Origin of the sequence: Pseudomonas sp. 18.1.10, from assembly GCF_024655625.1 — a bacterium.
Lineage (GTDB): Bacteria > Pseudomonadota > Gammaproteobacteria > Pseudomonadales > Pseudomonadaceae > Aquipseudomonas.
In genome coordinates, this window is sequence record NZ_JANLGL010000009.1 from 1 (window position 1) to 52,816 (window position 52,816).

Genomic DNA, 52,816 nt, shown 5'->3' on the forward strand with positions numbered 1-52,816 from the left:
CGCACGGGCGCCTGACCATGCTCGGGGTCCAGGCCCAGTTGGATCGCGGCCAGCACTCGCCTTCTGACAATTCAACTGCACCCGCGCCAACCCCAACCAATCCGCCATCTGCCGCAAGTTCAGCGCCAACGCCAGCATCCCCTCCTCATCCAACCCCGGCTCTTCCTCATGCACCGCATGCACCGCCAGGCAGCCATTGGCGCGCTCAGCCCGCAGATCAATGCGCGCGGCAATCCGTTCGTGGTGCAAAAACGGCAGCACGTAGTAGCCATACACCCGCTTCTCCTGCGGGGTGTAGATCTCCAGCCGATAACGGAAATCGAACAGCCGCTCGGTGCGACTGCGCTCCCAGACCAGCGAATCGAACGGCGACAGCAGTGCACTGGCCGGCACTTTGCGCGGCACGGTCGGCGCCGGCAGGCAGTACGCCGCCTGCTTCCAGCCTTGCACGTGGCACGCCAGCAGTTGCCCATCTTCCACCAACTCCGCGAGGCGATTGCGGCTGTCGGCGGGGTCCAGGCGGAAGTAGTCGCGCAGGTCCTTTTCCGTGGCCACTCCCAACGCGGTGGCGCTGTGCAGCAACAAGCCACGCAGCGCTTCGGCTTCGCCTACGCGGGCTTGCAGGAATTCGCCCGGGATCACCCGCTCCGGCAGGTCATAGAGCCGCTCAAACCCGCGCCGACCGGCCACGGTGACCAGCCCGGCGGCGAACAACCATTCCAGCGCGTGCTTTTCGTCACTCCAGTCCCACCACGGCCCGGCGCGCTCTTCACGGGTGGACAAACTGCCCGCCCCGACAGCGCCTTGCTGCTCGACAGTCTTCAGCACGCGCTGGATGATCGCCTGCTGCTCGCGCCCAAAACGCGCCATCTGCGCGTAAATCCCCTGCCCTTGCCGTGCCCGCTCCATGCGCCAGCGCATCAAGGGGTACAGCGTCATCGGCAACAATGACGCTTCATGCCCCCAGTATTCGAACAGCGAGCGCCGCCGCCCCTGGCTCCAGGCAGCCTGTTCAAGGAGCTGGGGAGAATAGTTGCCCAAGCGGGAAAACAGCGGCAGGTAGTGCGAGCGCACCACGGCGTTGACCGAATCGATCTGCACCACACCCAGGCGTTCGATCACCCGATTGAGGTGCGCGGCCTTAATCTGTGCAGGCGCCTGGCGCCCGGAAAAACCCTGGGCCGCCAGCGCCATGCGGCGAGCGTGCTTAAGAGAGAAAGACAGGTCGGCGGGCATGGGACTCTCCGTGTGGGCGCGCCAACCACCCTACTGCATCCGCGCTCATTTTCGCAGCGGATCTTGCCAGGCCTGCAGGCGGCGCTCACGCTCCACATCCCCACGCCGCAGCCCGATGTCCTTGAGCGCGTCATCGCTCAAATGTAAGCGCGCGCCGGATTTGGCACTGCCTGACGCGATACTTGGCACCTCCTGAGCGGCGCCCCGCACTTCTGCATTGCGTGATGTTTGGCACCGCCAGATAAGGCCTCACCCCTCCAACAATGCGGCCAGCCATTCAGGGGCACTTGGACGCTTATCCTTCAAAGGGAAGTCGGCAGACTCAGGCCAATCACGTAAGTCCTGCCGATAACCCTGCAACTGCTTGTACTGCTCAGCAGTGAGTGTTCTAGGACGTTCGGCCTCCAGTTCGTCGCGATGGCGGGCGACCAGTGGATCAGTGAGCAGCAACGCCCGGTCGCGGATGCCGCGTTCGTGGCGTTTCAGCTCTTCCGGCGTAGGCCCTGGCGCGGGGGCCGTACTTGGGCGCCCGTTCTCGCCAGGCGCAAGCACCAACCCACCCAGCGACAGCACGCGGCATATCTCGTCGTGTTCAGCCTGGGCAACATCTACAAGCTCGGACTCTGGCGGCAGTAAACACGCAGGGTTGGGCACAACAATCAAAGGGGCCGCAGCGTCAGCATCTGGCACGTCGATCATTGGCGGCACCGCATCTGGATCAGGAACCAAGATAGTTGGGTATTCAGTTTGAAAATCTGAGTCTTCAACCTCACTCCACGCCGGATTTGGCACTGAAATAGTTGGGCGAATCCACTCGGGGTCTGGAATAGACACGGTTGGCCGCACCCAAGCGGGATCGGAGACCTGAATAGTCCGAGTGCCGTGAAAAACGTCGTTGCAGAACGCGTTTTGTTTTGCACTGTAGAAAATCTTCATTGCTTAGTTGCCCCTTACTTCGATCATCAAAACAAGCCCCGATTGAACTGCCGTAGTCGCCTCTTCCAGCAATATCGTGGTGCCACTTGTCGTAAGGGCGTAGGACGACGCGATCATCCGACCAGGCGAACCCGATGCAACCCTGAAGCTCGTTCGGATATTTAGGCATTGAGCGGGAAATTGAAAAGGCCAAGTCACAGTGATCGAGCTGGTGGCGCCTTGAGCGTCACCAATCACGTACTCACACCATTGGATAATTTCACCGGTATCCGCGTTCTTGCTCCAACCGTTTGGAGAAAGCAGTGCCGTATCTTTCGCCTTGAGCGGTTGAAGCATCACAAGATCGCCCGTGGACGCGTGGCGCATGTAGGGCTGGTTCTTGTCACCACTCGCCAACCCAACAGTCGTGATAGCGTCACGGACCGGGTACTGTGCTGTCCACGCGGCAACAAACTCGGTATTCGCAATTTTCTTGCTGTTGTCGCCCAATACAGGAGTCGGAGCGCTTGAGTTCACACCTACGGCTAGAGAATTGACACTAAGCCAACCGTCGTAGCTGTACCACATCGCGGGGCCGGATTGAGAGTTATCGGCGTTGACGCCTCTCCAGACAAAACCGCCAGCACCGGCGCCTCTGTTGCAAAGGAATTGCATAGCACCAGCAAGCCCCATCTCGGCATTGCCCCAACCTATATAGCCGCCCTGGACGTTAAAGCCCGACGCATTGTCGGTCACTCCGACACCTAAAAGTTTAGGGCGGTAATTACCACCACCGACCGGCAGCTTTCCAGCAATCGAATTTGTCACCGTCGTGGCGAAGTTTGGATCGTTCCCCAGCGCGTCTGCGAGTTCTTTCAACGTATCAAGAGCGGTTGGCGACGATGCGACCAGGGCTGAAACTGCATTCTGAATGGCCGTGCCTGTTTCTGTTTTCGTAAAGACATCAGAAAGCTTGTAACCGTCGCGGGTGGTCGGTTTGCCCGTGATCTTGTCCCAGGCGCTCGCAAGCTCCTGCAACGCCTTTACGGCCTTCAAAACCTGCCCATCATCAGCCGGCGTCAAAGGCTGACCGGAACCCACCACCAGGTTAACCAGCTCTCGCTGTATGGCATTCAACCAAGCCACGGTAATCATGGTTGCGTCGATGCCCGAACCGGGTTGGCCCTGGGTGAATTCGCCTGCACCGTTCGCAGTTGCGGTGCTACTGCTGATTTTCTGCATCAGTTATCTCCGTAGCCGAATAGCAAAATGGACTCGGCCGGTTTCAACTGGCTAAGTCTGCACTCAAGTAATTTGTTGCCCCAGGACGCCACGGGGTCGCCTGCGGCGGTCAACCCCGCCAGTGCGTAGGTGACAGTCACTGCGGGGGCGTTAACGCGCCAGGTGAAGTCCCAGTCGCCGCCGTAAACGCGGTCGCCTGCCCGCGAAATACCTGCGCGAGCGTGATGAAAGGTTGTGATGGTGATGTCGTAGCCAAGGGACTTAGCCAACGCGATGTAAAAGGCTTTGCTCTGACCGCCACGTGCTTGCAGCTTGCTAACAACCGCCTGTACACGTTGCCGGATTGATTGCGGCACACCTACGAGGCAAGGATCGGGTAGCGCCAGCACCCGCTCCCAGTCAGCCAACCCCATACCTGAGTCGGCAAAGATCGCGCTGTAGACCGCATCCGCGTGCGTATCAGACCGGGTTAACGCCTTAGCTTCGGCCTCAATAGCGGCGGACAGCATTGGCGCATTGCCGTCATAGGAGACGGGAGGCAACAGCATCCGCAACTGATCGGCGAGCGGTGTCATTTCAGCAGGCCCAAAGTGATGATGCCGGGGCGAATCCAGCCAATCCGGCTTGGATCATCTGACGCCAATACGTTTCCTGCCGGTGCAGTGAGGGCACGATCAATCACGCCGGCCAAGTTGCCAATCATGTTTTCTATCTGGGAGCGCTTAAGCGTTTCTTGGGGCTTGAGGGCTCCCAGCAATGCGTTGTAACCGGATTGGGCGGCGACCTGCACATTGGCCAAGGTGTAACCCGCAGCGAGTTCAACCAGGGCAGTCGAATTGACGCGCCGCTCCGTAGGGGCGTAGGCCCAAACATCCGCGAAGACTGAACACACGCTAGTGACGTGGCTCAAGCACCGATCAATGACCTCGGCTGACGGGCTGCCAGTGGTGGCAGTGAGGACCAGGTCGATGGAGTTACCGCTGCGGCGCTTTGGCAGCACCAGTACGTCTGCCACACCGTCCACCTCTTTAGCCCATCGCTTGAAGTCGGCCAGGTTGCCTGCCGCTGGTGGTGACTGGATGACATCGAGCAATCGTGCGAGCAACGATTCCGGGCTCTCTAGATCCTCGCCCCCGGTGGTTGCACCGACAAAGCTAGCGTTAGCATCCATACCCAGCGGTGGGCTGGTGAGGACTAGATCGCCTGTCAGCCCATTGAGCGATGAACCAACGGTACGAGCCTTAACCAGGACAGTAGCGGTCCCATCGGTGCCAAGCTTCGCGCTAACCAGGCTGTCTAACTGCTCTCCAGTCACGCGGTGCGTTAGGGTAGAACCTTGCAGCAATTCAACCGACGCAGTGCCTTTAAGGCCGACTACGCCCGTAGCCGCAACAGGGGCTTTGCGCTGAACGCCGCGAATTCCAGCGGCATGCACCAGCTCTTCTACGTCAGCGGTATCCGGGAAGATTTGTCGATAAACCCAGGCGAGCTTCTGATAGAGACCTTCCACTGTGGCGGCAGTAGCCGCAGACCGGATGTAGTGGTCGCTGTCGGTGCCGATGTCGGCCTCGTCGTTGAGCGCTTTAATGTCGCGCAGGATGCCTGCCAGGATCGTCTCAAGGTTGGGCGCGGAAAAGGCCATGTCAAATCACCCTTACAGGTTGGCGAAACACCTGCGGATTGCCGGTGGCGTCGATGATGTCGATGTGCAGCGTGAGCCAGCCGTTGTGGGGCTGTTCGGCTGTGACGGTGATGGACTTGGCGCGCAGATCCGTGAGCAACGCCTTGAGGGCGTCCTCGGCGTACTGCTTGGCAAGACGACCGATCCGAGGGCGGTCTTTTTCGCGGCGAAGTTCGTGCAGGCGGGAGCCCAGAGTGGGATCTTTCCACCAGGTTCCGAGGGGGGTCATAAGGCGTATGTAGACGGCGTTTGCCAGCGTATTGATACGCTGGCCCGTCAAGTCGCCTGTCGTTGGGTTTATGCCTGCGTCCATGGGGATGCATGGTGCAGGCTCACGCGGGGGGAGTGTATTTCAGGGGGGTTTAAGGTCTTAAAACGCCATTGACAGTTAAGCCTTCGGGGTCATAACAAAGCACTTATCTAGTTCGTTTTTTTGGCAATTGATAGATATATCGGACAAGTCTCCAATACTGAGCGTTCGACTATCATCACCAGTGGTGCCGTTGTAAACAAAGACTCGATATTCTTTTTGATGACTAAAACAGATTTTCTTTTTGAGAATTGCTAAGTCCCCATCAAAAAAACCACTAAAGTTTTCAGGATCATAATACTCCACCAGTCCACGACCTACACGGGAGCCCTTTTGCGCCTCAGCGGTGAGGTGCCGATCTAAACGCTCAAGGAATTTTTGGCTGTCAACAATCGTGCAATATTCCCCCAAGTCACCTTTTTCAATATCTATCGCGATGTGGGCTTGCATTGCCTCAAACGTTTCAAACTTTTCTTCATTGTCACAGTGGTACGTGGACATGCAGTAAACGTGGTAATCGTTGAGGATCGTATAACCGATCGTTACCGGTCCAGAAATACCTTCGACCACGATTTCCTCCCCTGTAACAGGGTGGTCAATCGTCATCGTCATCTTTTCCGGCTGGAGCCACGCGTGTAAGCCTTCATGCTTGTCTCCGACATTGGAAGCAAGCTCTTCCTCATACTCCTTAAAAAACTTCAGGCGATTCATATATAAATCACCCCGCACAAATGCATCACGGTGGGCCTCTTCTTTGAAAAAACGAACAAACGCATAAAAAATGTTTGCCACTGTGACACCTCTCTAGATAAGCCCAACAAATTTGCCGGGCTCAATCAAATACCAGAAATTCACTGCGCTGACGATGGCTTTGGGCTACTACCATGGGCGTGAGAGTTGTAGATATCACGGTCACCTTGCATCGACCGCGTATGGTCCTCGATCTCGCCATCCGCCTTGATACCGCCCTCGACATGCAGCTCGCCTGACATTTCAACTAGAGGCGTCTCAAACCGCACCTTGTTCTTCACCTTGAACAACAGTTCATCCGTCACGACCTCGATGACCCGCCCGCGCTTCATATGCACGTGGTCACCTTCATCGGTATACAGCGAAACCTCCCCGTCCTTGAGCTGGAGCCGATAACGGCCATCCTCACTGGCGATCACGACACAATGACTACTGCTACCTCCGATTGGGATCACCACGTAGTCGGCACCAGGCAATGGCGCCGAGCTGAAACCATAGTGCTGGGCCAACTCGCCCGATACCGACTCGCCGGCCAGCCCCTGCATTTCGACACCAATCAATGCCCCATGGGTATTGCTAACGGCCGTGGCACGGAATGCCTGACGAACCTTGCTCATCGCCCGACCAACCTGGTCACGCACCAGTTGCGCCATGATGCTCATTAAAGCCCCTTGATCATCTGAATAAACGCCGCATCCGGGTTGGACTTGCCTTTGTGTTTCTTCAACTTGTTACCGTCCAGCACCCACATCTTGTCTTCACGCAAGCGCAACTCGGTGAGAGCCCCTTCGCCTCGGGCTAGGCGCAATGTGCGCGACATCAAAAAGTACGTGTCATTGAGGCCATGCGGCTCACTACGAACGACAACGCGCTGACCAGGAGCCCACACCTGGCCGTTGTCGGCCCGGTGCCCCTTGACCACGGCGCGGATCTCAAACCCTTCTAAGCGACTGTCCGCCAGGAGCTTGCGAGCGCGAGTCGTCGCCATGTCCTGGTTCTCGCTGGAACTGTCCACTACCACCTTGGGCCGGAAGATCCCACGACGGGCCAATGTTTCGTCCTGGACCTGGGAGCGAAGATGGGAACGTGCGGTGTCCAGCCCATCATTGGCATATTGACCGTGTTGGCCGAGGACGGTGATTTGGCTGTATCGGTTGGCAATAGAACGGCGCACGCTCAGGCGGTCCACGTTGTTACCTACCCCATCCTCCCGCATCACCAGCACGCCCACGGGCGCAGTGGTGTAGTCCGGCCCGCCAATGATCAAGCGGCCATCCGGCTCAACCCAAGGCCACAAGCCGTTCGCCTCGGCGACCTGGAGCAATGCCTCCCAGGCGGTTTGTCCTGGTTCAATCTGCACACGTCGGCGGGTCTTGGACTTGTCGGCGCGGATCTCCACCTGGTAGGCCCCCAAAGGCATAACCACCTGTTCGATAATCTGCGCCAGTGACGCTTCACGCATAGACACGAAGGGCGACGAGCAGTCCACCAGGGGCGCCGCACGGTCACGACCGTTAATGCGCATAGAGATGCCCCGACGCGAAACGTCATGTTCAAACTCGTCGATTTGGCCGGTCAGCACCCGGTCGCCATCCAACGTCAGCGAGCAGGTTGCACCTTCCTTGATCACCTCCGGCAAGCGGCTGGCGTTCTTGGTGTGCAGTTCAAGCTCAAACGCGTCTGCCGGGGTCAGTAGGTCGGACTCAATCGACCAGCCGTCCCAGGTGTCGTGTGCCAGGCCGCCAATGGCGAGCCGGATGGAGGGCATAGGATCATTCAGCGTAAGCACGCAGAACCCTCCCAGCCGGAATGTTGTGAGGCGTTTTCAGGTCAGGGTTAAGCCGGATCAATTCGATGGCGCGCCCATGGTCGCCATACCAGCGGTGAGCCAGCAGGCGCAGACTTGCTGGGGACTCGACCTCACGCTCAACCATCGGTGGACTCAACAGGATGACCTGGCGCGCACGGGCCTGGATCAGGGCCGCCGTGTTGCGCAGTGCCTCAATCACCGGCCGGGCCGTCTCCACGTCGTACAAACGACGGTGCAACAGGATTGCGCCCTGGACCAACGAGCGCACCAGGTTAACCAGGCCCTCCAGTTCAAGCGGGCTCAAGGTAGGATTTTTGCTTTCGTCCTCGATCACGATGGCAACCGCTTGGGCGTGCGCCAAGGCCAGTTCGGTGATGACCAGGACGACCAGGGCAAACCCGCTGGCCTCGACCGGATCGTCGGGCATGCCGTCAGGCAACAGGCTTGCATCTGGTGCTACCCCCTGGCGGGCACTGATCAAAAAGGCGTTGGCCGCTCGTGCCGGGTCGGTGGTCAAGCTATCGCCGCCCGGCATGGTTGCCGGAACGCCAGTTCGGGACAGCAGCGCGGTTGAAGTGCTGGGCGTGCTGTCCTGAATGGAGCTGCGGATCTGCGTCGGCGTGCGGAACAGATCCACCAACGGATCGAACGCGGCCGACGGGTTCTTCGCCATTGATATGACGCCGGACACAACGCCGAGTATCTGGGAACGCAATTGCTGCACCCGCAGGAAGATGCCCGGCAAGCCCAGCGCTTTTTCGATCAGGCCAACCCAGCCGCCACCGATCCACGATTGAATCTCGCCGACCAGGGAGTCGATGCGGCCGAACAGATCAAACACGCCATCCTGCCAGCGGTAGTCGTCCTCTTGCTCCAGGACGCCGATATCGACGAACTCAAACTGGCGGGCGAAAAACGGTAGGTCAGGCGTGTCCTCGACAAACAACAGGCTAACCTGGGCGGCGTCAGGGTTGTCGGCGTCGTGCTTCACGTCAACGTTTTGCGAGACAACCGACAGGCTGCCATAGATTGGGTGGATCAGCTCACCAGGGCCACGCTGACCAAGCGCAGCCAATAGGTTCTGTAGTTCGATCTCGTAGTTAACGCCGTAGACGATGATCTGCATCGGTAGCCGTCGAGCGCTCCGCCCAAGATCGACCACGCTGTCGCCGTCTTTAAAGGGCGTGCCATGCTCGGACAATGCCCGCTGCCATTGCAGGTTTTCACTGACGACCTGAATAGGGACGCCGCGAAAAGAGGCGTCCAGTAGGGTTTCTGCCCAGCTCATCGGCCGCGCCTCATTTGAATGTCAGTACGTCGCTCGACTTCGGCCTGGATCATGTTGGAGTCCATGCGTAGTTCAATGACCAGGGGCTGGTCCAGCAACCGTTGCAGGCGTGCAGCGGCCGCTGGAGTCTCTGCCCCTGCGGTGACGGCACGGTTCGCTATGCCTGCGGCCCACTGGTTGGCGCCGTCGATTGGCAGGCCTGCGGCCGTCATGCCGGTTTGCTGGTGCGCCAGGCGCTGGGCCTGGGAGGACAACCAGTCGGAGGTCTGATTGGGGTTCTGTCCGGCCAGGTCCAGGCGGTTGCGGTAGAAGGCAGTTTGATAGGTGCGCTGGTCATCGTTCAAAAGCTTGCTGCGCTGGGCCATATCTAACCGCCCCTCATCCGTAGCCGTTGCACTCGCCCCACCGAGTTGGGTAGCGGTCGCCACAAGGGCTACTGGTGCCAACCAAGGCGCGACAAATCCCCCTGGTTTTCCTTTAGTCGAACTGGACCCACCTGGCAGATCGGGCACACCACCAGGCAGCACGCCTCCCGGCCAGTTGGTAACAAACACAGATGTAACCCCTGTCGCCTCTTCCAGCACCTTACCCACAGCGATGTTCTTAAGCGTTTCAGGTCCGCCCATGAATTTGTTGAGCAGCGCACCCGCGCCAGCTTTGGCACCGCGTCCGGCGTAATAGCCGCCAACGCCCAGCGCCGCACCACCTGCCAGCATCTGCTCGCCAGACAGGTTCAGGTCATCGAGCAAGTAACTGCCCATATCGGCAAAACCCTTGTTCAAAGGGGTCGCCATACGGTCAATGGCCTGGCCGAGAGTCGCTTTCATCCTGGCAGCCGTGCCGCTGGCGCTCTCGGTGTTTTCTTTGAGGTCACGACCGATCACAGCATCGGAGCCGCCGATTGTTTTAGTCTGCTCACCCATGGTGTTCAAGCGATCACCCGACAACATGATGCGCATCCCGCGCACAGTGTCCTGGTCCATCCCCTTGAACACGACGCCCATAAACTTGGCGCGCTGTTCATCGGTTTTCATCTTCTCGTACTTGCCTTTCAGATCCCCAAACACGTCCTGCGGATTGCGCGAGCCACCGTCCTTGTTGAAGAACTTCACGCCGCTTGTTTTGGTGACCTGGTCTCGGTACTGCTTCGTGCTGAACACACGCAACGTGGACTCGGCCAGGGTGCCAAGTCGGTCGGGCTGCATCTCAACCGTGGAGAGGGTTTCCGTGAAGGCCAACGCCTGCGCCATGGACATGCCAGCGGCCGCAGCGGCGCCACCGATCTTCGGAAAGAGGTCAGCAAGGTTTTCAAGTTCCGCATTGCCGAGGCGCCCGGCCACGGTCATTTTTTGGAGCAGATCCAGCGCCGCACCTTCCTTATTCAGGTCGATGTTAAACGCGCTCGCACCCGCCACCACTGCCTTGCCCAGGACTGCGGAGTCTGCGCCGGTGACCGATGTCGATTGGCCGATAGCGTCGGCAGTTTTCTTCGCTGCGTCGTACTTCACGCCCGAGGCGATCAGGGTATTGAAGCCACTGTCTACGTCTTCGCGATTGACGCCGTACGCCTTGGCGATCCGCCAGCCCTCATCGCGCCATTCATTTTTTTGCTCCGGCGTCATATCGGCGGTTTGCTTGGTGCGGATCAACTGACGATCCAGGCGGGCATTGCCGGTCATACCGGATGCAACGCCGAGACCGAGCCCTAAGCCAGCGAGCTGACCTTGAGCGCTACTGCCCAACCCTTTGATTCGGTCGAATTCCTGGCGAACACCTGCGGCAATGGTCTTGAGCAACCGCAGATTCCGTCCACCGTTCTGCGCAAGTCGGCGGAAAGCGGACTCTGTTTTTTCAACGCTTTGACGCAGCGGCTGTACGCCCTGCCGGTCAGCGCTACTAAATTCGGTTTTGGCGTCACGAGCAGCCTTGCGAGCGGCGCTTGCCATTTGCTTTAACTCGTCGGCTGTCTTGGTGACTACCAACCGAGTTTCACCACCCGCTTTAGCGGTTTCCCGCATGGCGCCTCGGATCGTCTTGTAACTATTTGCCCCGACCTGGCCGACCTTGCTGATTGCCGAGGATGCTTTCCAACTCTCATCAGCGAGGGATTTGGCACCGTCCTTACCGGCCTTGCGCAGGTCGCCGGTAAGCTGGGCGATCTCGCGGCGACTATTGCCCGCATGGGCCTCGAAACGTAGTGCGACGCGCAGGTCGGAACTCATGGGTAACTCCCGAAGGGCTTAGAGGTGCAAGAAAGGCTCATAAATGAGCCTCGTACTACTTGGGTTTGGGGAGAGGCGTCCGCTTGCGTTTGGCGACGTAGCGTGTGGGGGCGGCCTTGCCGACAATGAGACCGATACGTGCGTCGATCTCATACTTTGTCATCCGCCGGATCTCATCTAGGCGGTAGCCTCGCTGGACAAGCCCGTGTTCGATCCGGCGCCAGTCGATAAGGCCGCGCTCAGCGGCGCGAGCTTTTTTTCCAGATCCTCATCAGCATCCGCAATCACACCCAAATCGCTTTCCGTCAGAGATGCACGAAGAAGCTCAGTGGTCAGCGCCTCTTCGGGAATGTCGCCTAGAGAGAGCAACTGGCGGCGGTAAACCTCAACCGTAACCAGTTGAAGCGGGCCATTTGGATGTTCCTCTTGGGCGGAAATAAGATCGCCGGTTACTGGAACACGCAGGGTGAAGTTTTTGTGGAAAGTACCGGCGTAGTAAACGCCGATACTCAACTCACCGCTGATAGTCAGTCCTTGCCATTGCTTTTGCTGTTGTTCAGTCACTGCCCTTACTCCGTGTAATAGTTCAAGGCTGCGATGGTCAGGTCACGGGTGGCCTCACCCTCAACCTGGTACTTGCTGCCCATCTCCATCAGGGAACAGCCTGTCCAAGTCTGGCGTTTACTGCCGCCGTCCTGGGGGTAGATCGTCACCTTGGCGTCCATCAAGGCACGCCAGTCCGGCTCGCCAGTTTTCGGGATAACCACCGAGATTTTCAGCTCGTGCTCTTCAATCCCCTTCGAGGTCCCGCTGGGACGGCCGGTGCGGTTCATGGTTTTGACCACCTTGCGTCCAGTCTTGAGGGATGGCTCAACGCTCACCACCTCATAGTCCGTGCCGTTGATCTCCATGACGATCTGCCCTACGTAGTTATCAGACATCTAGAATCACCTCTTACAAGAGCAGGTCGATACGACCGGCAAACACGTGCAGGCCGTTGACGATATCGACAGGAATGGATGCGTTGAGACGGTTCACGTCCTGGAGCGAACGCTCGACCACCAGACCGTCTGCGTTGGCATCGACGTTTTCGACGATCTCCAGTTCCTCCAGCTTTTTCAGCACATCCAGCAACTCACCACGCACGGCTTCAGGAGTTCTGCTGGAAAGCTTGGAGCGAGGAAAGCGCAGCCGGATACGGTCGCGGCAAGACGTCCGCACGTAATAGAGAGTACGAATGCTGGTCAGATCCAGCAGAGAAACATCCGTCGCACCCGCCGCAGACTTGGTGTAAGTGGTCACTGCACGAACGATCTGGACGACTTCCCCCGGACCAACCTCTAGAGGGGTCACACCGTTAGCCAGGGCGGTTTCTTGTTCGACGCGGCCAAGTCGCTTACTCATAGGCGGAACCTTGATCCCTGCCGTTACCAATGTGTTGAGCGGCCGCGCCGGATCTTCCTCGGAAGCGATCACTGCCGCGTACGCCGCCGCAACCTGGCGAGCAGTCGATGCAGTACCCGGCAACGATGCCAGTGTGATTGCACCGCTGTTCAAGGACGATGCCAACGTGGTTGCAGCAGACAAACTCACGGTATTGGCTGCAACACCGATGATGCCTTGCTGCTCCATCGAGCTGGTCCAGGTTTGAATGTGCGTGCGCAGTGCAGTGAGCGCGGTCTGGCTGTACCAGGCCGGAACAAGGATGGTGAAACCACCCATGGCTGTAGCGTCGAGCGCTGCCTTAATATCAGGCTCGGTTTCACCGCCAACAACTACGCCAACGCCCGAGATAGAGGCGTAACGGTAAGCGCTGATAAAGGCGTCTGCCATTTCTTCGGCTACGGTGCCGCCGAACAAATCTTTGGCCTCAGGCGAACTGTAGAACGGCGTCGGGACATTGGCCTCGACCGTTGCGCCCTCGCCAAGCGGTACGATCAAGCACACGTTCTGCTTGTTGGTCGGTAGGTTTCGTACCGCACGGCGGAGGTTGAACTCCATATAAACGCCGGGTTTGCGAATAGACGCCGGGATCGTGTCGAATTCAATGCTCATTCAGCAGATTCCTGTACGGGTTGTTTGGCACCGCCGCGTGGCTTCTTCGCGGTCAGCAGTTCACCGGCCGCGATGCGGCGCCGGTAATAAGAGGTGTCTGCGACCTCTACGGCCTCGGCATCCCCGATGTGTTGGTGTGGATCTTCTTGCATGGGCACCCGATGACCAGGTGCAGCAACTACGCGCATCACACGTCCCTCAATTTGATGTTGTCGGCTGCCACCGGCTCGGGGTTATCCGATGGGGCGTGGTACTCCAGAGACATGCCAAGGAAGTCCGGCAGATCCTCTTTCGGCTTCTCCCAATCCAGCTCAATCACGAACGACTGGCCCAGGACCGAAAGGTGGTCATTGGCTAACTTGCCGTTGACCAGGTTGGAAAGCTCGGTTGGTCTAATCGCGGCGCGCCCCTCCCAGGGCTGCCAATCGACCAGCTTGTGCATGCAGGCTTGCCACAGGTCATAGCTGCCAATGTCATTGGGTCCACTTCCGCGCCGGGTCTCCCGTTCCCCCCGAGGGTGGCGGGTGGCGATAATCAGGCGGAAGGTTATTGGCACCGTGTAGCGGTTATGGCTGCGCCGTTGAAACGTCGCTTTCGGAACCATCAGCAGTACGGCGGGACAGCGCTTGAGCAAATCGGATAAGAGGTCCGGGTCGCTCAACTCGCCGCCGTAGCTCTGAACCTTGAGGCTCCGCAGCTTTGCCGACAGCTCGTTCAAGCGGGTCTCGATTAAGTCCTCCAGTTCGCCCAGCATCACAACGCCCTCAGCGTGCGGCGATCCATCAACCGGGGCTGACTGACAATCTGCATACCAGATCGCCCAGCCTCGGCCGCCCCACGCTCCTTATCCTCTTGGGCCAAGGTTTCCAGGCGCTTTAACACGTCCTTGTAAAGCACGCGCACGGTTGACTCTTCCTTGCCCGCATCGTCGTACAGGTGATAACGGGCGATCTCGGCCAGATCGGCTGTCACCCATTCCGGGGCATCCTCCCCGGCCGGGCGGAAGCGCAGGTAAAAAGAAACCTCACTACGCGCCCGAGTTACTGCGTCGGCAATCCGTGCCAACGCCATGACCGCAATCGCGACATCCTCGGCATCCCAGCCGTCCAGTGGTTCACCTTCCGCTGCCGCCGTTAGCAACTCCGGCTCAATAAGCCGCTTGTTGTCAGGCACAGAAACTTGCGTGATGTCCCTGGCACCGAAGCGGATCAGGAGCTGGCTAGCAGACGGCAGCGAGAGGTTCATTTAGAAGCGTCCTTTGTTTTGGACATGCGGACCTTTTCAGGCTTTGTGTCTACCGGCAAAACCTTCTCCGCTGGCTCACTCGCATCGCCCAGGATTGGCTCTTGGGTGTCGACCACTGAAGCAACCACAGGCGGCTGGTCGGTTAGTGACCCAGCGGCATCGTCACTAGCGCCGCCCAGCACGGATTCCGCTCCTGCAACCTCAGGCGCTCCAGCCACATGGACTGGCTCTGCGACGACGGCCAGTGGTGCAGCCACAGGCGCAATGACTGTTTCAGTCGCTTGCGACTGGGTAGCTGGATCGGCGTCGGACGCTTGCGAAAGCGCAGTTTGCGGATGGTCTTCATTGGGCTCGCCCTGTACCTGGTCGAATTCATCCTCCTCATAGGCGCAGATCAGTTGAGGCTCTTTAGCCAGAGCCTTCAGTTGTTCTTCCGTGAAGAAGTCGTCCGCGTATTGGGTGGGCGTGCTTGGGTGCGCGATACCGCAACGGCGGAAGCCGTCGCGCTTTGACGTGATAACGATGGTCATAACGCCCCCTTATCCCAGCCAGCTCGGCGCCAGAACCTCGGCGGTGCCTGCCCACTCGTTGCCGTTGTCGGCGTCCTTAACCAGGATCTTGCGGGCTGCGCCTTCCAACTGGGACGGAACAACCAACAGGCCAGGATTAACGCCGAGGGGACGGCCACCGTCAGCGCGGAAGTTCTTCATAGCAGCACGAGCAGCGCCGTAGCTTTCTGCGGTAAGCGGGGCTTTCGAGCAGTAAGCGAACTGCCAGAAACCAAAGCCGACGTTCGTACGGGCATCAACGCCGTAACGGTATTCGTCACGCATGAAGACGTTTTCGTCATCCATGCTGGTCATAGCCTTCAACGCATAGTCGCGGCGCTTCTGGAAAATCAACGGTTTGATTGCTCGGCTGACATCGAGCAGATACCAGGCTGGACCTTCACCGTCCTGATAGTTACTGACAGAGACAGCTGTACCGGTGCCGTCAGTCTTTGGATAGACGGGATGGTCCACGTCGAAGAAGTTTTGGCCGTCGTAGCACAGCGTGCTCAAACCCGCGTTCAGGAGATTGAACACCAGCTCATCCGGGTGAGCAGTTGACGCACGGCCCATTTCGGAAAACAGGGGCTTGTAGACGCCAATCTCATCATCTTCGATAGAGTCGCGAGGAACCGCGACCGACGACTCAAACTTCTTGTTGGAGATGGAATAGCTGTGCGCTGCCATGTCTTTGAGGACGCGGTCGCCGATCCACTCACGGAAAGTTGGGAACTGCCCCAACCAGCCATAGGTGTTACTGGCCGAAGACGACGGCACCAGAGTTGCGATGCGCTGCCAGTCCGTAGGGGTTGCAGCCTGGGCATTTTGAAACTCTGCCTTGAACGCTGTGAAAAGCGCATTCAAGGCGGCGGAGGTAATGATCATGAAACGCTTCCTATATAAAGGTGAGTTACGCTTTGCCCTTGCTGAATTCCGACTCGCTCATGCCCAGCAGCGAAGCGACCTTTTGCTCTTCAGCGTTAAGCGCGGTTTCGGTGTTATCCGGCTTGCGCTTGCCCAAGCCAGTCGGATCGCCTACAGATGGCGCAGCCGCGACAAACTCTTTCAGGCGCTTCAAACCTTCCGCGTCCTGGCAACTAGCCCGGTGATACTCCAGCGTTGCTGGAACAATCTTCCCGGCCTGGGTAGCTGCGGTGAGAACAGCATCGACTTCCTTGTCGTGGTCCGCTTTCTGGTGCTTGACCAAGGCTTGTTCCGCGTTAATCGCTCGACCGTTCAAGGCGTCGTAGTCGGCACGAGGAACGAACAGAGCCAAATTCGGCTGTTCAGCGTTGGTCGCCTGGGCGGTCTTGAGTTTGTTGATAGCCGCAATGGCCTCTTCTTCGGTGGCGGTCTCGGGCAGGCCGAGCAGTGCCAAAAGCGCAGGTGAAAGTTTCACTGGCGTGGTCTCCGGGTCTTCTTGGTTGAGTGCTGTCAGGAGGAAATTCGGCTTGTTGGTCAGGCCCGCGCTGACCAGGCGTGCAATGCGCATGGTCACGGCGTCGTAGTCGAATACAGGGGAAAGAAAGCGGTACTCGCGATTAATGACCTGGACCGAGGCGCGGGGGGTCCAATCGACCTGGCCCCACAAGGCACCATCGCGGATCTCCAATTGCTTGATCCACCCACCGGCCGGGGCGTCTTCGCCTTTCGTTGCGCGGTGCTGGGTGGAGTGCTCCCAATCAATCGGCAGCTCAATGGCCCGATCAGTAAAACTGGAAAGCACCAGGGTCTGGCCCTGCTGATCGAACAGCCACTGGCGGCCGTCCCGGCCGGAAACAGTTGGACCGGCCGGAATCAGCTCGACCCACTCCGGCGCCTTGCCGTCAGAGACGGTTGCGGAGAGGTCGGTATTGAGTGCGAGAAGTGTCTTTTTCATGCCGCCAGTTTGGGCGGCCAGGGTCATGCGGAGAGTTTCAGGACGGCTTAAGGTTTTAGCCGTTGAAGGAAGGCGTATCTGTGTACCAGGGGAGCCATTCTATACGCATAGAATGAATTACTGCGCAGCCCTCATGCAGTTTTAGCCCTACGGCCAAATCTAACGCACCTCTAACGGTAGCTCGTCAGGCTGCCCGCCATGGTTGTACCTGCAAGCCCCCTAAAACGCCGTCAGCGGGCTTTCTCTTAACTCGACCTACAGAGCCTCTGAAAGGTAGTCGGAGATGATGGCGAGGATCTCAACGTCATCCTGAGAAGACAGTCCCAAATACGGCCGGGCAGGCATCTCGGTTGAATGCGCCCCACGTGTCACCCACTGGGCAAAATTGGACTTACTGCGCTTCACGAAGCGATTTCCCACCGTGCCGTTCTTGGCGCTGAAGTAAACCTGCTGGGATCGTGGGGCATGGTCAATCTTGCCGCCTAGCTGGTGGATAGCACCGTACGGTCGGTCTGTACCAAACATCAGCGTGTTCCCGCTGACCTGGTGACGGATGGTGTCCTGCAAGTCACCGCCCTGGCGCAGGATCTTGTTATTACCTTTCCTTGCGATAGTTGACGCAGCAAGTGGCGCCCACGGCGAGCCGTCTGGGGCGACCTGTTGGCGAAAGCGGTCATCGGTGGACTGGTGCAGATACTCTGCAATATCCAGCAGCGGACCACTCAAGTCCTCCAGCCGCTCGGCTAATTCATTGAGCGCCGCACCTGCCCGGCCGTCGTCTAGTCCAACATTTAGCATTGCACCTGCCACTCTCACCTCCTACTATCCAGTTACCCCATTGAGTGAGCAGTCCCCGCCAGGACCTCCAGGCCTACACTCAGGGTTTAATCGCGTGTGGCGGCGCGCGGTTTCATCACTTCTTATCTATCTGCGGCCTGCGGTACAACCGAACGCCGATCCTGAGTTGCTCCAGGTAGTCAGGGTCATTTGACTCCGGGGAAAACGTCGTTACCCCGTCCCACCCGTCCTCACCCACTTCAAACACAGACAATGCTGGCACCGGCTCGCCGTCGATCTGATAGCGCGAGATGTACCGACGCCGGACCACAGCCTTGTTCCTGGAGTAAAGCCATTCGAGCCTTACCCACACTTCATCCGGGTCTTTGATCGCATCGGCGAGCAGCAGCAGTTCCCGAGCGTGTCCGCGTTTCCTGATCTTCAAAGCGCCCGTTTTGGCACTAGTGAACAGCTCCCGGCCGATCACCACGGCATCGCCCGTCACGTCCTTGAACACGACAGGTGACGCCTCGGTCGCGCCGAACTCCGCCAGGAAGCGGCCTGCATATTCAGCGTCAGTCAGGCCGGTGGGTAATAGTCGATCTGCTGTCATCTCACGGGCTGCTGGCAATGCACCAGGTGCGCGCCGATTTGGCAGACCTGCGCCCTGTACGCTGCTGGCCCGCGCCCCCGGATCGGGTAGCGGATCGTAAGCACGCAGCGGTGGCACGGCGGCATTAAGGCGTGATTGACCAGGTGCATAGTCAAAGCCTGGATCAATCCCCTTGGGCACACGGACTACACGCGGGCCATTGGGGCTGTTGATACCGATGGTACGGCTCTCGTATTCCACAACAGGCGATGGGCCGACCGTTAGCCCCATGCGGTCAACGTCTCTTTGGCTCGCCATGAACTTCTTGCACTTGCAGCCCCAGCCATTCTGGGGCGTGTGGGTCGCCCACCAGGGATCGTCCAGCGGTAACGTTGTTCCGTCCCAGGACAGATGTTCGGCCCTAGGGTGTGCGCTGTCACCGTGCCGGTAGACGCCGAAAGGACGGCGCTTGCGTAACTCCGGGTCGGCCATCTGCGTTTCACGGCCAGCGTTATAGGACTGGCGCAAGTTGGTTTCATAGATCACCCGAGAGCGCCATCCACGCCCACCGTTGTACTGCCAACCGTGTTTGCCGACGACCTGGTCAAAGTCTCTCCTGAACTGCTCCAGGGTCAGCCCTTGGCTTATCGCCTTCTCGACTGCGCCCCGCATGTCTCCCAACAGATCGCGCTTCGTCGCTCCCGCCACCACAAAGGCCCAGTCATGCTCGACGTTATAGATGTCGGTCCAGGCCCGAGTCGGGATGTCTGTCTTGCCACGAAAATAGTCGATTTGCTCCTGGAACGGCAGTGAGCCATGGGAAACCGCCATTACAGGCCCCTTAGGATGTCAGCTCGGCCAGCCAGGCTAGCCGCTGCCAACCCATCCGCCATAGCGTCAGCCATCTGACTCACGTTCATTTCAGGATAGGTTTCAATCAACCGATCCCGGAACTCCTCCAGGCTACTGACCGAGTCGAGCAGTTCCTTGAGTCTGTCGATCATGTCGTCCGTGTAGGGGCCGGTTGCCGCCTCAAGGACGTTAACCTGGTTGTCCACAATGTCCGGCACTGCGACTGGTTTCCGGGCCACCTGTTCCCGGTTTTCTGCGCGCACCAGTGGCACGTCGGAACCAGGAGAAGGTGTGCCCAGCAACTCGGCGCCCTCGGCGGGCTCAGGAATGTTGAGCTTGTCACGGATAACGGACTGCTCGACCTTCAACCCTAGCGGCACCAGTTCCTTGATTGCTTCAATCAGAAGCTTAGTGTTTTCTGGCTGCGGGACAACAATGATCAATCGCGGATATGGCCGACCTGGTGCGAAGTTCAGATCACACCACGGCCGAACAAAGTAGCGGTTCAGTGTGTTGGATTCGGCCTTGGCATCAGCCTGTAGCAAGTCAAGGCGCACTTCATTGTGAACCGTCGCCTGCGCCTGGCTTGAGCCATCGTCGGTGGACATGGTTTGGCCGACTACGGCTTTGCTGACTTGCTTATCCCACCACTCGGCCAGACCTTTGAAGAAGTCCCCGGCGCCGGTCACGTTCGCGGCCTGGGTGAATTCGATATTCATGCTGTTCGGGATTACCGCCGCCGCATCACTGCCCAGGTTGGCTACCGCCGACATCAAGGTGGAGATGTCTTCCTTGCTGGCCCCTGGTCCGTACCGGCCGACGCGCATGGGCATACCAAAGATGTCAGCGAAGCCCATCCAATCCTTCCAGGTCCAGGCCTTGCACATGTAGCCAACTGCCGCCAATCGCGCCAAACCGCCCCGGACCGGCAGGCCCGAACGAATGCGTGGCAGGTGAACAATGAACTTGCACGGCGCCAACGCAATACCGTTTACCGGGTCGGCCTCATCGAGCAGGCGCAGCTCCCGGCCCGTGTCTCGGTCGAACTGGAAGAACCGCTGGTCACGTGGCTCAAACCGTAGAGGGTTCCAAGTCTTGCCACTGCGGTCCCACATGATTTCCGAGACTGCATAACCCTTGCCCATGGCATCAGTAAGGTCGGCTTGGAGTTCGCCAAACTCAGGGGACTCCACAACCTCCTTGAGCTGATCGGCGCGACGAACGTCTTCTGGGTCATCGCTTGCAGCTTCCACGCGAATGTCCAAACCGGAAATTGCGAGCTTGCGCGTGCCTAATACTGACGCGTAATGCAGATCCCTCTCTTCCATTTCCTCGGCAAGGGTCAGGTAGTCGTGGGCCGAACCGTCTGCGGCGGCCTGCAAAATACTGGCAAGGCGCCCAGGCGTAAGGCCGTTGGCGACCGACTGATGCCAAACCTGGCGCACGCTGGTGGTGCGCGCAGCGGCCAATTCTTCGGTGAGTTTGTCGTATTGAATCGGGCGACCGTACTGGTCGACGATTTTGGATTGCGCCATTACCAAATGCCTTTTTTGGAGCGCCATCCGGCGCCGATCTGGATCTCTCGATCATGCTGGGACGCGGGTTTAACGCGGTGATATTCGATAATTTCGACTTCCTGGCGTGACGCATAATCGGCCAGGACTGCGGCAATACCTGCGTCGCCGTGCCGCTTGGGACCGGTCTTTTCACCTTTCTCATTGGTGCGTTTTTCCGGGATACGGGCCACGCCCTTGACCATTCGGAAGGCGCGCACGTCGCTGACCACATCCTTGTCGGCTGGGATGTCGTAAAAGGTGTCGTCCTCCAGCGCAGCCTTGAACGACGGCATGTTGTCGCGATACCAACCCTCGGTAAGCATCACTCGCTCGATACGGTTAAAACCGAACTCGACGGCGGTGTCCTCCGAAAGTTGCGATCCGTTCCCCCTGGCGTCGTCTGCACCTTTAAGGAAGTTGGGCAGACGTCGAAGGATGTAGAACTTGATCTGTGCCTGTTGCTTGAACGGGACGTTACGCAGCTCGACCACAAAAGGCGTGCGCTTGCGCAGGTTCTGTTCCTTAAGCAGCGGCCAAATCACCGAGAGGTCGCCGGAGCGACCGAAGTCCATGCCATAGAAACTCTGGACATCTAACGGAATTGCCGACAGCAAAGGGAGAAGGTGCTCTTCGCACCACTCCAGCGACTCGGCCAAACGCAGGTGCTCAGCAATGGTTTCATAGCCCTGCGGGTACGCCAGGCGCAGCACTGGCACATCACGGTTACTACGCTGCTCGACCAGGGCAAGACTGAGGAAAGCGCCGCCGCCTTGGGATGGAACACAATCAAGCTCTTCTTCGGCGGCATCGCCATAGAAGTCGTACACATCCTGGACCCACGCCGCCTCTTCCTCCGCCTGGTATTCAATGCCTTTACGGAGACATACCCGTTTGTAGAGCCCATCAGCCACAGCTTCGCGGAATGGGCAACGGAACAACGCGCCCTTACGCTTGCCTGCCCTGATGTCGTTGATCAGTTCGTTAAACGCGTTCTCAGTGCCGTCGTGAGTGCTGATCACATGGACTTCGCCGCCCCAGATCAACAGCGCCAAGGCAGCTTTCAGCAGCTCGGCCAAGTCCTGGTGAAACGCCGCCTCATCAATCACAACAACGCCCTGACGCCCCCGGAGGTTGGACGGACGGCTGGTCAGCGCGACAATGCGGTGGCCGCTCGGGAATACGATGGTGTACGTCTTAATGTGCTTATCGGGATCGCTGTCCGGCCAGATCCCTTCTTCGATCTCTTCGGCTGCATAGTTAAAGGCCCGTGCCCACATGGCGCAGGCCTGGATGTACTCGACCGTCATGTCCTGGTTATAGCCCAGGTAGTAGACGGTCTGGCCGCCCGCTGGTTTTTCAGCGGCTGCCGTCAGAACGTTGTCCGCAGCCTCCGCCCAGGTAAGGCCGATACGACGAGACTTTTCCCCCACCTTGAGCGGGGCACGTATGCCGATCCAGTCTTTCTGGTATTCGAGCAGCACTGCTGGAGCGCTTAAGGCATGAGTACTGTCCAGGACTAGGGGTAGGCTCACGATGCCATCCCCAGGATCTCGCGGCGGATCTCATCAACCGTCGCCTGGTTCAACCCACCTTTCTTGGCGATTTTCTCAACGCGAGACGCTGCCGCCTCGGCCTTCTCGCGGTACTCCGCCTGCCATTTCTTCTGGACGACAGAAGCTTTGCCCAGTTCGGCAACTGCTTTGGCGACCTTCGTTAAGTCCATCTTGCCGCCGTCACTCATCAGCAAAGTGAACAGTCGCTCCTGGACAAGTCGCATCAACGCCTCGTTGACTGAACCTTCATCGTCCGGCGCCGCCAGAACAACAGCCCTTGCCTGCTCGGAAGCCATCTTGAGCGATGCAAGTTTGTCCTCAAATTCGGAGCCGTAACGATGCAGGGCGCTTTTCCCAATAGAGAAACCACGGCGTTCCAACTCCGCAGCCAGCGCCTCATAGCCGGAAAAGTTCGACTCCATGAGGGAGTTATCAAGCCACTCCTTTACCTTGGCCGGAAGCGCGGCCACCTTGCTACGGGGCGGCATGAGTCACGACCAATACTTTTCAGGGCGAGCAATACCTGGTCGGCATTCAATGGTGTACTCGGCGATGTCTACGCCGTAGTGGGTCAAGCCACAGATCCAGGTGCCAGACGGCGACTTGTTCAGCGTTACCAGGGAACGGTCGGCCAGGTAATCCAGTTCGCGGCGCAGCTCCAACTGAGTGCCGTCGGGGTAGATGCCCTGGATAGTGGAAAGAACGACGGCCTCATGAGGGTCCACCGGCCGGGAAGTGTTGAGGGTCAGAAGAATGTACCAGCGCAGAGATTCGCGCCGTACCTTGGCTGGGTCAGTGATCATTCACGCGCTCCTTTAAGCCGAACATTTTCGAGTCGATAGGCCAATGCATCGAGCTTGGCCTCAATTACTGTTTGGTTGCGGACATAGTCCTCACGCCGGACGTAGTGCAGTGGCATATCCCCCCGCAGACGCTCAATCCCAAGCTCAACTTGGCGCAATCGTTCGGAGTCTTTGGCTACCGCCGCAAAGCGATCATCCAGACGGCTTTCCATTTGCCCCAGCAGAACCTTGACCATGCCCGCAAACATCGCGAGCAGAGTCACAGCGGTCCCGATCAACTGCCATACAGGCATTTCTATAGTGGTCATCGGCGGTTCATCCGCTCTTGAATGCACTTGCAGCCCACACAAAGGAGAACACCAGGTTGCGCGGTGCGTCGGCCTTCGGGAATCTCAGTGCCGCAATCTTCACAGTTGGTAGCAGAGGCACGGACCGGCTGACGCGCCAGTGCCAATTGCGCCGCAATTGCAGCCTCTCGGGTCGCTTCCTCTACATCGGATGCGCGATCAGTTACGTCCATGGGTGTACCACTCGATAAGGCTTCTAAGCTGGGCACGACAGGAGGCGTATCTCTCACTGTTGCGCACGTGATTTTTAAGGATGTCCGCCTGCGTTACTCCCGAGTCGAGTTGGTCAGCGGCTCCGGTTGGTCCGAGAGGATCAGCAGCTCGGCTGGGGGACTGGCTGGAGGCAGGCACAAGGGTGGCGCTGGGATTGAGGGCTTCGTTCCACACGCGGACAAAGCCAGTAGTGAACACGCCAACAGGAAGCGCTTCGGGCTCATCTTTGAGAGTGCGGCGGTAAAGAGTCGTGACACGGGCTATCTCCCCCTGGAGTTTTTCGGTGTTGCGGCGATGGATGGCTTTGGTTTCAGCAAGCTCGGCCGCGAGCGACCGCCCCCTGGCTTGCTCACTCTGGAGTTCGGCAACTGCTTTTTTCGCCGCATCAACGGCGGCTTCAGCCATGCCCTGTTTCTCCTCGGCGTGCTTTTCTGCCTGCTCTGCAACAGCGGCCTTGCCCTCGGCACGGCCACGCGCCAAGCCCTCGTCATATCCATCCTGGTGGTTGAAGTGCAGGCCGATAGCGACCGCAGCAATCACAGCGAGATACCAAGCGGCCGGGCTGACCAGATCGAGCAAGCCTTTCATTGGCACACCCCCTGGCCCCAGCCTGCGGCCACATACAAAGCCTCCCAACGACGGAGAATGAGTTGTGGGTATTGGCGGTTTTCCTTAAAGGCTGCGGCCGAGCGGCCAGCGTTAAACCGCTCGACTGATCCGAACCAGGTCAGCGGATCGGCGCCCTTTGCCGATGCCAACTTGCGGTCGCGAATCACCCAACCCAGCCCGCCGTTATAGGAGGAAAGAATCAGCGCCCCTTGCTCACAGCCGTTGCGGGCCTGGATGCGGCTCGCCAGCCAGCGGTCATAGCTGACCAAGGCTTGCATGGACCAGACAGGGTTATAGGGTTCGACCTTGCCGAGGGCCTTAGGGAAAAGTTGAGCCAACCAGGTGGCGGTCGAGGGCATCACCTGGCCCAAGCCTTGCGCACCAACCGGCGATTTGGCATCGAACCGCCAGCGGCTTTCCTGGTGGATCTGCGCGGCGAAGGTTGCCACCGGGGCATCAAGACCCCATTCCGCCTGGGCGATACGGGTCAGGTCTCGGCGGTAGCGTTCGGCCTGACCGGGGATCTCTGCATTGGCACGCGGGCTAAAGGCAGCAATCGTTGCCAGCCCCAGTGCCGTAGCCCCTATATATAGAAGAACACGTGAGCGCATTGTCAGAGCCCCAATGTCAGGCCGAGGATGCAGGCCAGCACGACCAGAGCGCGTCGGATACCTGCCATGGACTGGTCATAGCGACGAACCTTATTCGGTCGGGCATAGGGGAACAGCGCTCGGTCGATCCAGTAACCGAGTACACCGCCCAGCGTGACCAGGCCGCATTTGTAGAGAACAACGGGAAGTTTGGTGGGAGCGACGATTGCCAGGCACGCCATGATGGCAATGGTGATCAAGGTCCAGTCGGTCATACGCGGCGCACGGGTGCGCTGACGAGGAAGATTCATCAACGAGCGTCCTTCATTGGTTTGAGTACGGAGCGGATATCCGCCATCGAGCGCGCAGCAATAACGGGATTGCCCCGGACTGGCGCTGGGTCTTGGTAGGTGCCAAATACTGGCGTTGTGGTGAGGTGCCTTGGGCGCAGCCTTTCCTTCTGTCGCACGAACTCGGCGACACGGCGCTCATGGCTTGCGACAAGCAACTCAACGCTTGCACGCCACTCCGGCGGGCATTTGTCCAAAAGCGCCCGCACCTCATCATCGAAAGGCGCGTCAATGACGAGCTGGGCGTATTGCCTGGATGATCGAGGTGCGGAAGCCATGGGCGAACCCTGCCGGAGTGGATGTCCGATCTAGATTCGCCTGCGCGGGTGTGCTGCTGTGTTTCTTAAGCACACAAGAAAAAGCCCCGCACTGGGCGAGGCTTTAAGAGTTCGGTGGCGAGTTACAAGCGCCTGAGGGTCTTCATCATTTGGATGTCGCTGTCTGAGGCGCCGCCTTTACGCTGCTCGGCCTCCCACTCCGCGTCCGATTGTTCTTTAAGGGAGTCAGCAGAGGGGTTGGCAATCTGTGCATCGCACTCGGCGCTGTCTTTTTCCCAATTATTGCGAGAGTGGTTCAGTTCATCCTGTGAAAGCTTCCCGGTGTAGCAACCACCGTTGATATAGGTGATGTCCGTTAACATTTGCAGGCACGCCGGAAACGCTGAATAACCAGTCCTGTCACGTAGCCTGGTGTTCGCAGAGCGCATTACATCGGCAAGGGCAGACGTATCACGGGTCACACAGGCGTCTTGGTTTTTCGTCCAAAGCTCCTTAGCTATGGAGCGCGTGAGCTTGGCCTGGCTCAGATCATCCTTGAGAGCAGCACTAGGGGTTGTATCCGAGTAAGCCGTTGACGCGTACAAGGCAGAAACCACTAATACCGCTCTCAAAACCATCATTTAATGGACTGTCCTGTCGTCGTAGCCAAATAAGTCAGGCTCGTTGCGACGGTGCAAGGCCCTTTGGCGGGCGATAATCTCATAAATGGTTGGTGATGCAAGCTTGTACTTACGCACCAGCTCGGGCGCCTGGATGTTACGACCGTGCCAGTCCTGGAAGATTGCGGCGTCACGCATGGCCTTCTTGAGTGCGTCACCTCGGGGGAGGTAAACCACCGCCCCCCCCATCGTGTCGCATATCGCAAAAACCACCGAACGAGCAATTTCAGGCACTACGTCCGGGGTGTCCTGAAGCCTGACCTTCAATTCAGCTTCGGCAATCTCCACCATTTCCTTGATCGTTCCCTCCCAACGACGCATGACCGTGGGATTTTCCATATGGGCCAGCACCTTGAGCGGGTCCAGCTTGTCGGTGTCATCCTCAAACAGCTGATCATTGCTCATTGAGTCGGCCTCCCGTTCCGCTTCGCATCGTACGCCAACGCCGAGACAAGGCTCCCCAGCTGCTTGGCATCCAACCAGTCGACACGCTCAACCTTGAACATCCGTAATGCCATACCGTCGGCGTATTCCCAAGGGCGCTCTGCCTCAGCCAAGAACGCGTGAATCTTACCGACCAGTTTTTCCCGACCAGGCGCGACATTTGGCACCGTACGACCTTTGGCTTTCGGCTTCGTCTTAGGCTCCCACCCCAACCGCTCAAACTCGGCCAGCAGCGCCACTGCCTTCATTGGCGTTATGTCCTTTGCGGACGTGACACCCGCAACACGCTGGAGCAAAGCACGGTAGGTATCGTCATCAAGGCCCAAGTCTTTCTTGGCGATGTGGATCTTAGATAGCTGTAAATTACGTCGATTCATTTTCTCCTTTCTCCTTCACTTCCTCGGCAGCTCATCAGTACCCGGCCGCCACACCGGATAGACCGTCCAGTCGCCTGGAGCGGTTTCGCTCAGTGAAGCCTTTGGATAGATGGGTTGTTGGCGATCAGGTGCTTTTTCAGGGAGTTGAAGCTCTTCCAGGACGGATCGAAGTAGATGTGCTTCCTCTCCGCAGCTTTCGTGGCCTCACGCTTCCCCCAAATCTTTCGAAGGGATTCAATCTCTTTTTTGGTGTACACCGAGTTGCTGACCCTGCGCAGAAAGCGGCGAGCCTCTTCATGTTTGGGCTCCCCCTTTTCTGACGACATCCACTCGCCTTTGAAATAGCCATCCACGTATACCGTGGTTTGCCAGCTCTTATTTTTAGTCGAAACTTGCTGTACCAGGGCGACCTCAAACTGATCGCATTGCAGTTTCATCACCCCATAGGGCGTATCCATCTGCGCCTTGAGCGCATCCCAATCCTCTTGAAGCATTTTTACCTCGGCTGCTCATCAGTACCCGGCCACCGCGCCGAGCAGACCGCTCCAGTTTCCCGGAGCGGTTTCGCTTAGTGGATAGTCGGTTTCATCGTGAGTTTTTCGAGCATTGCCTGGCAGATTTCGCAGTTGCAGCCCGCGTGCATGCCTGCCCCTTCAAAGGGAATACGGGCAATGAGTCGGCCACCACGGACCATCGCATTAGCTACCAGAGCGGCGTTGCTGCTGTGTACTTGGTTCGAGCTGTCTACGGAGATAGACACGCCATCGGTGCTGTCTTCGATAGTGATTTTGATCTTGGTCATTTGGGTGGTTCTCGTAATAAGTGTTGGGCGGCTGGAGGTGTTTGAGGCTCGGCCTCAGGTCAATGCAGTGTCTTCGGCGTAGGTTCCGCGACGAAGATGCCTGCGATGTCCAGAGGGATCGGCGCGTACTGATCCGAGTCCCCAATCCGCTCATACACCCGCAGGTAGCTTTTAGATCCAACCACCTGGACCGCCTCACCGATGGCCTGCATCGCTCGTTGCCATCGCCCGTCCTTAATTTCCAGCCGGCGAAGCCCAAGCACGCGGCCGGTGCTGATCTCGCCCGACTTATCTGTACGGAACGCCTCGTTGACCAAAACGCGTACTTCACTGCGTGCGCCTTGTGTCCATTCCGCCGCGCACTCATCAATCAACGCTCGGGCAGCCTGGAGGCGTTCATCGAACTTGATTGAGTCCTGTACGGCGTGGATGATTTTGAAGCGCCCGTCGAACGTCAGCAGCGTGACATTCCCCTTTTTTCCACCGATGGCCGCACCGTATTGCTCGGCCGACATCTCCACGAATGCCTTGATATCGCCGAACGCAGAAGCTTTGAACTCGCCCAGCAGCGCGGAAACGTTCTTGGCTTTTTTAACTAACTCCGAGACCAGCTCATCGCGAGCCAGGTCAATGGGTTTGATCAGGACAACCGGGACCAAATGGCCCTTAGCGTCTTGGAGAAATCCTTCTGGAATGATCATTTTCTTTACTGCTCCATATTCGTGTCTGGTTTGGTATTGCGGTGCTTAAGGGCGTCGATGATCTCGCTGATCCGCATACGGCCGTTTGCACGTTGTAGGTCTGTGAGAGCCGGTTTAGGTGGTGCCTGTAGGCTTGGCCTACCCGGTATTGCTCTAATCAATGTTGCCGGTGCGGGCCATCGTTCACAGCTTGCAAACAAAGCTTCAAACGCAGACCGAATCCGCACCGAGTCTGTTTTCTCGTCCCATCGCTGGGCCTTTCTTAAGGCCACCATCCAAACGTCCAGGGTGTGAGTAACAGCGTCAGCAGCGGGCGCACCATCCAGGCGCAAAGCAACCAACCCCATCAGCCCAGCGATAACCTCACGCTGTAGCCAGTCGTCAACCATTCAACCGCCCCTGCAACGCTTGCAGCGCATAGGTGGTCTGGCTAGGACGGATCATGGCGGCGGGCTTGGCCTCATTCGTTACAGGCAACAGCGCGCTTGAAGTGCTTTCGCCTTGCCACTGGCTCATCACCTGGTACAACCAGCCGTGCCCCTTAAGCGGCGTAGCCAATCGGCCCGAGTCACGAGCCCCGAGCGTTTGCTCGATGGCCCAGACCCAGCAAGCGGCCGGAGCGTTGAACGCAACGCCATTGCGCTCAATGCGCTGTGCCTGGATGTCCGGCAGCACTTCGGTAAGAAGCTTGCCGACCCGATCCATGGTCAGTTCCCGCGTCTCCGGCCGGAACAGACCTACATAGCGAATCAAGGCGTTACCCAATGGGCCGGAAAGCTTGAAGGCAACCCCGAGTGCATCGCGGGCGCCGTCATGGGCAATCAACGCGTCGAGGCTGACCGTGGTTCCGCAGTTAGGGCATCGAGTACGCATCAATGCAGCTCCCGCTTTTGATCAGTCTTCTCAAGTTCTTCCGCACGAATACGAGCGAACTTGTAAGTTTCAGAAAACCCGACGCATTTCTCGCCCTGGTAGAGCCGAATAAGACTCCGGCCAGAGATGTAGATCTGAACAACGGGCACTTGTGGTTGAACAATCTCAGTGGACAGTTGCATTTCCGGCACCTGCGCAGTTGGGGTTGTTGGGGCAGTGTTGGCAGGCGCGCCAATGCTGCATTGATTGCGGGTTCTGTGTAGGAGCGGCCTTTTCTCGATAGCTTTGGCACCGCTCGATTGTCAGAACTTCACCAATCGCAATGCACTCAATGCGACCGAGGGCATCCAACACACGGCGTTCCACGCCCTTAGTGCTAGGGCTGGAGTATTTGTTGTTCAGGACAAGGCTGACGGCTGTTCGACTAATTCCAACGCGCTCAGCTGCCCGAGTACGATTGGTTTCTCCAACTTCCGCAGCCAGCAGGCGGACGAACAACGGCGGTTGGCTGCCCCACTTTGAAATATCCACCTGGTTCATCAAGCCAACTCCAATTGGGCGCGTTGAAGAAGGCTGACCCCAGGTCCACCAACGCCCGCCGCTACAAACTCAGTGAGCAACTTTTTCAACCTGGTGTTCTGTTCTTGCATATCGTTCGAGGGAGATGACTCTCCCGATACACCACCGGACTCCACGTTGGAGAAAACCACCTTGTTTAAGTTCGGATCGAATACCTGGAGCGATACGGACTTCTGAATAACGGGATGCCGTGGCCCAGTGGACATCCCCGGCATCAACTTGAAAGTCTGAGGCCCCTGGTAGTCGTATTCGCTAGCAACGAGATACCCGGCTTTGACCAACGAGCCGAAGTAATTAAGTGCGTATGCCTGAGAAACCCGTACGTCTCCGATGCTTGCCATTTCCGCAGCCTGTGCGGCGGTCATTTCCCCCATGATGCGCAGGCTACGCCAGAGGCTTTCCGCTCCCACACCCTGGGTTGAACGGTCACCTGAAAGCGTCACCCTCGGGTGTTCAGCCCCTTCGTCACGTACCAGGCGCCATCGGTGGTCGGCAAACTCCCCAGCCCCATCAACCAGTTCAATGAGTGCGGCTTTATTGAGGGCACGAATGTAGTTTTTGACACTGCCGTCGGATTGACCGGACAGCCGCACGATTTCCCGAGAGCTGAAGCCCGTACGTTTATCGCGAACCGCCTCCCACATGTACTGACGCGGCTCTTTGCCGCCGACCAAGCGAAGCTGAGTAGCCTTGCCCATTAGCGGGTCCTCCGAGCAGGAGCTTCGCCATTGTCCCAGCCACGCTTCCCCCAAGCGGAAAGGTCGATCCGTTCTAGCATCAGTGCTGCGGCCTCGGACTGAACCCTGTAAAGATTCACAGCCGCACGACGCAGGCAACCGCTAGTCGCCCGATTGAGGTCTTCAAGTAAATCGTCAGCGATATGCAATTTCGGATAGCTGGCAGTGGCGAGTTGTTTCAAGTCTTCAAGTGTCGCGGCTTGAGCCGGGACCCACTCCAACACGCGGTTGTGCAGGCGTTCCAATCGCGACAAAGAAGCGGGGACCCGTTCCTCACCGATCAGAACAATCGTCCCCTGGCTGGCGTTGTAGATGTCCGTCAATACGTTCGCTGCTGCTTTATCCAGCAGGTATTGAACATCATCAATAATCAACGGTCGGTTCGATGCAGTGAGCTGGATGGCTATCTGATCAACCATTTCCGACATAGTACGCGTCGGGTGTACTGACATTTCACGAAGGACCGACTGTAGAAAGGCTTTCTTGCTCCAGGTATCCCGGCACTCCACGTAGTAGGCGCGATGCATATTCGCAGCGAACGCCGCCGCCGCACTCTTTCCGAAACCGCTTGGGCCGTACATCGTGACCAAGCCCGGAAGTCCGGCTGGACGTACTTGAGCACGCTTCATAGCACCGGCAAGCAAGCCCACATTGGTCAATGGAACGATTTTGGTTACACTCATTGTGTTGTCTCTCCTTAAGAACGAGCTGGCAGGCTCGTTTACTGCTGTAGATCGCGGGACTTACCCCACGCGTTGAAACACTTCTTGCATCGCTGTGAAGTCCGGGTGGGAGGGATACAACCCCCACCACCTGGCTTCATCAGCGTTCAACTCTTCCCCTGACTTCACACGCTCATCGAGCTTTATCCAAAGCCGATATCGGGCTACGTCATCTCCTGGAACTGCGAACTGCGGACGTTCTGCGTCTAGCTCTTGGGCGTACTCTTGTGCGAGCGTTAGCGCCTCGCTGCTTAGCGTTGCCGAAGGCCGGGTGGTCGGCGCGATCATCTCGACACGATGCCCGGTCAACGTCTCAAGCTTGTCCATTGAGCGCTTGACCTGGCCTTGTTCACGCTTGGCCCGGCTCTTCTCAAGCAGGCTCATCGGCATATAGTCCGAGGAGTTACCATCCAGCAGCGCTTCCCCGACCATTTCCCCGTCTAACGTGTATGCCCAGACACGTGCAGCATCTCTAACGTCGTAGGCCAACCGTATTTCTTGTCCGTGCAAGGACCTCAGGTCATCCATGAAATAGGTGTTGTTCATCCACTGAACTTCACCTCGATGGGTCTTGCGAATAACCTGTGGCCGCATCAGCGATTCAACCAGCTCAGGCGTAGCCACCACCGGCTCCCAGCCTTGGTCCAGTGCTGATTGCCAGGCCTCATCGGGGCTTGGGTATCTTTGAAGGCCGGTCAGTGGATCTCTGATCTTTTGGAGACCTCGATGCGGGGTCCGGTTGTAGGTGGTGATTTCATCCTCTACTCCGGCCATAAACTCCCCGAAGGTAGGCATCAGCCGAGTGGTTCCCAGCTCTTTGAGCTGCTTCCGGCCGAGACGGTGAACTTTCGTCCCGGCGTGCTTATCCATGTCGGCACCGATATAGCTGGTCAGCTTCTTGGCAGCCCGAACCCAAACGGTCTTGTGCCCACGCTCGGAGAGACCGCGTGCCTGGCTGTTGTAAGGAATTGAGTGCTGCATTGTCCCGCCAAGGCGATCCACTACCTCTCGCACCATGTCGTTATCGAAGCCAGAACCGTTATCGACGTAGAAAATGCCGAACATGCAGCGACGAACAGCATCACGCAGCGCATCCAGTACCCCGATAGCCGACTCGGCCTCACCCACGGACACCCCAACAATTCGGCGCGTAGCCACATCGAGGACGGTGGTGATCTCCGGCCGGTAGGGTTTACCGGTAATAGGGTTGATAACTTCCGCATCGAACTTGTGTCCGTCGGCGGTGTAAACGTCGCCCGGGAACATATTCTTGGTCGTCCGGCGTCTAAACGGCTGGAGCGACTTAAGCTCTTGAGGGCTCATGCGACCGGCCTGCAATGCTTCTGGCGACAGCTTTTTCAGGAATCGCTGCACCGCGTGAATGCTTGGCAACTTACCGATGTAGTTGCGGGCAAACTCTGAATAGCTCGCTACAACGCTCGGTTTTGTCGGACGCTGGTAGCACCGCAAGAAGTCCTTAGCCCAATCGGGAACGGTCAGATCTGGCCTTCTGCGCAGCGGGGCAAGTCCAACTTCGCCGCCTTCTCGAAAGGCGGCAATCCAGCGCTTGAGGGTCCGCTCCGAAAGTGCCCGACCACCGGTTTTCTTATGGTTCGCCAACTCAACCCGTTCCATCAGGTACGGGCTCAAGGCTTCGTCATGCGCCTGTTTAACCAGGATCTCGATTGCACGGCTTTGAGGGCCAACGATACTCATCCGCTCGATTTCACGGATAAAGCAGAGCCGGGCCACCATGACTTCCCGCTGTGCGTCAGTCAGCCGCGCAGACGAACGGACTTCCGGCTGGTCGCTTTTGACCGCAACGGCCTGCTCAGGGGTAGCGACTACCGCTGGCAGCGTTTCGGAAACTGACTTCGCCATCAGTGCGGCTTGAGTCTCGGCCGGGAGACAGGCGAATGGATATTCCACCGCTTTGCTTGCAGCACGTTTCCGGCATTCCCACTCAAGGCGCACAGCGAGCTTACGAATACCCGGCACCGAGCCTGGAAGCCCCGGAAGGCCTGCAAGTTCTTGAGATGTATACCAGTTACGCATCGGTCTCTTTCCGCTGGGTTTTACTGTGACCAACCGGACCTTTTTCGGTATGCTTTGGGGATACCGTATTGGACTCTGCACGATTAGGACGCTGGCGAATTGGCGAGCCATCTGCGTTCCAGCGCTCCGGCCAAAGTTGAACTGGCTGAAGCCCGAGAGCCTTGGCGATTTCCCTTTCCACGCTTGGGTACGGACGCTTCTTCGCGTTACGTACGGCGCTGTCGCTGAGCCCCTGGTCTCTCGCCAGCTCGGCGAGATTGGTTCCGCGAACACGGAGTTGGAATTTGATCCATTCCCAGCGGCGTTCTAAATCAAGCGGTATGTCGAAGGTTTCCATTGCATAACCATCAGTCAGGGTGGTTTTTTTGGCTTTCTAACGGCCGGTTCAGCACAATATATCCCGTATACGGGACTAGGTAAACCGAATGCGGGAGTTTTTATTCCCGTTTTCGGAACTTGCATTGATCGTATTGAGAAAAAGCACGTGGAATCAGTGACTTACACGGAAAAGAAACATCCACAGCTCGGCGAAAACGCGGTTTCTTTTCCAAATCCGGGAATAGAAACCCGAATAGCGACTGTGGCGGGCCTTTTCGAATCCCGAAAACAGGCTGCGGAAGCCGCTCAAGTCGGGCTGTCGTCACTTCACAGGTGGATTGCCGGGGAAGGCATGCCCGCCTTTAACTCGCTGGCCCTTCTGGCGGCGGCTGTTGGCGTGTCTCTCGACTGGATCGCATCGGGGCGCGGGGAGATGTATCCCGTGGAGGGCGCGCAGGCAGCACCCGACGACCCTGGCACTTATGCCTATGTGCCGCTGTATGACGCTCGTATTAGCCAGGGCCATGGCGCCTGGAGCGACGGTGCACGCGTTCTGACGATGCTGGCCTTCACTAAGTACAGCCTCCATAAGAAAGGCTTGCAGGCGTCACAGCTCGCCGCCGTGCGCGTTGACGGGGACTCAAACGAGCCATCTCTAAAGGATGGGGACACTGTGATGGTCGATCTGTCCCGGAACGTGATCCAGGGCGAGGCGTTCTATGTAATTCGCTTGGACGACCTGCTCTACGCCAAGCGGCTGCAACGCCAGCTCGACGGCGGCGTGTTGGTTATCAGCGCCAATACGGCCTATCCCGCTATCAATGTCCCGGCAGATCGCCTGGAGCGCTTGCAGGTCGTTGGACGTGTGGTCTGGTCTGGCGGCTGGATGATCTAAAGCCCAAGTGCCAAAAAGCCCGCTAAATGCGGGCTCTTTGTTGGTTCTGGTTGTTTTTCGACTTAGCGCCCTTTTTGGCACTAGTTAAGCCTCCCTGGTTCGTTCAGAGCCCGTCTTTCCTGGCTTGCCCGTTTTCTTCCCTCTTCTTCCCACCAGTTTCCTTTAGTGCCATATCTCCCACAGCCTCACATCAAACTCGCCAACACCTGGCGCTCCTGCCAGCGGGCCAGTGCATTCAGCACGCCGCTAAATGGCCGCTTCGCCAGCACTACAAAACCTTTTTGACCTTTCATCTTTTCGCCCTCCCTTGGGGATGGCACAAGTGTGTGGCTGGGCTTAAGATCAATCCAACGAATGTTTCTTATGCAATACATCTCAGAGATTGATGATTTGTCAGGCTACCCCAGTATCGACACCGAAGTGCTGCGCACCTTCGTCGCCATCGCCGACCAAGGCGGTTTTACCCGCGCCGGCGAACAGGTCAACCGCACCCAATCGGCGGTGAGCATGCAGATGAAACGGCTGGAGGAAGATGTGTTGCAGCGCAAGCTGTTCGAACGTGATGGCCGCCAGGTGCGCCTGACGCCTGAGGGCCAAGTGCTGCTGGGCTATGCGCGGCGCATCCTGAAACTGCACAGCGAAGTGTTCAACACCTTGCGCGAGCCGCATATGGTCGGGCTGGTGCGCATCGGCACGCCGGATGACTACGTGATGCGCTTCCTGCCGGGGATTCTCAAGCAGTTTTCCAAGGCCTACCCGCTGATCCAGATCGAGCTGCACTGCGAGTCGTCAACGGTGCTAATGCAGCGCCGCGACCTGGCCTTGACCGTAATCAGCCGTGAACCCACCAAGGAAGTCGGCGAGTTGCTGCGCACCGAACGCATGGTGTGGGCGGCGGCGCCGTGTTTCTGCGTGGACGAACATGCGGCCCTGCCGCTGGCGATTTCCGGCCCCGACTGCCTCTACACCCAGTGGGCCTGCTCGGCACTGGATGCCATTGGCCGGGACTATCGCCTGGCCTACCACAGCTCCAATGTCGCGGCGATCCAGGCGGTGGTCAACGCCGGCCTGGCGGTGATGGTCAGCATGGAAAGCCTGGTGACCGAAGACTTGCGCGTGCTGGGCAGCGACCAGGGGTTCCCGCCGCTGCCGTCAATGAACCTGCACTTGCTGCGCAACCCGCTGATGGCCTCACCCATCACCGCATGCCTGGCCGACTACATCATCGAAGGTTTCAGACTTTAAAGGTCAGCATCACCGCACACACGATCAGGAACCCGCAGAACAGCCCGCGCAGCACTCGCTCCGGCAAGGCATGGGCGACTTTCACCCCCCAACTGATGCTGAGCAAACCACCGACCGCCAAGGGCACGCCGATCCACCAATCCACTTCGTGGTGCCAGGCATAGGTCACCAGGGTCACGCCGGTGCTGGGCAATGCCAGGGCCAGGGACAGGCCTTGAGCGACGACTTGGGTGGTGCCGAACAGGCTGGTCAGCACGGGCGTCGCAACCACCGCGCCACCGACGCCAAACAACCCGCCCATGGAACCGGACGCCGCGCCCAGCACACCGAGCCATGGCCAGGAATAACGCATCTCGGCACTTGGCGGCGCATTGCGTGTGAACATGCGCAACAGGTTGTAGGCCGACAGCGCCACCAGGAAGGCGATAAAACCGATACGCATCGCCCCCGCATCCAGGCCCACCGCCCAGATCGAGCCCAGCCACGCAAAGCAGAACCCCATGCTGCCCAGCGGCAGGGCATGGCGCAGTTGAATACGGTTGCGCTGGTGGTAGCGCCACAGCGCGAGCATCACGTTCGGCACCACCATCACCAGGGCGGTGCCTTGGGCAATCTGCTGATCCAGGCCGAAAAACACCCCCAGCACGGGGATGGCAATCAACCCGCCACCGATGCCGAACAAACCGCCCACCGTGCCCAAGGCCACGCCCAATACCAGGTACAACGCTAAATCCAACACAACTGGCCACTCCGCAATCCCAAGGCCTGCATGCTACGCAGTCCGCTCTAGCACGGAAACGCACAGCAACGCACAATGGCTGTGCCGATCTCGCATAAGCGCCCCTCATGAACCCGAATACCTTGACCGACCAACTGAGCCTGTTTCTCGATGTACTGGAAACCGGCAGCTTTTCCGCCGCCGCGCGCCGCCATCCCCTGACGCCTTCGGCGGTGGCGCGGCGTATCGACAGCCTGGAAAACTCTGTAGGCAGCCGCCTGTTCCAGCGCAGCACCCACGCCGTGGTGCCGACCCCGGCGGGCCTGGCGTTTGCCGAGCGGGCGCGGCGGATTGTCAGTGAGTTGCAATTGGCGCGGGCCGAAGCGGTCTCCCTGAGCCATGCGCCGGAGGGCCTGATTCGGGTGGATGCGCCGGCGGCGTTTGGGCGCCGGCACTTGGCGCCGGTGATCGCCGACTTCCTCAATGTGTACCCGGGGCTGGATGTGCACCTGCACCTGATCGACAGCTTTGTGGATATGCAGGGCGCGCACCTGGGCAAGGTTGACCTGGTGCTGCGTGCCGGGCATATCGTCGACACGCGGCTGATCGCCACGCCGCTGGCCAGTATCGTGCGCATCGCCTGCGCCAGCCCGGCGTACTTGAAAAGCCGGGGCACGCCGCGCCATCCACGAGAGCTGAGTGAGCACGACGGGCTCGACTGGGATGGCCTGGCGCCGATGTTCGCCTGGCGTTTCGAACTGGACGGGCGCCGCGCCACTTATCGCCCGCAGCGCATCCGCATGAGCGCCAACAATGCCGAAGCCCTGCTCTCCGGCGCCTTGGCCGGCTTGGGCATCGCCCATTTGCCGACGTGGCTGGCCAGCGAATACCTGGTGCGCGGCGAACTGGTGCCGCTGTTTTGCGAAGACGGCCTGCCAAGCCCGGAGACCACCGGCATCTACGCCCTGCGCCTGGAACAACAGCCCAACGCCCGCAGCCGGTTGTTGCTGGAATACCTGAAAACCCGTTTCAGCCCGGTACCGCCCTGGGATCTGGCCTTGCAGAGCGGCTTGGTCTGACTGCGCGGCCAGAATTATCTGGCGCATTAAACATTTGCCCGCTAGATTCCAGCCCATAGATGCTTTTCCGAGGTGCCCCCATGCGCAAAAATCCCGCCCCGTGCGAATCCCTGATGCTGGACAACCAGCTGTGCTTCGCCCTGCACTCCACGTCGCTGCTGATGACCAAGGTCTACAAGCCGCTGCTGCAAGCCCTTGGCCTGACCTATCCGCAATACCTGGCCATGATGGTCCTGTGGGAAGAAGACGGTTTGACCGTCGGCGAAATCAGCAGCCGCCTGCTGACGGACCCGGGCTCACTCACCCCGCTGCTCAAGCGCCTGGAAGCTGAAGGGCTGCTGAGCCGCACGCGCAGCCGTGAGGATGAACGGGTGGTGGTGGTGGAACTGACCGACGCCGGGCGCGCCTTGCAGGACAAGGCCATGGGCATTCCGCAGTGCATCCTCGGTGCCAGCGGCCTGGAGCTGGAACAACTGCGCAAGTTGCAAGCTGATCTGATTGCGTTGCGCAGCAACCTGCAAGCCAGCGTCTGACACAGTAGACCTGCCACACAAACCTGAAGTGTGGGAGCAATCAATGTGGGAGCGGGCTTGCCCGCGATAGCAGTGTGTCAGCCTATGCATCTGGCACAGACAGACCGCTATCGCAGGCAAGCCAGCTCCCACATTTGTTTGTGTGATGTGGCAAAAATTGAAGCATGCAAAATAATTTGCAAATTTATCTTGCGCGCAAAACATTAGCGCTATACATTCGTCCCGCCAACTACTTAGCGCGCAAACATTTAGCGCTACACACCCAGAGGACGACACCATGCAAACTCTCTACACCGCAGTAGCTACCGCCACCGGCGGCCGTGATGGTCGTGCGGTTTCCAGCGACAACATCCTCGACGTCAAACTCTCCACCCCCAAGGAATTGGGCGGTGCCGGTGGCCAGGCCACCAACCCTGAACAACTGTTCGCCGCCGGCTACTCGGCCTGCTTTATCGGCGCGCTGAAATTCGTCGCCAGCCAGACCAAACGCAAAATCCCGGATGACGCTTCGATCACGGCCCATGTGGGCATCGGTCAAATCCCCGGTGGTTTTGGCTTGGACATCGACCTGCACATCAGCCTGCCGGGCCTGGATCAGGACGATGCGCAAAGCCTGGTCGACGCAGCCCACCAGGTGTGCCCGTACTCCAACGCCACGCGCGGCAATGTGGATGTGCGCCTGCACGTCACGGTCTGATAAACAGACGCCCATAAAAAAACCCGACGCTAAGTCGGGTTTTTTTCGTAGCGGCGGGGCCAGAATTACTTCTTGGCGCGACCTTTGTACGAACCACCTTCACGGGTGTCGATCTCGATCAGGTCGTCGATTTCGATGAAATCAGCAACTTGCAGCTCGGTACCGTTAGCCAGCTTGGCCGGCTTCATTACTTTGCCCGAAGTGTCGCCGCGAGCGGAACCTTCGGTGTAGGCAACTTTACGCACGATAGTGGTCGGCAGCTCTACGGAAACCAGGCGCTCTTCGAAGAAGATAGCTTCGCAAACGTCGGTCATGCCTTCTTCGATGAACGGCAGAACGGCTTCGATATCTTCAGCGTTCAGCTCGTACATGGTGTAGTCAGTGGTATCCATGAACGTGTAGGTGTCGCCGCTGATGAAGGACAGGGTCGCTTCCTTGCGGTCGAGGATCACGTCGTCCAGTTTGTCGTCGGCGCTGTAAACGATCTCGGTCTTGTAACCGGTCAGCAGGTTCTTCAGCTTGGTCTTCATGATTGCGCTGTTACGACCAGACTTGGTGAACTCAGCTTTCTGAACCAGCCAAGGGTCGTTTTCGAGACGGATCACTGTACCGGGTTTCAGTTCTTTACCAGTTTTCATTGCATATATCCGAAATTTGGATGGGATTTACAAAATTCAAGGTGGCGTATCATATCCAACTTTCATAAAACTGTACCAGCGCCGTCGCAAGATCGGCCTGCAAGGCCTGTTCCAGACACCAGGATTCGGCGTGCTGGTTGATCTCTGGCCAGTGCTCCCTGAGCATTTTCCACGGTTGCGCCATATCGCCCTGCGTGTTCCAGGCTTGCCACAGCGCGATCACTGCCGCCCGCGCCGCCGGGGACAAGGCAGCTGTGTACAGCGCCAGGAACGCGTCGAGCTTGTCGAGGTGAATGTCTTCGTCCTGCCGGTAGATGTGCCACAACAGCGGCCGGCCGGCCCATTGCGCGCGCACGAAGGAGTCTTCGCCGCGCACCGCATTGAACTCACAGCACCACAGCAGGCGGTCGTATTGGTCCTGGCGCACAAACGGCAGCACCTGCACCGTCAGGGCCTCGCGCTGATGCAAGTCGCCCACCGCCAGCCCCTCGACACCCAGCCAACGCTGCACATCACCCAGGATGCGTCCTTCCGGGACCAATAGATGGGTGGTACGCCCGTCCGTCGATAACACGTCCAGCCAAGCGGCGAGCCCGGCGTTTTCGTAGGCAAACAGCGAGATCAGCCGCGCACCCGTTGCCGGAAATACGCCCAGTGTTTGCAGGAATTGTTGCTGCGCAGCGCCATCCTGCTGAAACGCCCGACGCTGCTCAAGCAGCCCGGCCTCACGCAACAGCCCGCCCGTACCCGCGCGGAAACCGGGAAAGAAGAAGTACTTCTGCACGCCCTTGAACTTCACCGAGGGCAAGCGGTGACAGCCCACGACCCAATCCTCGGCGCTCAGGTAATCCAGGTTCATCCACAACGGCGGGCGTTCGCGCGCGGCCATGGCGTCCATATAGTCAGCCGGCAGTTGGCAGGCGAACGCGGCAATCACCACATCCGCCGCTGCCGCGCCCTGCCACTCGGCCGGCCAGTGGCGCACGTCGACGCCGGCCTGCGATTGCTGGCCCAGTTGTACGTCGATCTCGGGGCACATGCGCTCGAACGCGCGCAGGTCATCGACCCACAGACGCACGTCACAGCCATGCTCCGCGACCAATTGCCGGGCCAGGCGCCAGGTCACGCCGATGTCGCCGAAGTTATCGACGACGCTGCAAAAAATATCCCAGCGGGCTTTCATTCCGGGCTCCAACACGTAAAGGCTCGATTGTCCGTATAAATGCGCCGATGCAGAAGACTTGATCGCGATTATTCTGCACGGTGGCTGTGCGACAATCGCCGCCACGCCGCAAATGCCTGCCAGGAGGCCGCCATGTCTGATCGTCCGTTGTCGTTGTTCAAGCTCAGTGCCGCCATTGCGTTTGGCGTATGGCTGGGGTTTGTCGCCATTGCGCTGACCGCCTGGCTGGCATCGCGCTATCTGTTCCCGCAAAGCCTGGCGCCAGTGGCGCAGGCGGTGCAGCAACTGGGCAAGCCGCCAGTGGTAGCGCCTGAACCGCCGAACCGCCTGTTCGAGCAGTATCAACAGAACCTGCACAAGCAGGAACAGCAACAAAGCCTGGACCAGGCCCGCAACAATGCCCGCAACCTGTCCAACCCCAAATGCCAGTTCTGGCTGCAACAGGACCAGAACGCCCCCAACGAAAAGACCCGGGCCAATGTCCTGCAATTCTGCGATTGATGACCATGAATAAACACGCCGTCCATTCACTGATCCTGGAAAAGCTCAGCGTCGATCTCGATATCGCCCAACGCGCTGCGCAAACCGCCTACGAAACCGCGACCCACGAAGAAAACATCGCCGAGAACAAGTACGACACCCTGGGGCTGGAAGCGTCCTACCTCGCGGCCGGGCAAGCCAAGCGCGTCGAAGAAATCAAGCACGCGCTGACGCTGTGCCAGAACCTGCCACTGCGGGCCTACGACGATCAACGGGGTATAGAAATTGGCGCGCTATTGGGCCTGGAAGACGAGAACGGTCGCCAGCAGTGGCTGTTCCTCGCGCCGGACGGCGCAGGTTTGAAGGTGGATGTGGTGGGGCAACCGGTGACCGTCATCACCCCGCGCTCGCCCCTGGGCAAAAGCCTGCTGGGCAAGTTCGAAGGTGATGAGGTGGAGATTCTGGTGGCCGGCGCCCGGCAACACTTTACGGTTACCGAGGCCAAGTAAGCCACTCAGTGGACGGGCAGTTCAACGCCTTCGAACAGCTCTTCCAGTTCCTGCTTGTTGTGGCACTGGATCGCCTTGGCCATGACTTCGCGGGTCAGGTGCGGGGCGAACTTCTCGATGAAGTCGCACATGAAGCCACGCAGGAAGGTGCCGCGACGGAAGCCGATCTTGGTCACGCTGGATTCGAACAGCTCGCTGGCGTCGAGCACCACCAGGTCTTTATCGAGGTTGGTGTCCACCGCCATCTTGGCGACGATACCCACGCCCAGGCCCAGGCGCACGTAGGTCTTGATCACGTCGGCGTCGGCCGCGGTGAACACCACTTTCGGCGTAAGACCGCGATGGCTGAACGCTTCGTCGAGCTTGGAACGGCCGGTGAAACCGAACACATAAGTCACGATCGGGTACTCGGCCAGGGCTTCCAGGGTCAGTTTCGGCAGCTTGGCCAGCGGGTGACCTTGCGGCACCACGACGCAACGGTTCCAGCGGTAGCATGGCATCATCACCAGGTCGCCGAACAGCTCCAAGGCTTCGGTGGCAATGGCGAAATCGACGGTGCCATCAGCGGCCATCTCGGCGATCTGCATCGGCGAACCCTGGTGCATGTGCAAGGCCACGTCCGGGTATTGCTTGATGAAGTCGCGGATCACCGGCGGCAAGGCATAACGTGCCTGGGTGTGGGTGGTGGCGATGGACAGCGTGCCCTTTTTCTCGTTGGAGAATTCCTGGGCGATCTGCTTGATGCTTTCGACCTTACGCAGGATCTCGCCAGCGGTGGTGATGATGCGCTCACCGGCCGGGGTCACGCGGGTGAGGTGCTTGCCGCTGCGGGCGAACACTTCAACGCCCAGCTCGTCTTCGAGCAGGCGGATCTGCTTGCTGATACCAGGTTGCGAGGTGTAAAGGCTTTGAGCCGTAGCGGAAACGTTGAGGTCGTGGTGCGCCACTTCCCAGATGTAGCGCAGTTGTTGAAGCTTCATATGTATCCCTCAAAGCAGATAGACGCCACGGGTATCAGCGACGGTATATAACTATATTAAAGGTTATACAGATAAATCTAGAACTTTTTATCGTTTTCTACCCTCACGCGTCATCACTGCGTCGACGCTGTAGCGAGGGCACCAGGTAAACCGGCACCGCAGACAATTGCAGCACCCGTGCAGCGGTGCGCCCCAGCGGTGTGGCCGCCGCCGTTGCATGGCTATGACTGCCGACGATCACCAGATCGACCGACAGTCTACGCAACTGGTCGAGTATCACCTCGCACGGATCGCCCTGGATCACCCTTACCGAACGGATCAGCTTGAGGTCTTGCTCGCCCTCCCCCAACTCTTCGCGAAAACTGTCCAGCACCCGTTGTTCGATGGTCGCCATGACCGTGGTCAGCCCCTGGCTCTGCCATTCACTCAGGGCCTTCTCATCAAGGTAGCTTTGCAACACCGATTCGGCGAACAGCCCGATGGGTTCGACCACATGGATCACATACAGGTCCGCCTTGAACGTTCGCGCCAGCGCCAGTGCATGTTGCATCACATAAGGCGCGTACAGACCCAGGTCCGTGGCGTACAACATCGAACGAATCATAGAACCTCCTGGACTGCCAGGATGGCGGGGATTGAATGAGCTTAGCAGCGCATCAACGACTGCGACTGGCTTAGCTCTCGGACTGAACCCTTACCTCGTTGCTGATGCCATGGGGCACATGCCCGGTGGCCACTACCTCCCTGGCTTTCTCGCAATGACCGGCCTGGTCATCGAAAAACACATCGGCGGCAAACGCTTCCAGGAACGCGGATTTTTCCAGGCCGCCGAGGAACAGCGACTCGTCCAGGCGGATATCCCATTCACGCAACGTGCGAATCACCCGCTCGTGGGACGGCGCCGAACGGGCGGTGACCAACGCGGTGCGGATCGGGCACGCCTCCTGCGGAAACTCGCGCTGCAACAAATTCAGTGCTGCCAAAAAGCCCTTGAAGGGGCCGCCGTGCAAGGGCTGGCGCGCCGATTCCCGCTCGCTGGCCTGGAACGCCTCCAGCCCACCGGCCTGGTACACGCGCTCCGATTCATCGGAAAACAGTACCGCATCACCGTCAAACGCGATGCGCAGTTCGTCGCTGCACGCGCGATTCGGGCCGCCGGACAAAATCGTCGCGGCGGCAAAGCCGGCATCGAGGGCGCTGCGTACATCTTCAGCATGGGTTGAAAGAAACAGATGGCAACCGAAGGCGGCCAAATAAGGATAGGGACTACGCCCGCCAACGAAAGCGGCGCGGGAAATATCCAGGCCGTAATGCTGGATCGAATTGAACACCCGCAAGCCGGTGTCGGCACTGTTGCGCGACACCAACACCACTTCGACGCGGGCACGCCCGAGGCTGGCGTTGAGGCTCAGGAGCTTCTTGACCAGCGCAAACGCGTCGCCGGTGGCGAGGACTTCTTCCTCGTGCTCGATCTGGTATTTGCGGTAGGCCTCCACACCCTGCGCCAGGTAGACCTTGTGGCTGTCGCTCAGGTCGAACAGCGCCCGCGAAGAAATCGCCAGCACCAGTTTGTCGCCCAATCCCTTCGCCATCGTATGCCCTCCGAATCAGCGGTTATGCCGATCAATAAAACTCAACGCCTGATACAGCGCCTGCATCCGTGGCAGCTCGCAACCGGCAGCCTTGGCAGCGGCTAATGGCCGCGCATAGATCGCGGCCAGTTCCAGCGGGCGCTTGTGGACATGGTCGTGGTACATGCTGGGCAGGTAATCGTCCATGGTTTCGGTCATGGCGAACATCTGCTCGGCGTAGCTGGCGGGGATCTCGTGGCCACAGGCGTGGGCGCCCGTAACCACTTCGGCCATCAGCGCCTGGATCAGTTCGCGACTGGACTCATCGGCCATCATCGCCGTCGTCCCCGTGCCCAACAACACGGAAAGGCCGTTGTACGGCACGTTCCACACCAGCTTGTGCCAGCGCGCCTGATGCACATTGGCCATGGCCTGGGACTCGATACCCGCCTGGTGGAACAACGCCGCGCCGGCTTCGACAATCGCCTGCTGCTGCGCTTCGTCATTGGCCGCCGTGCCGCTGTGATAACCCAGGTTGACCCGGCCCAGGGCCTGATGCTCAACCACGCCAGGCCCGGAGCGGTGCACGCCGATGTAGCACAAGCCACCCAGCAAATGCAGCGAGGCTGGCAGGTGTTCGCGCAGGCTGTCTTCGACATCCAGGCCGTTTTGCAGGAGCACCACCTTGGCGTCCGGCGCCGCGACCTGGGCGATGGTCGGCGCAAGGTCCACATTGCCGGTGGACTTGGTGCCCACCAGCAGCCAGTCACACGCGGGCATATCGGCGGCGCTGGCGTAGGCCTGCACCGGCTGCAGATGCATAGGGCCGTGCACGCTGCTATTGATCCGCAGGCCCTGCTTGCTGACCGCCGCATACTCGCTGCGCAGCAGGAAGTGCACGTCAAAGCCGGCACGGGCCAGCATCACGCCGTAGAAACCACCGATGGCGCCGGTGCCGATGATGCCAATGCGTGGCGATGGTTCGGTCATGGCAGATCCTCTGGAATGCGGGTTAGGGCTTGATTAATGCTGTCGGCGAGGTCGGATGCTGTAAGGCGCGTCTGCAATTGCCCAAGAAACTGACCCTCGCACACCACGAACAACGCCGGCAAATGAAAGATCTGGTAGCGTTCAACCGCGCCACCGTTGTGCCCGGCGTCCACCCAGCACACGCGGTCCACCGGCAATGGCCAGCCGGGCAACTGCTGGCGCGCCCAACGGCAACTGGAACACCCCACGCTGGTAAACACCAGCAGAGAAAGGCCTGGCAATCCCAGCAATTGCTGGTCAATATCCAGGTCGGTCAATTCCAGTTCCTTCACTATACTGCTGCTGCCGCCGTCAACAGGACGGTGCTCGGAGTCCGTGTACATGGGTCGTTTTTTACCTCACCCTGATGATGTCGCTGTCGAGTTGATACAACGTCCCTCCCCCGCCATTCCCCGTCAACGCCTGCTCATGATCGGCCTGGGCGGCATCGCCTGCCAGTGGCCGCGCGCCTGGCGCCAGGGTACGGCCGTTGACCTGCACATTCCGTCCCTGGGGCCCAGCGCGCGTTATCCGGGCTACGTGGCATGGTGCCGCAAGGCCGAAGACGGCTATCGCATCGGCATCGCGTTTACCGATGAGCATGCCCTGTTTGGTGCGCGGATGGGTGAGCAAGCATGCCGGATAGAGCGCTATTGCCGCCAGCACGAAGATGCCGAACCCACGCCCGAGCAATTCGAAGCCCTGGCGCGCGAGTGGGTGTCGCGCCATGCCGTCGAGTTCTCCCATGAGGCCTTTGCGGCGCCAGCGCTGGATTAAAGCGGGCTTTGCCCATTGTCGCGGGCCCGTGTTACGCGCTAAGGTTCCTCCCCCCTGCATTCAAATCATGCTGTGCTCCGCCGCACGGGGATGGCTGGCGGCCGGCACCCGTGACCCTGACGAGTAAACGATGGCTGATTTACCGATCAATGACCTAAACGTCGAATCCAACGAGACCCTGATCACGCCCGATCAGCTCAAGCGCGAAATCCCCCTGAGCGACGCTGCCCTGCAGACCGTCACCAAGGGCCGCGAAGTCATCCGTGAGATTCTCGACGGCACCGACCATCGCCTCTTCGTCGTCATCGGGCCTTGCTCGATCCACGACCTCAAGGCGGCCCACGAGTACGCCGAGCGCCTCAAGGTGCTGGCGGCGGAAGTGTCCGACACCCTGTACCTGGTGATGCGCGTCTACTTCGAAAAACCGCGCACCACCGTCGGCTGGAAAGGCTTGATCAACGACCCGTACCTGGACGACTCGTTCAAGATCCAGGACGGCTTGCACATCGGCCGTCAGCTGCTGCTGGACCTGGCTGAAATGGGCCTGCCCACCGCCACCGAAGCGCTGGACCCGATCTCCCCGCAGTACCTGCAGGACCTGATCAGCTGGTCGGCCATCGGCGCGCGCACCACCGAATCCCAGACCCACCGCGAAATGGCGTCCGGCCTGTCGTCGGCCGTGGGCTTCAAGAACGGCACCGACGGCGGCCTGACCGTGGCGATCAACGCGCTGCAATCGGTCTCCAGCCCGCACCGTTTCCTGGGGATCAACCAGGAAGGTGGCGTGTCCATCGTCACCACCAAAGGCAACGCCTACGGCCATGTGGTCCTGCGCGGCGGCAACGGCAAGCCCAACTATGATTCGGTCAGCGTTGCCCTGTGCGAACAGGCGCTGAACAAGGCCAAGATCAAGCCGAACATCATGGTCGATTGCAGCCACGCCAACTCCAACAAGGACCCGGCCCTGCAGCCGCTGGTGATGGAAAACGTCGCCAACCAGATCCTGGAAGGCAACCAGTCGATCATCGGCCTGATGGTCGAGAGCCACTTGAACTGGGGTTGCCAGGCCATTCCAAAAGACCTGGCCGACTTGCAGTACGGCGTGTCGATCACCGATGCCTGCATCGACTGGGCGGCCACCGAAAACACCCTGCGCAGCATGCATGCCAAGCTCAAGGACGTCTTGCCGAAACGCAAACGCACCTGAACCCGCATTGCGCACACAAAAACGCCGGGCTAAGCCCGGCGTTTTTCATGCTGCTGTTTTATGCCTTACAGCTTCGCCGCATGGCGCTGGTGGCGCTCCATGTAGCGTTCGACATAGGAGCAGGACGGGATCACCGTATAGCCGGACTCTTCGGCAAACTTCAGGGCTTCCTCGGTCAGCGCCGCTGCAATACCCCGGCCGCGCAGTGCGTTGGGCACGAAGGTCCGATAAATATCCAGGGTCTGCTTCCCGAGGTCCATGTAGGTCAGGTAGGCACGATGACCGTCCACATTGGTCTCGAACTGATGACCAGCCTGGTCATGGTGGATGGACAACGCCTCGCTCATCACTACTCCTCGCGGGTCTTGGATTTCGACCCCTACCTTACCGATGTTTTTCCGGCGAAGGAACATCTACGCCACCCCGTGCCGGTTTCGACAACGAGAAACCTCTAGCGCTCACAACCAGCACGTAGGGAATAGTAGGCACCAATCCTGAAATTGCTCAAGGCGCACTCATCATCCCCCACCGCTGGCGGTTATAGAAAGGCCATCGATCAACCGGTGATCGATAGCCAGAACATTGCCGGCAGTTGAAGCTTGAGACGAACAGGCGCTCTTAAAGTCACCTCTACATGCGTAAAAGATGCGAGACGGCGTAACGGCAAGCTGAACAAAAGAGCAGGTGCCGATATATAAATGTCTAGCCATATACCCAGCCCGACGCATGCGGGCCGTAGCTTTCAGACGGGATCCAATGCACATCCGCTTGAAAAAAATTGAACGGTTTTTATACAAACCTTCAAAAGATTAGCCAAAATAGATTCGGCGCGAGAATTTTTTTTGCTTCTTGCGCTACGTCAGTTTACTTACTACAAGTAATGGGTAGTATGTACGCCGGCTTTTGCTCACTCTGAGCAAGTAGCTATTTAATAGAAAGTCCTTGAAGGGGAACACGATGAACAACGTTCTGAAATTCTCTGCTCTGGCTCTGGCCGCAGTTCTGGCTACCGGTTGCAGCAGCGTCTCCAAAGAAACCGAAGCTCGTCTGACTGCAACTGAAGACGCAGCAGCTCGCTCCCAGGCTCGTGCAGACGAAGCCTACCGTAAAGCTGATGAAGCTCTGGCTGCTGCTCAAAAAGCACAACAGACTGCTGACGAAGCTAACGAGCGCGCTCTGCGTATGCTTGAAAAAGCTAGCCGCAAGTAATAATCCCTCGGGGTTGTTATCAAGCCGATCCATTTATGGGTCGGCTTTTTTATTGCCTGGGATTCGGCACCGAACCCCAGGCAATAAAAAGCCCGCCGCAACGCAAGGCCGTGGCGGGCTTTTGATCCGGCAGGCTTACTGCTGCAGATCGATCGGCGCGCTGGCGGCGATCGGCGCGCCACCTGGTACACCGATTTCAGTCGGCAAGCCATCTTCCGCAGCGACCACATCACGCACCTGATCCCAGTTCACCCGCAGGTTATTGGCCAGGTCTTCACGCTTGAGCAAGGCGTTGATGACTGCCGTGTGCTTATCGACCACCGACGGCGTGCCGTCATCATTCAACGGCGTGTGCGCTTCAAGGTAAACCTTGCCGCCGCTGCTGCCGAACTTGTAGGCATCGTTGATGATGCGCACCGACGTGCCCACCGGCACCATGCCGGCCATTTCCAGTACGTTGTTGTTGAACATGCGGAAGCAGCCGTGGCTGGTACGCGTGCCGATACCAAATTTCATGTTGGAGCCGTGGATCAGATAACCCGGCGTGCCCAGGGTGAACTTGAATGGCCCCAGCGGGTTGTTCGGACCGGCAGGCACCACATTGGGCAACGGGTCACCATTGGCGGCGTGCTCGGCCTTGATCGACGCGGGTGGGGTCCAGGTCGGGTTCGGCGTCTTCGCGATAATGCTGGTATGGGCGATGGGCGAGCCCCAGCCTTCACGACCAATCCCCAGCGGGAAGGTGTAAACGACACTCTGCCCCTTGGGATAGTAGTAAAGCCGGTATTCCGCCAGGTTGATGACGATGCCTTCCCGTGGGCCGGGGGGCAGGATGAAGCGCGTCGGCAACACGATCTCGGTGCCGGCTCCCGGCAGCCAGGCATCGACACCCGGGTTGGCCGCGACCATCTCCGAATAACCCAGGTCGTAGGTGGTGCCCAGGTCGGCAAAGGTATCTTCGTACTTGGCCTTTATCACCTGGACCTGTCCCACGATGTCTTCACCCGGAGGTGGCAACGGTAACTGCAGGGCAGCCGCAGGACCGGCCGCGCACAGGGCGGCAAGAGACAGGCAGCAGGTGACGACGGAGAGGCGCGAGAACATCCGGAAAATCCTTCGCAGAACGACGGGTAGGAAAAAATTGATTGTATACGTGAAGCACGCCGGGAGCATCCATCTGCCCCCATGACTACTCGAAGCGCAGCTCCGGCCAGATCAGCGGCGTGCCGCGCTTCTGGGATTCGAGGATCGCCCGGCACAACGGGCACAGCCGCTGGTCCTGGAAAATCGCGCGGTCCACCGATGACCAGCGCGGCTGGGCGGGCAGCAAAGTGCCACATAGCGTGCGGTCAATCGTGCCGCCCAGCTCCAATTGGCGTGCCACCAGATGCACCCGGACTTCCTGGCAGGCGAACAGATCCAGCTGCTCGTCAGGCTCGATCAGTTGGTAGTTGAACAGGGACCAGGCAGGGCGTGACATCGGGGGCTCCAGATCGGGGGGGCGCCACCTTAGCCGAAAGCCTGCCGGTAGAAAAGCGTCATAACAGCGGTTTTAGCGCCGGCCAGACATTTTCCAGCAACTTGCCCTGGGCGCCGACGGCGGGATGCAGCCCATCAGCCTGCATCAGCTCCGGGTGGCCACCGATACCTTCCAGGAAAAACGGCACCAGCGGCACGGCTTTTTCCTTGGCCAGGCTGCCGTACACTTCGGCAAAGGCGTTGGTGTAGCGCGGGCCGTAGTTGGGCGGCAATTGCATGCCGAGCAACAGCACCTTGGCGCCAATGGCCTTGGACTGGTCAATCATCGAGGCAAGATTTTGTTGCAATTGCGCCGGAGGCTGACCACGCAGGCCGTCATTGCCGCCCAGTTCGATAATCACCAGTTCCGGTTTATGCTCTGCAAGCGCCGCCGGCAGCCGCGCGAGGCCTCCTGCACTGGTGTCGCCGCTGATGGACGCGTTGACCACTTTATCGTCGAAACCTTCGCGCTTGAGCCGTTGTTCCAGCAGCGCGACCCATCCTTTGCTGGTATCCAGGCCGAAACCGGCACTGATACTATCGCCAACGATCAGGACTGTACCCGCCGCTGCGCCCTGGGCCACGCACATCAAGGCCAGGCCAGCACTCAAAAACCACATTCGCATCGGATTCTCCATGGGCGCAAGCATTCTCACCGCGCGGAACCTTAGCAAAGTGGTTCCCAGCGCGGAAGGTGAACTGACTATCCTGCACGAACTGAGCCTGGAACTGAACAAGGGCGATAGCCTGGCTATCGTCGGCAGCTCCGGTTCCGGCAAATCCACCCTCCTCGGCCTGCTCGCCGGCCTCGACCTGCCCAGCAGCGGCGAAGTCACCCTCGCCGGGCAAGCCCTGAGTACGCTGGACGAAGACCAGCGCGCACGCATCCGTGCCGAACACGTGGGTTTCGTCTTCCAGTCGTTCCAACTGCTCGACAGCCTCAACGCCCTGGAAAACGTCATGCTGCCGCTGGAGCTGGATGGCCGCAAAGACGCCCGCGAGCGCGCCCGGCACCTGCTCGAACGTGTTGGCCTGGGCCAGCGCCTGACCCACTCGCCACGCCAGCTGTCTGGTGGCGAGCAGCAACGCGTGGCGATTGCCCGCGCCTTCGCCGCCGAACCGGACGTGCTGTTTGCCGATGAGCCCACCGGCAACCTCGACAGCCACACCGGCGAGCGCATCAGTGACCTGCTGTTCGAGCTCAATAAAGAGAGCGGCACGACCCTGGTGCTGGTCACCCACGACGAGCGCCTGGCACACCGCTGCCGACGCCTGATCCGCCTTGAAGCCGGCCTGATGGTCGAGCCCCTGGAGCCTTGATGGCACGTTTGCCCCTATTGCGTCTGTTCAGCCTGGCCATGCGCCAACTCCTGCGCGATGCCCGCGCCGGTGAGTTGCGCGTGTTGTTCTTCGCCCTGCTGGTGGCGGTGTCCGCCAGCACCGCCATCGGCTACTTCGGCGCGCGCCTCAACGGCGCCATGCTGCTGCGCGCCACCGAGTTCCTGGGGGCCGACCTGGTGCTCGAAGGCAGCTCGCCGGCGCGTCCCGAGCAGATCAAATCGGGGACCGAACTGGGCCTGGACCATGCGCGCATCGTCGAGTTTTCCAGCGTTATCGCCACCGACAACGGTATCCAGCTCTCCAGCATCAAGGCGGTCAACGAGCAGTACCCACTGCGCGGCGAACTGAAAAGCGCAGCCGAGCCCTTCGCCGAGGAAACCCCGGGTGGCGGTCCGAAACCCGGCGAAGCCTGGGTGGAGGCACGCCTGCTCACAGCGCTGAGCCTGAAAGTCGGCGACAGCATCGACGTGGGCATGAAGACCCTGCGCCTGGCCCGCATCCTGACCTATGAACCCGACCGTGCCGGCAACTTCTACAGCCTCACGCCACGGGTGATGATTAACCTGGCTGACCTGGACGCCACCGGCGTGGTCCAGCCCGGCAGCCGCGTCAGCTACCGCGAACTGTGGCGCGCGCCGCCCGACAGCACGGCCCTGCAAACCTATCGCGACCTGCTCAAGCCGGGCCTCGCCGCCAACCAGCGCCTGCAAGACTCGCGGGACGGCAACCAGCAGATCGGCGGCGCACTGGGCAAGGCCGAGCGCTACTTGAACATGGCGAGTCTGGTCGCCGTACTGCTGGCCGGCGTGGCCGTGGCGCTGTCGGCCAACCGGTTTGCCAGTCGCCGCTTCGACGCCAGCGCACTGCTGCGCTGCCTCGGCTTGTCGCGCCGCGAAACCATGCTGCTGTTCAGCCTGCAACTGAGCGTACTCGGCCTGTTGGCGAGCCTGACAGGGGCCCTGCTCGGCTGGCTGGCGCAATTTGGCCTGTTCTACTTCCTGCATGACCTACTGCCGGCGGACGTGCCCCCCGGCGGTCTGTTGCCGGCCGTCGCCGGGATCGGCACCGGGCTGGTCGCCCTCGCAGGTTTCGCCCTGCCGCCGCTGGCCGCACTGGGCCGCGTACCACCGCTGCGCGTGTTGCGCCGCGACCTGCTCCCCATCGCCTCCAGCACCTGGATGGTCTACGGCGCGGCGCTGTTCGCCCTGGGCCTGATTATGTGGCGCCTGAGCCTCGACC

69 protein-coding genes, 2 other RNA genes and 1 pseudogene (1 of these 72 cut by a window edge) are annotated in these 52,816 nt (G+C 59.3%); 12 read left to right on the forward strand and 60 right to left on the reverse strand.

Annotated features, from left to right (window positions below; all coding sequences use genetic code 11):
- From NUV89_RS02750 to NUV89_RS02985, 48 genes and pseudogenes are all read right to left on the reverse strand, one after another.
- Positions 1-1,236 (reverse strand): winged helix-turn-helix domain-containing protein (locus NUV89_RS02750; RefSeq protein WP_257780195.1); only part of this gene is annotated, 1,236 nt, incomplete at its 3' end.
- 45 nt (positions 1,237-1,281) lie between these two features.
- A pseudogene (locus tag NUV89_RS02755) lies at positions 1,282-1,383 on the reverse strand (DUF1127 domain-containing protein); the annotation flags it as partial.
- A gap of 102 nt (positions 1,384-1,485) precedes the next feature.
- On the reverse strand, positions 1,486-2,172 hold the full coding sequence (locus tag NUV89_RS02760) for a phage tail assembly chaperone (protein WP_257780196.1): 687 nt from the start codon (positions 2,170-2,172) through the stop codon (positions 1,486-1,488).
- Positions 2,173-2,175: 3 nt separating this feature from the next.
- Positions 2,176-3,393, reverse strand: a complete 1,218-nt coding sequence (locus tag NUV89_RS02765; protein WP_257780197.1) for a hypothetical protein — start codon at positions 3,391-3,393, stop codon at positions 2,176-2,178.
- Positions 3,393-3,968: a YmfQ family protein gene (locus NUV89_RS02770; protein ID WP_257780198.1), complete on the reverse strand. Its 576-nt coding sequence runs from the start codon at positions 3,966-3,968 to the stop codon at positions 3,393-3,395. The genes NUV89_RS02765 and NUV89_RS02770 overlap by 1 nt, the downstream gene beginning before the upstream one ends.
- The gene (locus NUV89_RS02775) at positions 3,965-5,035 is read right to left on the reverse strand and encodes a baseplate J/gp47 family protein (RefSeq protein WP_257780199.1); all 1,071 of its coding nucleotides are present in this window, start codon (positions 5,033-5,035) and stop codon (positions 3,965-3,967) included. The genes NUV89_RS02770 and NUV89_RS02775 overlap by 4 nt, the downstream gene beginning before the upstream one ends.
- 1 nt (position 5,036) lies before the next feature.
- Positions 5,037-5,354 carry a phage GP46 family protein gene (locus NUV89_RS02780; RefSeq protein ID WP_257780200.1) on the reverse strand — a complete coding sequence of 106 codons (318 nt, stop codon included), beginning with the start codon at positions 5,352-5,354 and terminating at the stop codon, positions 5,037-5,039.
- A 108-nt stretch (positions 5,355-5,462) separates the two neighbouring features.
- Entirely contained in the window at positions 5,463-6,176 is a 714-nt protein-coding gene (locus NUV89_RS02785; protein ID WP_257780201.1) for a hypothetical protein, read from the reverse strand.
- A gap of 59 nt (positions 6,177-6,235) precedes the next feature.
- Entirely contained in the window at positions 6,236-6,796 is a 561-nt protein-coding gene (locus NUV89_RS02790; RefSeq protein ID WP_257780202.1) for a phage baseplate assembly protein, read from the reverse strand.
- Complete coding sequence (locus NUV89_RS02795) at positions 6,796-7,923, reverse strand: phage baseplate assembly protein (protein WP_257780203.1); 1,128 nt, start codon at positions 7,921-7,923, stop codon at positions 6,796-6,798. Before NUV89_RS02795 ends, NUV89_RS02790 begins: the two co-directional genes overlap by 1 nt.
- On the reverse strand, positions 7,907-9,232 hold the full coding sequence (locus tag NUV89_RS02800) for a DNA circularization protein (RefSeq protein ID WP_257780204.1): 1,326 nt from the start codon (positions 9,230-9,232) through the stop codon (positions 7,907-7,909). Before NUV89_RS02800 ends, NUV89_RS02795 begins: the two co-directional genes overlap by 17 nt.
- Entirely contained in the window at positions 9,229-11,454 is a 2,226-nt protein-coding gene (locus NUV89_RS02805; protein WP_257780205.1) for a phage tail tape measure protein, read from the reverse strand. Before NUV89_RS02805 ends, NUV89_RS02800 begins: the two co-directional genes overlap by 4 nt.
- 177 nt (positions 11,455-11,631) lie before the next feature.
- Positions 11,632-12,018: a hypothetical protein gene (locus NUV89_RS02810; RefSeq protein ID WP_257780206.1), complete on the reverse strand. Its 387-nt coding sequence runs from the start codon at positions 12,016-12,018 to the stop codon at positions 11,632-11,634.
- Between the two features lie 5 nt (positions 12,019-12,023).
- The gene (locus NUV89_RS02815) at positions 12,024-12,395 is read right to left on the reverse strand and encodes a phage tail protein (protein WP_257780207.1); all 372 of its coding nucleotides are present in this window, start codon (positions 12,393-12,395) and stop codon (positions 12,024-12,026) included.
- A gap of 13 nt (positions 12,396-12,408) precedes the next feature.
- A complete protein-coding gene (locus NUV89_RS02820) occupies positions 12,409-13,509 on the reverse strand; it encodes a phage tail sheath C-terminal domain-containing protein (RefSeq protein ID WP_257780208.1) in 1,101 nt (366 codons plus the stop codon).
- A complete protein-coding gene (locus tag NUV89_RS02825; RefSeq protein ID WP_374684455.1) occupies positions 13,506-13,697 on the reverse strand; it encodes a DUF2635 domain-containing protein in 192 nt (63 codons plus the stop codon). Before NUV89_RS02825 ends, NUV89_RS02820 begins: the two co-directional genes overlap by 4 nt.
- The gene (locus NUV89_RS02830; RefSeq protein WP_257780210.1) at positions 13,697-14,263 is read right to left on the reverse strand and encodes a DUF1834 family protein; all 567 of its coding nucleotides are present in this window, start codon (positions 14,261-14,263) and stop codon (positions 13,697-13,699) included. The genes NUV89_RS02825 and NUV89_RS02830 overlap by 1 nt, the downstream gene beginning before the upstream one ends.
- Positions 14,263-14,754 carry a DUF1320 domain-containing protein gene (locus NUV89_RS02835; protein WP_257780211.1) on the reverse strand — a complete coding sequence of 164 codons (492 nt, stop codon included), beginning with the start codon at positions 14,752-14,754 and terminating at the stop codon, positions 14,263-14,265. Before NUV89_RS02835 ends, NUV89_RS02830 begins: the two co-directional genes overlap by 1 nt.
- Positions 14,751-15,284 (reverse strand): HI1506-related protein, encoded by a 534-nt coding sequence (locus NUV89_RS02840; protein ID WP_257780212.1) that lies wholly within the window; start codon positions 15,282-15,284, stop codon positions 14,751-14,753. Before NUV89_RS02840 ends, NUV89_RS02835 begins: the two co-directional genes overlap by 4 nt.
- Before the next feature lie 9 nt (positions 15,285-15,293).
- A complete protein-coding gene (locus tag NUV89_RS02845) occupies positions 15,294-16,187 on the reverse strand; it encodes a Mu-like prophage major head subunit gpT family protein (protein WP_257780213.1) in 894 nt (297 codons plus the stop codon).
- Positions 16,188-16,212: 25 nt separating this feature from the next.
- Positions 16,213-17,208 (reverse strand): phage protease, encoded by a 996-nt coding sequence (locus NUV89_RS02850; RefSeq protein ID WP_257780214.1) that lies wholly within the window; start codon positions 17,206-17,208, stop codon positions 16,213-16,215.
- 228 nt (positions 17,209-17,436) lie between these two features.
- The gene (locus NUV89_RS02855) at positions 17,437-17,991 is read right to left on the reverse strand and encodes a phage virion morphogenesis protein (RefSeq protein ID WP_257780215.1); all 555 of its coding nucleotides are present in this window, start codon (positions 17,989-17,991) and stop codon (positions 17,437-17,439) included.
- A gap of 103 nt (positions 17,992-18,094) precedes the next feature.
- Positions 18,095-19,381 (reverse strand): PBECR2 nuclease fold domain-containing protein, encoded by a 1,287-nt coding sequence (locus NUV89_RS02860; protein ID WP_257780216.1) that lies wholly within the window; start codon positions 19,379-19,381, stop codon positions 18,095-18,097.
- Entirely contained in the window at positions 19,381-20,937 is a 1,557-nt protein-coding gene (locus NUV89_RS02865) for a DUF935 domain-containing protein (RefSeq protein ID WP_257780217.1), read from the reverse strand. Before NUV89_RS02865 ends, NUV89_RS02860 begins: the two co-directional genes overlap by 1 nt.
- Positions 20,937-22,439 (reverse strand): hypothetical protein, encoded by a 1,503-nt coding sequence (locus tag NUV89_RS02870; protein WP_257780218.1) that lies wholly within the window; start codon positions 22,437-22,439, stop codon positions 20,937-20,939. The genes NUV89_RS02865 and NUV89_RS02870 overlap by 1 nt, the downstream gene beginning before the upstream one ends.
- 47 nt (positions 22,440-22,486) lie before the next feature.
- Positions 22,487-22,999 carry a DUF3486 family protein gene (locus NUV89_RS02875; RefSeq protein WP_034112617.1) on the reverse strand — a complete coding sequence of 171 codons (513 nt, stop codon included), beginning with the start codon at positions 22,997-22,999 and terminating at the stop codon, positions 22,487-22,489.
- A gap of 3 nt (positions 23,000-23,002) precedes the next feature.
- Complete coding sequence (locus NUV89_RS02880) at positions 23,003-23,314, reverse strand: hypothetical protein (protein ID WP_034112615.1); 312 nt, start codon at positions 23,312-23,314, stop codon at positions 23,003-23,005.
- Complete coding sequence (locus NUV89_RS02885; protein ID WP_257780219.1) at positions 23,311-23,622, reverse strand: hypothetical protein; 312 nt, start codon at positions 23,620-23,622, stop codon at positions 23,311-23,313. Before NUV89_RS02885 ends, NUV89_RS02880 begins: the two co-directional genes overlap by 4 nt.
- Complete coding sequence (locus NUV89_RS02890) at positions 23,619-23,834, reverse strand: TraR/DksA C4-type zinc finger protein (protein WP_257780220.1); 216 nt, start codon at positions 23,832-23,834, stop codon at positions 23,619-23,621. Before NUV89_RS02890 ends, NUV89_RS02885 begins: the two co-directional genes overlap by 4 nt.
- On the reverse strand, positions 23,821-24,462 hold the full coding sequence (locus NUV89_RS02895) for a DNA-packaging protein (protein WP_257780221.1): 642 nt from the start codon (positions 24,460-24,462) through the stop codon (positions 23,821-23,823). Before NUV89_RS02895 ends, NUV89_RS02890 begins: the two co-directional genes overlap by 14 nt.
- Positions 24,459-25,094 carry a transglycosylase SLT domain-containing protein gene (locus tag NUV89_RS02900; protein WP_257780222.1) on the reverse strand — a complete coding sequence of 212 codons (636 nt, stop codon included), beginning with the start codon at positions 25,092-25,094 and terminating at the stop codon, positions 24,459-24,461. The genes NUV89_RS02895 and NUV89_RS02900 overlap by 4 nt, the downstream gene beginning before the upstream one ends.
- Before the next feature lie 2 nt (positions 25,095-25,096).
- Entirely contained in the window at positions 25,097-25,384 is a 288-nt protein-coding gene (locus tag NUV89_RS02905) for a putative holin (RefSeq protein WP_257780223.1), read from the reverse strand.
- A 439-nt stretch (positions 25,385-25,823) separates the two neighbouring features.
- Positions 25,824-26,321, reverse strand: coding sequence for a hypothetical protein (locus NUV89_RS02910; protein WP_257780224.1), 498 nt, complete (start codon positions 26,319-26,321; stop codon positions 25,824-25,826).
- Positions 26,322-26,765, reverse strand: a complete 444-nt coding sequence (locus NUV89_RS02915) for a Mor transcription activator family protein (protein WP_257780225.1) — start codon at positions 26,763-26,765, stop codon at positions 26,322-26,324.
- Positions 26,762-27,181: a gp16 family protein gene (locus NUV89_RS02920; RefSeq protein WP_257780226.1), complete on the reverse strand. Its 420-nt coding sequence runs from the start codon at positions 27,179-27,181 to the stop codon at positions 26,762-26,764. The genes NUV89_RS02915 and NUV89_RS02920 overlap by 4 nt, the downstream gene beginning before the upstream one ends.
- Before the next feature lie 21 nt (positions 27,182-27,202).
- Positions 27,203-27,272: hammerhead ribozyme type II (locus tag NUV89_RS02925), an RNA gene on the reverse strand.
- Positions 27,271-27,675 (reverse strand): hypothetical protein, encoded by a 405-nt coding sequence (locus tag NUV89_RS02930; protein WP_257780227.1) that lies wholly within the window; start codon positions 27,673-27,675, stop codon positions 27,271-27,273. Before NUV89_RS02930 ends, NUV89_RS02925 begins: the two co-directional genes overlap by 2 nt.
- Before the next feature lie 5 nt (positions 27,676-27,680).
- Positions 27,681-27,751, reverse strand: an RNA gene (locus tag NUV89_RS02935) — hammerhead ribozyme type II.
- Positions 27,750-27,983: a hypothetical protein gene (locus tag NUV89_RS02940; protein WP_257780228.1), complete on the reverse strand. Its 234-nt coding sequence runs from the start codon at positions 27,981-27,983 to the stop codon at positions 27,750-27,752. The genes NUV89_RS02935 and NUV89_RS02940 overlap by 2 nt, the downstream gene beginning before the upstream one ends.
- A gap of 59 nt (positions 27,984-28,042) precedes the next feature.
- On the reverse strand, positions 28,043-28,684 hold the full coding sequence (locus tag NUV89_RS02945; protein ID WP_257780229.1) for a DUF3164 family protein: 642 nt from the start codon (positions 28,682-28,684) through the stop codon (positions 28,043-28,045).
- Between the two features lie 5 nt (positions 28,685-28,689).
- Positions 28,690-29,073 (reverse strand): hypothetical protein, encoded by a 384-nt coding sequence (locus NUV89_RS02950; protein ID WP_257780230.1) that lies wholly within the window; start codon positions 29,071-29,073, stop codon positions 28,690-28,692.
- Complete coding sequence (locus NUV89_RS02955; protein ID WP_257780231.1) at positions 29,066-29,557, reverse strand: hypothetical protein; 492 nt, start codon at positions 29,555-29,557, stop codon at positions 29,066-29,068. The genes NUV89_RS02950 and NUV89_RS02955 overlap by 8 nt, the downstream gene beginning before the upstream one ends.
- Positions 29,557-29,739, reverse strand: a complete 183-nt coding sequence (locus tag NUV89_RS02960; protein WP_257780232.1) for a hypothetical protein — start codon at positions 29,737-29,739, stop codon at positions 29,557-29,559. Before NUV89_RS02960 ends, NUV89_RS02955 begins: the two co-directional genes overlap by 1 nt.
- On the reverse strand, positions 29,723-30,097 hold the full coding sequence (locus tag NUV89_RS02965; protein ID WP_257780233.1) for a hypothetical protein: 375 nt from the start codon (positions 30,095-30,097) through the stop codon (positions 29,723-29,725). The genes NUV89_RS02960 and NUV89_RS02965 overlap by 17 nt, the downstream gene beginning before the upstream one ends.
- Positions 30,097-30,834: a hypothetical protein gene (locus NUV89_RS02970; protein ID WP_257780234.1), complete on the reverse strand. Its 738-nt coding sequence runs from the start codon at positions 30,832-30,834 to the stop codon at positions 30,097-30,099. Before NUV89_RS02970 ends, NUV89_RS02965 begins: the two co-directional genes overlap by 1 nt.
- Positions 30,834-31,556 (reverse strand): AAA family ATPase, encoded by a 723-nt coding sequence (locus NUV89_RS02975; RefSeq protein ID WP_257780235.1) that lies wholly within the window; start codon positions 31,554-31,556, stop codon positions 30,834-30,836. Before NUV89_RS02975 ends, NUV89_RS02970 begins: the two co-directional genes overlap by 1 nt.
- A 60-nt stretch (positions 31,557-31,616) precedes the next feature.
- On the reverse strand, positions 31,617-33,650 hold the full coding sequence (locus NUV89_RS02980) for a Mu transposase C-terminal domain-containing protein (RefSeq protein ID WP_257780236.1): 2,034 nt from the start codon (positions 33,648-33,650) through the stop codon (positions 31,617-31,619).
- Positions 33,643-33,987 carry a helix-turn-helix domain-containing protein gene (locus NUV89_RS02985; RefSeq protein WP_257780237.1) on the reverse strand — a complete coding sequence of 115 codons (345 nt, stop codon included), beginning with the start codon at positions 33,985-33,987 and terminating at the stop codon, positions 33,643-33,645. Before NUV89_RS02985 ends, NUV89_RS02980 begins: the two co-directional genes overlap by 8 nt.
- Positions 33,988-34,143: 156 nt before the next feature.
- Between NUV89_RS02985 and NUV89_RS02990 the strand changes: the two genes are divergently transcribed.
- Positions 34,144-34,863: a helix-turn-helix transcriptional regulator gene (locus NUV89_RS02990; protein ID WP_257780238.1), complete on the forward strand. Its 720-nt coding sequence runs from the start codon at positions 34,144-34,146 to the stop codon at positions 34,861-34,863.
- Positions 34,864-35,226: 363 nt separating this feature from the next.
- Positions 35,227-36,108, forward strand: coding sequence for a LysR family transcriptional regulator (locus NUV89_RS02995; protein WP_257780239.1), 882 nt, complete (start codon positions 35,227-35,229; stop codon positions 36,106-36,108).
- Here the strand turns inward: NUV89_RS02995 and NUV89_RS03000 are convergent.
- Complete coding sequence (locus NUV89_RS03000; protein ID WP_257780240.1) at positions 36,098-36,847, reverse strand: sulfite exporter TauE/SafE family protein; 750 nt, start codon at positions 36,845-36,847, stop codon at positions 36,098-36,100. The two genes, NUV89_RS02995 and NUV89_RS03000, sit on opposite strands and share 11 nt — an antisense overlap.
- A gap of 107 nt (positions 36,848-36,954) precedes the next feature.
- Between NUV89_RS03000 and NUV89_RS03005 the strand changes: the two genes are divergently transcribed.
- The 3 genes from NUV89_RS03005 (at position 36,955) to NUV89_RS03015 (ending at position 39,135) form a co-directional block, all read left to right on the forward strand.
- Positions 36,955-37,905 (forward strand): LysR family transcriptional regulator, encoded by a 951-nt coding sequence (locus tag NUV89_RS03005; protein WP_257780241.1) that lies wholly within the window; start codon positions 36,955-36,957, stop codon positions 37,903-37,905.
- Positions 37,906-37,985: 80 nt separating this feature from the next.
- Positions 37,986-38,438: a MarR family winged helix-turn-helix transcriptional regulator gene (locus NUV89_RS03010; RefSeq protein ID WP_257780242.1), complete on the forward strand. Its 453-nt coding sequence runs from the start codon at positions 37,986-37,988 to the stop codon at positions 38,436-38,438.
- 277 nt (positions 38,439-38,715) lie between these two features.
- Positions 38,716-39,135, forward strand: a complete 420-nt coding sequence (locus tag NUV89_RS03015) for an organic hydroperoxide resistance protein (RefSeq protein ID WP_017734413.1) — start codon at positions 38,716-38,718, stop codon at positions 39,133-39,135.
- Positions 39,136-39,200: 65 nt separating this feature from the next.
- Here the strand turns inward: NUV89_RS03015 and NUV89_RS03020 are convergent, their stop codons facing one another.
- Positions 39,201-39,773 (reverse strand): elongation factor P, encoded by a 573-nt coding sequence (locus NUV89_RS03020; RefSeq protein ID WP_257780243.1) that lies wholly within the window; start codon positions 39,771-39,773, stop codon positions 39,201-39,203.
- Between the two features lie 49 nt (positions 39,774-39,822).
- Positions 39,823-40,956: an elongation factor P maturation arginine rhamnosyltransferase EarP gene (gene earP, locus NUV89_RS03025; RefSeq protein ID WP_257780244.1), complete on the reverse strand. Its 1,134-nt coding sequence runs from the start codon at positions 40,954-40,956 to the stop codon at positions 39,823-39,825.
- A 132-nt stretch (positions 40,957-41,088) separates the two neighbouring features.
- Between earP and NUV89_RS03030 the strand changes: the two genes are divergently transcribed.
- Positions 41,089-41,457, forward strand: a complete 369-nt coding sequence (locus NUV89_RS03030) for a hypothetical protein (protein ID WP_257780245.1) — start codon at positions 41,089-41,091, stop codon at positions 41,455-41,457.
- Between the two features lie 5 nt (positions 41,458-41,462).
- Positions 41,463-41,945, forward strand: coding sequence for a GreA/GreB family elongation factor (locus tag NUV89_RS03035; RefSeq protein WP_257780246.1), 483 nt, complete (start codon positions 41,463-41,465; stop codon positions 41,943-41,945).
- Positions 41,946-41,950: 5 nt separating this feature from the next.
- Here NUV89_RS03035 and cysB read toward each other — a convergent pair whose 3' ends face one another.
- From cysB to NUV89_RS03060, 5 genes are all read right to left on the reverse strand, one after another.
- Positions 41,951-42,925 (reverse strand): HTH-type transcriptional regulator CysB, encoded by a 975-nt coding sequence (cysB, locus tag NUV89_RS03040; RefSeq protein ID WP_017734418.1) that lies wholly within the window; start codon positions 42,923-42,925, stop codon positions 41,951-41,953.
- 103 nt (positions 42,926-43,028) lie between these two features.
- Positions 43,029-43,529 (reverse strand): universal stress protein, encoded by a 501-nt coding sequence (locus NUV89_RS03045; protein WP_017734419.1) that lies wholly within the window; start codon positions 43,527-43,529, stop codon positions 43,029-43,031.
- A 70-nt stretch (positions 43,530-43,599) separates the two neighbouring features.
- Positions 43,600-44,517 (reverse strand): 5'-nucleotidase, encoded by a 918-nt coding sequence (locus NUV89_RS03050; RefSeq protein ID WP_017734420.1) that lies wholly within the window; start codon positions 44,515-44,517, stop codon positions 43,600-43,602.
- A 15-nt stretch (positions 44,518-44,532) separates the two neighbouring features.
- A complete protein-coding gene (locus tag NUV89_RS03055; protein WP_257780247.1) occupies positions 44,533-45,486 on the reverse strand; it encodes a putative 2-dehydropantoate 2-reductase in 954 nt (317 codons plus the stop codon).
- On the reverse strand, positions 45,483-45,869 hold the full coding sequence (locus tag NUV89_RS03060) for a thioredoxin (protein WP_257780248.1): 387 nt from the start codon (positions 45,867-45,869) through the stop codon (positions 45,483-45,485). The genes NUV89_RS03055 and NUV89_RS03060 overlap by 4 nt, the downstream gene beginning before the upstream one ends.
- Between NUV89_RS03060 and NUV89_RS03065 the strand changes: the two genes are divergently transcribed.
- Together NUV89_RS03065 and NUV89_RS03070 are read left to right on the forward strand one after the other, a co-directional pair.
- The gene (locus tag NUV89_RS03065; RefSeq protein ID WP_257780249.1) at positions 45,868-46,302 is read left to right on the forward strand and encodes a PilZ domain-containing protein; all 435 of its coding nucleotides are present in this window, start codon (positions 45,868-45,870) and stop codon (positions 46,300-46,302) included. The two genes, NUV89_RS03060 and NUV89_RS03065, sit on opposite strands and share 2 nt — an antisense overlap.
- A gap of 130 nt (positions 46,303-46,432) precedes the next feature.
- Positions 46,433-47,509 (forward strand): 3-deoxy-7-phosphoheptulonate synthase, encoded by a 1,077-nt coding sequence (locus NUV89_RS03070; protein WP_124527136.1) that lies wholly within the window; start codon positions 46,433-46,435, stop codon positions 47,507-47,509.
- 65 nt (positions 47,510-47,574) lie between these two features.
- On the opposite strand, the gene NUV89_RS03075 is transcribed toward NUV89_RS03070, so the two are convergent.
- Positions 47,575-47,856 carry a GNAT family N-acetyltransferase gene (locus tag NUV89_RS03075; protein ID WP_003233387.1) on the reverse strand — a complete coding sequence of 94 codons (282 nt, stop codon included), beginning with the start codon at positions 47,854-47,856 and terminating at the stop codon, positions 47,575-47,577.
- Between the two features lie 610 nt (positions 47,857-48,466).
- Here NUV89_RS03075 and oprI point away from each other — a divergent pair.
- Positions 48,467-48,718 carry an outer membrane lipoprotei OprI gene (oprI, locus tag NUV89_RS03080; protein ID WP_003172710.1) on the forward strand — a complete coding sequence of 84 codons (252 nt, stop codon included), beginning with the start codon at positions 48,467-48,469 and terminating at the stop codon, positions 48,716-48,718.
- A gap of 135 nt (positions 48,719-48,853) precedes the next feature.
- On the opposite strand, the gene NUV89_RS03085 is transcribed toward oprI, so the two are convergent.
- The 3 genes from NUV89_RS03085 to NUV89_RS03095 all read right to left on the reverse strand — a co-directional run bounded on the left by NUV89_RS03085 (position 48,854) and on the right by NUV89_RS03095 (position 50,862).
- The gene (locus tag NUV89_RS03085; RefSeq protein WP_257780250.1) at positions 48,854-49,822 is read right to left on the reverse strand and encodes a L,D-transpeptidase family protein; all 969 of its coding nucleotides are present in this window, start codon (positions 49,820-49,822) and stop codon (positions 48,854-48,856) included.
- 85 nt (positions 49,823-49,907) lie between these two features.
- On the reverse strand, positions 49,908-50,198 hold the full coding sequence (locus NUV89_RS03090; protein ID WP_192298733.1) for a hypothetical protein: 291 nt from the start codon (positions 50,196-50,198) through the stop codon (positions 49,908-49,910).
- 58 nt (positions 50,199-50,256) lie between these two features.
- Positions 50,257-50,862, reverse strand: coding sequence for an arylesterase (locus NUV89_RS03095; RefSeq protein ID WP_257780251.1), 606 nt, complete (start codon positions 50,860-50,862; stop codon positions 50,257-50,259).
- A 10-nt stretch (positions 50,863-50,872) separates the two neighbouring features.
- On the opposite strand from NUV89_RS03095, the gene NUV89_RS03100 reads away from it, so the two are divergent.
- The gene (locus tag NUV89_RS03100) at positions 50,873-51,556 is read left to right on the forward strand and encodes an ABC transporter ATP-binding protein (RefSeq protein ID WP_257780252.1); all 684 of its coding nucleotides are present in this window, start codon (positions 50,873-50,875) and stop codon (positions 51,554-51,556) included.
- On the forward strand, positions 51,556-52,816 hold the 5' portion of the coding sequence (locus NUV89_RS03105; RefSeq protein ID WP_257780253.1) for an ABC transporter permease. It continues 1,250 nt past the right edge of the window; the window shows 1,261 of its 2,511 coding nt (coding positions 1-1,261); it begins with the start codon at positions 51,556-51,558; its stop codon lies off the right edge, out of view. Before NUV89_RS03100 ends, NUV89_RS03105 begins: the two co-directional genes overlap by 1 nt.

Coding starts and splice junctions, on each gene's coding strand:
- NUV89_RS02930 (WP_257780227.1), bottom strand. CDS start 27,675: ATGCTTCAAGAGGATTGGGATGCGCTCAAGGCGCAGATGGATACGCCC.
- NUV89_RS03005 (WP_257780241.1), top strand. CDS start 36,955: ATGAACCCGAATACCTTGACCGACCAACTGAGCCTGTTTCTCGATGTA.
- NUV89_RS03085 (WP_257780250.1), bottom strand. CDS start 49,822: ATGTTCTCGCGCCTCTCCGTCGTCACCTGCTGCCTGTCTCTTGCCGCC.
- NUV89_RS02800 (WP_257780204.1), bottom strand. CDS start 9,232: ATGAGCTGGGCAGAAACCCTACTGGACGCCTCTTTTCGCGGCGTCCCT.
- NUV89_RS02885 (WP_257780219.1), bottom strand. CDS start 23,622: ATGACCACTATAGAAATGCCTGTATGGCAGTTGATCGGGACCGCTGTG.
- NUV89_RS02775 (WP_257780199.1), bottom strand. CDS start 5,035: ATGGCCTTTTCCGCGCCCAACCTTGAGACGATCCTGGCAGGCATCCTG.
- NUV89_RS02975 (WP_257780235.1), bottom strand. CDS start 31,556: ATGAGTGTAACCAAAATCGTTCCATTGACCAATGTGGGCTTGCTTGCC.
- NUV89_RS03075 (WP_003233387.1), bottom strand. CDS start 47,856: ATGAGCGAGGCGTTGTCCATCCACCATGACCAGGCTGGTCATCAGTTC.
- NUV89_RS02965 (WP_257780233.1), bottom strand. CDS start 30,097: ATGAACCAGGTGGATATTTCAAAGTGGGGCAGCCAACCGCCGTTGTTC.
- NUV89_RS03090 (WP_192298733.1), bottom strand. CDS start 50,198: ATGTCACGCCCTGCCTGGTCCCTGTTCAACTACCAACTGATCGAGCCT.
- NUV89_RS03045 (WP_017734419.1), bottom strand. CDS start 43,529: ATGATTCGTTCGATGTTGTACGCCACGGACCTGGGTCTGTACGCGCCT.
- NUV89_RS02830 (WP_257780210.1), bottom strand. CDS start 14,263: ATGCTGGGCGAACTGGAGGACTTAATCGAGACCCGCTTGAACGAGCTG.
- NUV89_RS02765 (WP_257780197.1), bottom strand. CDS start 3,393: ATGCAGAAAATCAGCAGTAGCACCGCAACTGCGAACGGTGCAGGCGAA.
- NUV89_RS02890 (WP_257780220.1), bottom strand. CDS start 23,834: ATGGACGTAACTGATCGCGCATCCGATGTAGAGGAAGCGACCCGAGAG.
- NUV89_RS02865 (WP_257780217.1), bottom strand. CDS start 20,937: ATGGCGCAATCCAAAATCGTCGACCAGTACGGTCGCCCGATTCAATAC.
- NUV89_RS02880 (WP_034112615.1), bottom strand. CDS start 23,314: ATGATCACTGACCCAGCCAAGGTACGGCGCGAATCTCTGCGCTGGTAC.
- NUV89_RS02950 (WP_257780230.1), bottom strand. CDS start 29,073: ATGGTTGACGACTGGCTACAGCGTGAGGTTATCGCTGGGCTGATGGGG.
- earP (WP_257780244.1), bottom strand. CDS start 40,956: ATGAAAGCCCGCTGGGATATTTTTTGCAGCGTCGTCGATAACTTCGGC.
- NUV89_RS03010 (WP_257780242.1), top strand. CDS start 37,986: ATGCGCAAAAATCCCGCCCCGTGCGAATCCCTGATGCTGGACAACCAG.
- NUV89_RS03050 (WP_017734420.1), bottom strand. CDS start 44,517: ATGGCGAAGGGATTGGGCGACAAACTGGTGCTGGCGATTTCTTCGCGG.
- NUV89_RS03100 (WP_257780252.1), top strand. CDS start 50,873: ATGGGCGCAAGCATTCTCACCGCGCGGAACCTTAGCAAAGTGGTTCCC.
- NUV89_RS03060 (WP_257780248.1), bottom strand. CDS start 45,869: ATGTACACGGACTCCGAGCACCGTCCTGTTGACGGCGGCAGCAGCAGT.
- NUV89_RS03070 (WP_124527136.1), top strand. CDS start 46,433: ATGGCTGATTTACCGATCAATGACCTAAACGTCGAATCCAACGAGACC.
- NUV89_RS02845 (WP_257780213.1), bottom strand. CDS start 16,187: ATGATCATTACCTCCGCCGCCTTGAATGCGCTTTTCACAGCGTTCAAG.
- cysB (WP_017734418.1), bottom strand. CDS start 42,925: ATGAAGCTTCAACAACTGCGCTACATCTGGGAAGTGGCGCACCACGAC.
- NUV89_RS02985 (WP_257780237.1), bottom strand. CDS start 33,987: ATGGAAACCTTCGACATACCGCTTGATTTAGAACGCCGCTGGGAATGG.
- NUV89_RS02770 (WP_257780198.1), bottom strand. CDS start 3,968: ATGACACCGCTCGCCGATCAGTTGCGGATGCTGTTGCCTCCCGTCTCC.
- NUV89_RS02860 (WP_257780216.1), bottom strand. CDS start 19,381: ATGGCGGTTTCCCATGGCTCACTGCCGTTCCAGGAGCAAATCGACTAT.
- NUV89_RS02955 (WP_257780231.1), bottom strand. CDS start 29,557: ATGCGTACTCGATGCCCTAACTGCGGAACCACGGTCAGCCTCGACGCG.
- NUV89_RS02835 (WP_257780211.1), bottom strand. CDS start 14,754: ATGAACCTCTCGCTGCCGTCTGCTAGCCAGCTCCTGATCCGCTTCGGT.
- NUV89_RS02945 (WP_257780229.1), bottom strand. CDS start 28,684: ATGATCATTCCAGAAGGATTTCTCCAAGACGCTAAGGGCCATTTGGTC.
- NUV89_RS03030 (WP_257780245.1), top strand. CDS start 41,089: ATGTCTGATCGTCCGTTGTCGTTGTTCAAGCTCAGTGCCGCCATTGCG.
- NUV89_RS03020 (WP_257780243.1), bottom strand. CDS start 39,773: ATGAAAACTGGTAAAGAACTGAAACCCGGTACAGTGATCCGTCTCGAA.
- NUV89_RS02995 (WP_257780239.1), top strand. CDS start 35,227: ATGCAATACATCTCAGAGATTGATGATTTGTCAGGCTACCCCAGTATC.
- NUV89_RS03055 (WP_257780247.1), bottom strand. CDS start 45,486: ATGACCGAACCATCGCCACGCATTGGCATCATCGGCACCGGCGCCATC.
- NUV89_RS02815 (WP_257780207.1), bottom strand. CDS start 12,395: ATGTCTGATAACTACGTAGGGCAGATCGTCATGGAGATCAACGGCACG.
- NUV89_RS02805 (WP_257780205.1), bottom strand. CDS start 11,454: ATGAGTTCCGACCTGCGCGTCGCACTACGTTTCGAGGCCCATGCGGGC.
- NUV89_RS02825 (WP_374684455.1), bottom strand. CDS start 13,697: ATGCGCGTAGTTGCTGCACCTGGTCATCGGGTGCCCATGCAAGAAGAT.
- NUV89_RS02790 (WP_257780202.1), bottom strand. CDS start 6,796: ATGAGCATCATGGCGCAACTGGTGCGTGACCAGGTTGGTCGGGCGATG.
- NUV89_RS03065 (WP_257780249.1), top strand. CDS start 45,868: ATGGGTCGTTTTTTACCTCACCCTGATGATGTCGCTGTCGAGTTGATA.
- NUV89_RS02920 (WP_257780226.1), bottom strand. CDS start 27,181: ATGAATCGACGTAATTTACAGCTATCTAAGATCCACATCGCCAAGAAA.
- NUV89_RS02970 (WP_257780234.1), bottom strand. CDS start 30,834: ATGGGCAAGGCTACTCAGCTTCGCTTGGTCGGCGGCAAAGAGCCGCGT.
- NUV89_RS02875 (WP_034112617.1), bottom strand. CDS start 22,999: ATGCCGCCCCGTAGCAAGGTGGCCGCGCTTCCGGCCAAGGTAAAGGAG.
- NUV89_RS03095 (WP_257780251.1), bottom strand. CDS start 50,862: ATGCGAATGTGGTTTTTGAGTGCTGGCCTGGCCTTGATGTGCGTGGCC.
- NUV89_RS02905 (WP_257780223.1), bottom strand. CDS start 25,384: ATGAATCTTCCTCGTCAGCGCACCCGTGCGCCGCGTATGACCGACTGG.
- NUV89_RS02915 (WP_257780225.1), bottom strand. CDS start 26,765: ATGAGCAATGATCAGCTGTTTGAGGATGACACCGACAAGCTGGACCCG.
- NUV89_RS02840 (WP_257780212.1), bottom strand. CDS start 15,284: ATGACCATCGTTATCACGTCAAAGCGCGACGGCTTCCGCCGTTGCGGT.
- NUV89_RS02910 (WP_257780224.1), bottom strand. CDS start 26,321: ATGATGGTTTTGAGAGCGGTATTAGTGGTTTCTGCCTTGTACGCGTCA.
- NUV89_RS02900 (WP_257780222.1), bottom strand. CDS start 25,094: ATGCGCTCACGTGTTCTTCTATATATAGGGGCTACGGCACTGGGGCTG.
- NUV89_RS02820 (WP_257780208.1), bottom strand. CDS start 13,509: ATGAGCATTGAATTCGACACGATCCCGGCGTCTATTCGCAAACCCGGC.
- NUV89_RS02960 (WP_257780232.1), bottom strand. CDS start 29,739: ATGCAACTGTCCACTGAGATTGTTCAACCACAAGTGCCCGTTGTTCAG.
- oprI (WP_003172710.1), top strand. CDS start 48,467: ATGAACAACGTTCTGAAATTCTCTGCTCTGGCTCTGGCCGCAGTTCTG.
- NUV89_RS02850 (WP_257780214.1), bottom strand. CDS start 17,208: ATGACCCTGGCCGCCCAAACTGGCGGCATGAAAAAGACACTTCTCGCA.
- NUV89_RS03035 (WP_257780246.1), top strand. CDS start 41,463: ATGAATAAACACGCCGTCCATTCACTGATCCTGGAAAAGCTCAGCGTC.
- NUV89_RS02895 (WP_257780221.1), bottom strand. CDS start 24,462: ATGAAAGGCTTGCTCGATCTGGTCAGCCCGGCCGCTTGGTATCTCGCT.
- NUV89_RS03015 (WP_017734413.1), top strand. CDS start 38,716: ATGCAAACTCTCTACACCGCAGTAGCTACCGCCACCGGCGGCCGTGAT.
- NUV89_RS02980 (WP_257780236.1), bottom strand. CDS start 33,650: ATGCGTAACTGGTATACATCTCAAGAACTTGCAGGCCTTCCGGGGCTT.
- NUV89_RS02940 (WP_257780228.1), bottom strand. CDS start 27,983: ATGACCAAGATCAAAATCACTATCGAAGACAGCACCGATGGCGTGTCT.
- NUV89_RS02760 (WP_257780196.1), bottom strand. CDS start 2,172: ATGAAGATTTTCTACAGTGCAAAACAAAACGCGTTCTGCAACGACGTT.